At 73.6% G+C, this 57671-nt stretch carries 46 protein-coding genes and 1 riboswitch (1 of these 47 running past the window's edge); of the genes, 17 read left to right on the top strand and 29 right to left on the bottom strand.

Going from position 1 to position 57671, the window contains the following annotated elements; all coding sequences use genetic code 11:
* The 4 genes from whiA to uvrC all read right to left on the bottom strand — a co-directional run.
* Nucleotides 1–927 carry the 5' portion of a DNA-binding protein WhiA gene (gene whiA / locus ACI79D_RS05260; protein WP_456917265.1) on the bottom strand. Its footprint begins 54 nt before the window's first position, so only the first 927 of its 981 coding nucleotides appear in the window; it begins with the start codon at nt 925–927; the stop codon falls past the left edge of the window.
* A 128-nt stretch (nt 928–1055) separates the two neighbouring features.
* Nucleotides 1056–2033, bottom strand: coding sequence for a gluconeogenesis factor YvcK family protein (locus tag ACI79D_RS05255; protein WP_456917264.1), 978 nt, complete (start codon nt 2031–2033; stop codon nt 1056–1058).
* Between the two features lie 8 nt (nt 2034–2041).
* Entirely contained in the window at nt 2042–3037 is a 996-nt protein-coding gene (gene rapZ / locus ACI79D_RS05250) for an RNase adapter RapZ (RefSeq protein WP_456917263.1), read from the bottom strand.
* The gene (gene uvrC, locus ACI79D_RS05245) at nt 3034–5067 is read right to left on the bottom strand and encodes an excinuclease ABC subunit UvrC (RefSeq protein ID WP_456917262.1); all 2034 of its coding nucleotides are present in this window, start codon (nt 5065–5067) and stop codon (nt 3034–3036) included. The genes rapZ and uvrC overlap by 4 nt, the downstream gene beginning before the upstream one ends.
* A gap of 160 nt (nt 5068–5227) precedes the next feature.
* On the opposite strand from uvrC, the gene ACI79D_RS05240 reads away from it, so the two are divergent.
* Complete coding sequence (locus ACI79D_RS05240; protein WP_456917261.1) at nt 5228–6139, top strand: alpha/beta fold hydrolase; 912 nt, start codon at nt 5228–5230, stop codon at nt 6137–6139.
* A 3-nt stretch (nt 6140–6142) separates the two neighbouring features.
* Here ACI79D_RS05240 and ACI79D_RS05235 read toward each other — a convergent pair whose 3' ends face one another.
* From ACI79D_RS05235 to ACI79D_RS05200, 8 genes are all read right to left on the bottom strand, one after another.
* Nucleotides 6143–7063 carry an alpha/beta fold hydrolase gene (locus ACI79D_RS05235; protein WP_456917260.1) on the bottom strand — a complete coding sequence of 307 codons (921 nt, stop codon included), beginning with the start codon at nt 7061–7063 and terminating at the stop codon, nt 6143–6145.
* 13 nt (nt 7064–7076) lie between these two features.
* A complete protein-coding gene (locus ACI79D_RS05230) occupies nt 7077–7487 on the bottom strand; it encodes a universal stress protein (protein WP_456917259.1) in 411 nt (136 codons plus the stop codon).
* On the bottom strand, nt 7488–9053 hold the full coding sequence (locus ACI79D_RS05225; RefSeq protein WP_456917258.1) for a tripartite tricarboxylate transporter permease: 1566 nt from the start codon (nt 9051–9053) through the stop codon (nt 7488–7490).
* The gene (locus ACI79D_RS05220) at nt 9053–9598 is read right to left on the bottom strand and encodes a tripartite tricarboxylate transporter TctB family protein (protein WP_456917257.1); all 546 of its coding nucleotides are present in this window, start codon (nt 9596–9598) and stop codon (nt 9053–9055) included. Before ACI79D_RS05220 ends, ACI79D_RS05225 begins: the two co-directional genes overlap by 1 nt.
* Entirely contained in the window at nt 9595–10584 is a 990-nt protein-coding gene (locus ACI79D_RS05215; protein ID WP_456917256.1) for a Bug family tripartite tricarboxylate transporter substrate binding protein, read from the bottom strand. Before ACI79D_RS05215 ends, ACI79D_RS05220 begins: the two co-directional genes overlap by 4 nt.
* A gap of 175 nt (nt 10585–10759) precedes the next feature.
* The gene (locus tag ACI79D_RS05210) at nt 10760–11080 is read right to left on the bottom strand and encodes a hypothetical protein (RefSeq protein WP_456917255.1); all 321 of its coding nucleotides are present in this window, start codon (nt 11078–11080) and stop codon (nt 10760–10762) included.
* Nucleotides 11081–11231: 151 nt separating this feature from the next.
* Nucleotides 11232–14123, bottom strand: a complete 2892-nt coding sequence (gene uvrA / locus ACI79D_RS05205) for an excinuclease ABC subunit UvrA (RefSeq protein ID WP_456917254.1) — start codon at nt 14121–14123, stop codon at nt 11232–11234.
* Nucleotides 14124–14205: 82 nt separating this feature from the next.
* Entirely contained in the window at nt 14206–15699 is a 1494-nt protein-coding gene (locus tag ACI79D_RS05200; protein WP_456917253.1) for an amidase, read from the bottom strand.
* 48 nt (nt 15700–15747) lie between these two features.
* Between ACI79D_RS05200 and ACI79D_RS05195 the strand changes: the two genes are divergently transcribed.
* Nucleotides 15748–16416, top strand: coding sequence for an MBL fold metallo-hydrolase (locus ACI79D_RS05195; RefSeq protein ID WP_456917252.1), 669 nt, complete (start codon nt 15748–15750; stop codon nt 16414–16416).
* 123 nt (nt 16417–16539) lie between these two features.
* Here ACI79D_RS05195 and ACI79D_RS05190 read toward each other — a convergent pair whose 3' ends face one another.
* The 4 genes from ACI79D_RS05190 to ACI79D_RS05175 form a co-directional block, all read right to left on the bottom strand.
* The gene (locus tag ACI79D_RS05190) at nt 16540–17388 is read right to left on the bottom strand and encodes a DeoR/GlpR family DNA-binding transcription regulator (RefSeq protein WP_456917251.1); all 849 of its coding nucleotides are present in this window, start codon (nt 17386–17388) and stop codon (nt 16540–16542) included.
* 132 nt (nt 17389–17520) lie between these two features.
* Complete coding sequence (locus ACI79D_RS05185) at nt 17521–18561, bottom strand: substrate-binding domain-containing protein (RefSeq protein ID WP_456917250.1); 1041 nt, start codon at nt 18559–18561, stop codon at nt 17521–17523.
* A 91-nt stretch (nt 18562–18652) separates the two neighbouring features.
* Nucleotides 18653–19672 (bottom strand): ABC transporter permease, encoded by a 1020-nt coding sequence (locus tag ACI79D_RS05180; RefSeq protein WP_456917249.1) that lies wholly within the window; start codon nt 19670–19672, stop codon nt 18653–18655.
* A 44-nt stretch (nt 19673–19716) separates the two neighbouring features.
* A complete protein-coding gene (locus ACI79D_RS05175; protein ID WP_456917248.1) occupies nt 19717–21252 on the bottom strand; it encodes a sugar ABC transporter ATP-binding protein in 1536 nt (511 codons plus the stop codon).
* Between the two features lie 199 nt (nt 21253–21451).
* Here ACI79D_RS05175 and ACI79D_RS05170 point away from each other — a divergent pair, with 199 nt between their 5' ends.
* From ACI79D_RS05170 to ACI79D_RS05150, 5 genes are all read left to right on the top strand, one after another.
* Complete coding sequence (locus tag ACI79D_RS05170) at nt 21452–22222, top strand: GolD/DthD family dehydrogenase (RefSeq protein WP_456917247.1); 771 nt, start codon at nt 21452–21454, stop codon at nt 22220–22222.
* 81 nt (nt 22223–22303) lie between these two features.
* Nucleotides 22304–24031 carry a dihydroxyacetone kinase family protein gene (locus ACI79D_RS05165; RefSeq protein ID WP_456917246.1) on the top strand — a complete coding sequence of 576 codons (1728 nt, stop codon included), beginning with the start codon at nt 22304–22306 and terminating at the stop codon, nt 24029–24031.
* A 45-nt stretch (nt 24032–24076) separates the two neighbouring features.
* Nucleotides 24077–24604, top strand: coding sequence for a ribose-5-phosphate isomerase (locus ACI79D_RS05160; RefSeq protein WP_456917245.1), 528 nt, complete (start codon nt 24077–24079; stop codon nt 24602–24604).
* A 43-nt stretch (nt 24605–24647) separates the two neighbouring features.
* Nucleotides 24648–26774 carry a transketolase gene (gene tkt, locus ACI79D_RS05155; RefSeq protein WP_456917244.1) on the top strand — a complete coding sequence of 709 codons (2127 nt, stop codon included), beginning with the start codon at nt 24648–24650 and terminating at the stop codon, nt 26772–26774.
* Between the two features lie 318 nt (nt 26775–27092).
* Nucleotides 27093–27518 carry a hypothetical protein gene (locus ACI79D_RS05150; RefSeq protein WP_456917243.1) on the top strand — a complete coding sequence of 142 codons (426 nt, stop codon included), beginning with the start codon at nt 27093–27095 and terminating at the stop codon, nt 27516–27518.
* 18 nt (nt 27519–27536) lie between these two features.
* Here the strand turns inward: ACI79D_RS05150 and ACI79D_RS05145 are convergent, their stop codons facing one another.
* Genes ACI79D_RS05145 through ACI79D_RS05130 form a run of 4 tightly spaced genes read right to left on the bottom strand, consistent with a single transcriptional unit; the run spans nt 27537 to nt 30864 of the window.
* Nucleotides 27537–27815, bottom strand: coding sequence for a hypothetical protein (locus ACI79D_RS05145; protein WP_456917242.1), 279 nt, complete (start codon nt 27813–27815; stop codon nt 27537–27539).
* A 9-nt stretch (nt 27816–27824) separates the two neighbouring features.
* The gene (locus ACI79D_RS05140; RefSeq protein WP_456917241.1) at nt 27825–28586 is read right to left on the bottom strand and encodes an SDR family NAD(P)-dependent oxidoreductase; all 762 of its coding nucleotides are present in this window, start codon (nt 28584–28586) and stop codon (nt 27825–27827) included.
* 17 nt (nt 28587–28603) lie between these two features.
* Nucleotides 28604–29605, bottom strand: a complete 1002-nt coding sequence (locus ACI79D_RS05135; RefSeq protein WP_456917240.1) for an acetamidase/formamidase family protein — start codon at nt 29603–29605, stop codon at nt 28604–28606.
* 8 nt (nt 29606–29613) lie between these two features.
* A complete protein-coding gene (locus ACI79D_RS05130) occupies nt 29614–30864 on the bottom strand; it encodes an alpha-hydroxy acid oxidase (RefSeq protein WP_456917239.1) in 1251 nt (416 codons plus the stop codon).
* 175 nt (nt 30865–31039) lie between these two features.
* On the opposite strand from ACI79D_RS05130, the gene ACI79D_RS05125 reads away from it, so the two are divergent.
* Nucleotides 31040–32278 (top strand): polyhydroxyalkanoate depolymerase, encoded by a 1239-nt coding sequence (locus ACI79D_RS05125; RefSeq protein ID WP_456917238.1) that lies wholly within the window; start codon nt 31040–31042, stop codon nt 32276–32278.
* A 163-nt stretch (nt 32279–32441) separates the two neighbouring features.
* Here the strand turns inward: ACI79D_RS05125 and ACI79D_RS05120 are convergent, their stop codons facing one another.
* The 5 genes from ACI79D_RS05120 to uvrB form a co-directional block, all read right to left on the bottom strand.
* On the bottom strand, nt 32442–34454 hold the full coding sequence (locus ACI79D_RS05120; RefSeq protein ID WP_456917237.1) for a prolyl oligopeptidase family serine peptidase: 2013 nt from the start codon (nt 34452–34454) through the stop codon (nt 32442–32444).
* Between the two features lie 13 nt (nt 34455–34467).
* Nucleotides 34468–35571, bottom strand: a complete 1104-nt coding sequence (locus ACI79D_RS05115) for a TerC family protein (protein WP_456917236.1) — start codon at nt 35569–35571, stop codon at nt 34468–34470.
* 99 nt (nt 35572–35670) lie between these two features.
* Nucleotides 35671–36798, bottom strand: coding sequence for a TerC family protein (locus ACI79D_RS05110; protein WP_456917235.1), 1128 nt, complete (start codon nt 36796–36798; stop codon nt 35671–35673).
* A 304-nt stretch (nt 36799–37102) separates the two neighbouring features.
* On the bottom strand, nt 37103–37456 hold the full coding sequence (locus ACI79D_RS05105) for an MmcQ/YjbR family DNA-binding protein (RefSeq protein WP_456917234.1): 354 nt from the start codon (nt 37454–37456) through the stop codon (nt 37103–37105).
* Between the two features lie 139 nt (nt 37457–37595).
* Nucleotides 37596–39713, bottom strand: coding sequence for an excinuclease ABC subunit UvrB (gene uvrB / locus ACI79D_RS05100; protein ID WP_456917233.1), 2118 nt, complete (start codon nt 39711–39713; stop codon nt 37596–37598).
* Nucleotides 39714–40155: 442 nt separating this feature from the next.
* Here uvrB and glgX point away from each other — a divergent pair, with 442 nt between their 5' ends.
* The 3 genes from glgX to ACI79D_RS05085 all read left to right on the top strand — a co-directional run bounded on the left by glgX (nt 40156) and on the right by ACI79D_RS05085 (nt 45723).
* Nucleotides 40156–42270: a glycogen debranching protein GlgX gene (gene glgX / locus ACI79D_RS05095; RefSeq protein ID WP_456917232.1), complete on the top strand. Its 2115-nt coding sequence runs from the start codon at nt 40156–40158 to the stop codon at nt 42268–42270.
* Between the two features lie 2 nt (nt 42271–42272).
* Complete coding sequence (gene treY / locus ACI79D_RS05090) at nt 42273–44645, top strand: malto-oligosyltrehalose synthase (protein ID WP_456917231.1); 2373 nt, start codon at nt 42273–42275, stop codon at nt 44643–44645.
* A 318-nt stretch (nt 44646–44963) separates the two neighbouring features.
* Nucleotides 44964–45106: riboswitch (cyclic di-AMP (ydaO/yuaA leader) on the top strand.
* A 2-nt stretch (nt 45107–45108) separates the two neighbouring features.
* Entirely contained in the window at nt 45109–45723 is a 615-nt protein-coding gene (locus tag ACI79D_RS05085; protein WP_456917230.1) for a transglycosylase family protein, read from the top strand.
* A 20-nt stretch (nt 45724–45743) separates the two neighbouring features.
* On the opposite strand, the gene ACI79D_RS05080 is transcribed toward ACI79D_RS05085, so the two are convergent.
* Nucleotides 45744–48152: a hypothetical protein gene (locus ACI79D_RS05080; RefSeq protein ID WP_456917229.1), complete on the bottom strand. Its 2409-nt coding sequence runs from the start codon at nt 48150–48152 to the stop codon at nt 45744–45746.
* A 122-nt stretch (nt 48153–48274) separates the two neighbouring features.
* Here ACI79D_RS05080 and treZ point away from each other — a divergent pair, with 122 nt between their 5' ends.
* Together treZ and ACI79D_RS05070 are read left to right on the top strand one after the other, a co-directional pair.
* On the top strand, nt 48275–50026 hold the full coding sequence (gene treZ, locus ACI79D_RS05075; RefSeq protein ID WP_456917228.1) for a malto-oligosyltrehalose trehalohydrolase: 1752 nt from the start codon (nt 48275–48277) through the stop codon (nt 50024–50026).
* A gap of 1 nt (nt 50027) precedes the next feature.
* Nucleotides 50028–50780 (top strand): dihydrofolate reductase family protein, encoded by a 753-nt coding sequence (locus ACI79D_RS05070; protein ID WP_456917227.1) that lies wholly within the window; start codon nt 50028–50030, stop codon nt 50778–50780.
* On the opposite strand, the gene ACI79D_RS05065 is transcribed toward ACI79D_RS05070, so the two are convergent.
* Nucleotides 50750–51136, bottom strand: coding sequence for a type II toxin-antitoxin system VapC family toxin (locus ACI79D_RS05065; protein ID WP_456917226.1), 387 nt, complete (start codon nt 51134–51136; stop codon nt 50750–50752). The genes ACI79D_RS05070 and ACI79D_RS05065 overlap by 31 nt on opposite strands.
* A gap of 146 nt (nt 51137–51282) precedes the next feature.
* Here ACI79D_RS05065 and ACI79D_RS05060 point away from each other — a divergent pair, with 146 nt between their 5' ends.
* The 4 genes from ACI79D_RS05060 (at nt 51283) to ACI79D_RS05045 (ending at nt 55658) form a co-directional block, all read left to right on the top strand.
* A complete protein-coding gene (locus ACI79D_RS05060) occupies nt 51283–51645 on the top strand; it encodes a peroxiredoxin (protein ID WP_456917225.1) in 363 nt (120 codons plus the stop codon).
* An 86-nt stretch (nt 51646–51731) separates the two neighbouring features.
* Complete coding sequence (locus ACI79D_RS05055) at nt 51732–52805, top strand: ATP-dependent DNA ligase (protein ID WP_456917224.1); 1074 nt, start codon at nt 51732–51734, stop codon at nt 52803–52805.
* Between the two features lie 180 nt (nt 52806–52985).
* Nucleotides 52986–54542: an alpha/beta hydrolase gene (locus ACI79D_RS05050; protein ID WP_456917223.1), complete on the top strand. Its 1557-nt coding sequence runs from the start codon at nt 52986–52988 to the stop codon at nt 54540–54542.
* A gap of 48 nt (nt 54543–54590) precedes the next feature.
* Complete coding sequence (locus tag ACI79D_RS05045; protein ID WP_456917222.1) at nt 54591–55658, top strand: DNA polymerase domain-containing protein; 1068 nt, start codon at nt 54591–54593, stop codon at nt 55656–55658.
* Nucleotides 55659–55682: 24 nt separating this feature from the next.
* Here the strand turns inward: ACI79D_RS05045 and ACI79D_RS05040 are convergent, their stop codons facing one another.
* Nucleotides 55683–56387, bottom strand: coding sequence for a hypothetical protein (locus ACI79D_RS05040; protein ID WP_456917221.1), 705 nt, complete (start codon nt 56385–56387; stop codon nt 55683–55685).
* An 88-nt stretch (nt 56388–56475) separates the two neighbouring features.
* The gene (locus tag ACI79D_RS05035) at nt 56476–57462 is read right to left on the bottom strand and encodes a thioredoxin family protein (protein ID WP_456917220.1); all 987 of its coding nucleotides are present in this window, start codon (nt 57460–57462) and stop codon (nt 56476–56478) included.
* Nucleotides 57463–57671: the final 209 nt, after the last annotated feature.

The raw sequence follows: 57671 nt of genomic DNA, 5'->3' as shown, positions 1-57671 counted from the left end.
GTCCTTGGCCCGCTTGTCGGCCATCGCGAGCAGGCGACGGATCCGGCCGGCGACGGCGTCCTTGGTCATCGGCGGGTCGGCCCGCTGACCGAGCTCCTCCAGCGACGCCTGCCCGTACTCCAGCCGCAGCCGGCCGGCGATGAGCAGGTGCTCGGGGGCGTCGCCGTTGAGGATTTCCAGGGCGCGCTCCACGCGGGCGCTGGCGGCGACGGCGGCCCGCGCCGAGCGGCGCAGGTTGGCGTCGTCGAAGTTGGCCAGCCGGTTGGCCGTGGCCCGGACCTCGCGGCGCATCCGCCGCTCCTCCCAGGCCAGGACGGCGTCGTGGGCGCCCATGCGGGTCAACAGCGCGCTGATCGCGTCGCCGTCCCGGACCACGACGCGGTCGGCGCCGCGCACCTCCCGGGCCTTGGCGGCGATGCCGAGCCGCCGCGCCGCGCCCACCAGCGCCATCGCGGCCTCGGGTCCGGGGCAGGTGACCTCCAGCGACGACGAGCGGCCCGGCTCGGTCAGCGACCCGTGGGCGAGGAAGGCACCGCGCCAGGCGGCCTCGGCGTCGTTGATGCTGCCGGAGACCACCGCCGGCGGCAGGCCGCGCACGGGACGCCCGCGCTGGTCGACCAGCCCGGTCTGGCGGGCCAGGCCCTCGCCGTGCTTGGCGATGCGGACCAGGTAGCGCACCCCGCGGCGGATGTTGCCGCCGGCGAGCACGCTGACGCCGCTGGTGTAGCCGTAGACCTCGCTGATGTCGCGTCGGAGCCGGCGGGCGACGGATCCGGTGTCGAGCTCGGCCTCGATGACCACCCGGCCACCGACGATGTGCAGCCCACCGCTGAAGCGCAGCAGGGCGGTGACCTCCGCCTTGCGCTCGGAGGTCTTGGTGCACTCCACCCGAGACAGCTCGTCCTTGACCATGGCCGTCATCGCCATGCCGTCCACCCCCACGTTCCCCCGGGGTTACCAGGCCCCATGTGCGACGTCCCCTCTTCTCCCCCTCGTACCGGTGCCGGTACCGAAGGGTCCGGTACCCGGCGCCGGATTTCCATGCCCGTTGGGCCCTAGCGCACCGCCACCGCCGGCCTGAACGCCGCCGCGAGGCGGCCCGGGTCGTGGCGCGGTGACCCGTCGGGTGCGGCGACGGGAGCCAGGACGAGCTCCGCACCGCACTCGCGGACTGCAGAAAGGAGACCACAGCGGTCAACAACCGAGTCGACATCCGCGATCACCGTGTGCAGCGCCACCCCGCCCAGATGGCTGCGCAGCACCGTGAGGTGTTCCTCCGGCGAGAAGCCGTCGGTCTCCCCCGGTTGCGGTTCCAGGTTCAGCACGACCACCACCCGAGCCCTGCTCGCCTCGAGGGCGGCGCGCAGCCGCGGCACCAGCAGGTGCGGCAGCACGGAGGTGTACCAGGATCCGGGCCCCAGCGACACCACGTCGGCCGCCGCGATGGCGTCGAGGACGGCGCCGTTCACCGGCGGGTCCGGCGGCGAGACGATGATGTCGCGGACCCGGCCCGGCGTGGACGCGATCGCGACCTGGCCGCGGATCGTGCGGGTGCGCGACGGGTCGTCCGGGTCGGTGCTCTCCACCCGCGCGACGAGGTCCAGCGGGACGTCGGCCATCGGCAGCACCCGCCCGCGGGCGCCCAGCAGGCGGCACAGGTCGTCCAGGGCCGCCACGGCGTCGCCGCTGTGCAGCTCGGTGAGCCCGGTGAGCACCAGGTTGCCGACGGGGTGCCCGGCGAGCACGCCGGTGCCGCCGAACCGGTGCTGCAGCAGCGCGGCCATGCGGCGGGTGTCCGCGGCGTCGCCGGCCAGGGCCGCGAGGGCCATGCGCAGGTCGCCGGGCGGCAGGACCGGCATCTCCCGGCGGATCCGGCCCGAGGACCCGCCGTCGTCGGCCACCGTCACCACCGCGGTGAGCTCCGTGGTGAGCTGCCGCCACGCGCCGAGGGCCGCGGCCAGGCCGTGGCCGCCGCCGAAGGCGACCACCCGCAGCGGGCGGTCGAGCGCGGGGACCCGCGGCTCGGTCTCCACGGCCCCCACTACTCGCGGCCCAGGTCGCGGTGCTGGACGGTGGTGGCGATCCCCTCGGCGGTCAGCCGGCGGGCGAACTCCTCGGCGATCGCCACGCTGCGGTGCTTGCCGCCGGTACAGCCGACGGCGAGGGTCAGGTAGCGCTTGCCCTCCCGCCGGTAGCCGGGGATGAGCAGCCGCAGCACGTCGGAGTAGCGGTCGAGGAACGGGCGGGCGTCGTCCTGGCCGAGGACGTAGTCGCGGACGTCGGCGTCCTGCCCGGTGTGCGCACGCAGCTCGGGCAGCCAGTGCGGGTTGGGCAGGAACCGGGCGTCCACGACGAGGTCGGCGTCCAGCGGCAGGCCGTACTTGAAGCCGAAGCTGAGCACCGTGGCGGTCAGCGGCGGGAGCTGCCCCTCGTGCGCGAACGCCTTCTCCAGCGTGGCGCGCAACTGGTGGACGTTGAGGTCGCTGGTGTCGACCCACAGGTCGGCCTCGCCGGCGATGCCGGTGAGCAGCGCGCGCTCGGCGGAGATGCCGTCGATCAGCGTGCCGTCGCCCTGCAGCGGGTGCTCCCGGCGCACCGACTCGTACCGGCGCACCAGCACCTCCTCGCGGGCGTGCACGTAGACCACCCGCGGGCGGTGGCCGGCCTCGGCCAGCACCCGGATGGCCTCCTGCAGGTCGCTGGAAAAGGCCCGGCTGCGCACGTCGACCACGGCGGCGAAGCGGCGCAGGTCGCCGCGGGCGCCGAGCTCCACCATCGGCAGGAGCAGCGCCGGCGGCAGGTTGTCGACGACGAAGAAGCCGAGGTCCTCCAGCACCCGGCCGGCGCTGTTCTTGCCGGCGCCGGACAGGCCGGTGACGACGACGACGTCCAGCGGCTGGGTCTCGGTGGACGCCGGGTCGATGGGCGGCGGGACGTCGGTGTGCGGGTGACCCGGGGCCCCGGGGGGCGTCCCGAGGGGGCCGTGCGGGTGGGTCACCCCGTCGCGGGAGCTGGTCAGTTCGGTGCCCCCGCTCACGAGGCCACCAGCCCGACCTCGGCGGTGGCCCCGGCGCCGGGCTGCGGAGCGCCCCGCTCGGCGGGGCCGGCCGGGGCGGTCGTCGTCTCCACGACGTCGTCGGCCGGTGGCGAGTCCGGAGCCGGTTCCGCGACCGCCGCCTGCACCGCCTCCGCCGTGCGCCGGCCGATGCCGGGGACGGCCATCAGCTCCTCGACGGTCGCGGCCCGCAGCCGCTTGAGGGACCCGAACTGCTTCATCAGCGCCTTCCGCCGCGACTCCCCGAGACCGGGGACGTCGTCCAACAGGGAGACCAGCATGCTGGTGGACCGCTTCTGCCGGTGGTATGTGATCGCGAACCGGTGTGCCTCGTCCCGCACCCGCTGGAGCAGGTACAGCGCCTCGGAGGTGCGCGGCAGGATCACCGGGTCGCTCTCGCCGGGCAGCCACACCTCCTCCATGCGCTTGGCCAGCCCGCACACGGCGACGTCGACGACGCCCAGCTCGTCGAGGGACTTCGCGGCCGCGGCCACCTGCGGGGCACCGCCGTCCACGACCAGCAGGTTCGGCGGGTAGGCGAACCGGCGCGGCCGGCCCTCCTCCGCGGCGACCCCCTGCTCGTCCTTGCGGTCCTGCTCCTCCTTGAGGTGCCGGGCGAACCGCCGGCGCACCACCTCGGCCATGGCCGCGGTGTCGTCGGTTCCGTTGGTGACGCTGAACCGGCGGTAGTCGGACTTCTTCGCCAGGCCGTCCTCGAACACCACCATCGACGCCACCACGTTGGTGCCCTGGACGTGCGAGACGTCCATGCACTCGATCCGCAGCGGCGCGTCGGGCAGCTCCAGGGCCTCCTGCAGCTCCTGCAGCGCCAGCGAACGGGCGGTGAGGTCGCTGGACCGCTTCACCCGGTGCCGGGCGAACGCCTCCTTGGCGTTGCGCTCGACGGTCTCCAGCAGGGCTCGCTTGTCGCCGCGCTGCGGCACCCGCAGCGACACCCGGGACCCGCGCAGCTCGCTGAGCAGCTCCTCGTACACGTCGGCGTCCTGGGGCAGCTCGGGGACGAGCACCTCCTTGGGCACCGTCTCCCCCGACTCGACCGCGCCGGTCTGCTCGTCGACCCCGCCGTAGACCTGCAGCAGGAACTGCTCGACCAGCTCGCCGGTGGTGACCTCCTCGACCTTGTCGACGATCCAGCCGCGCTGGCCGCGGACCCGCCCGCCGCGGACGTGGAAGACCTGCACGGAGGCCTCCAGCTCGTCCTGCGCGAAGGCGACGACGTCGGCGTCGGTGCCGTCCCCGAGGACGACGGCCTGCTTCTCCAACGCCCGCTTGAGCGCGCCCAGGTCGTCGCGCAGCCGGGCGGCCTTCTCGTACTCCATCGCCTCGGCGGCCTCGGCCATCTCCCGCTCGAGGCGCTTGACCATCGAGTCGGTGCGGCCGGCCATGAAGTCGCAGAAGTCGTCGACGATGGCGCGGTGCTCCTCGGCCGACACCCGGCCCACACACGGCGCCGCGCACTTGCCGATGTAGCCCAGCAGGCAGGGCCGGCCGATCTGCCCGGCGCGCTTGAAGACGCCGTTGGAGCAGGTCCGGGCCGGGAAGACGCGGGTCAGGGTGTCGAGGGTCTCCCGGATCGCCCACGCGTGCGCGTAGGGCCCGAAGTAGCGGACGCCCTTCTTCTTCGGCCCGCGCATCACCTGCAGCCGCGGGTACTCCTCGTTGAGGGTGACCGCCAGCGACGGGTAGCTCTTGTCGTCGCGGTAGCGGACGTTGAACCGCGGGTCGAACTCCTTGATCCAGTTGTACTCGAGCTGGAGGGCCTCGACCTCGGTGCCGACGACGGTCCACTCGACGCTGGCCGCCGTCGTCACCATCTGCCGGGTGCGCGGGTGCAGGCCCGCGACGTCGGCGAAGTAGCTGTTCAGCCGCTGCCGGAGGTTCTTGGCCTTGCCGACGTAGACGACCCGCCCGTTGGGGTCGCGGAACTTGTAGACCCCGGGGTCCTCCGGGATGCTGCCGACCGCCGGTCGGTAGGTGGACGGGTCGGGCATGGCCTCCAGGTTAGGTGGGGTGGACGACGGTCCGCCGTCCGCGGGGCGTGGATGTGGCCACTGGGACGACATCGGTGTGATTCCCCGGGGACCTCCGCCTCTGGCCCGCGCGCCGGCTCCCGGCCCAGCCTGGCGGCGCCGAGGCGGGAGGAGGCGCGTCATGGGTGAGCACGTCCGCGCGGGCGACCTCGACGTCTGGGTGGAGCAGGTCGGCGAGGGCCCCGACGTCCTGCTCATCGGCGGTCTCGGGGACACCGTCGAGTCGTGGCAGTTCCAGCTCGACGGGCTGGCCGACCGCTACCGGCTCACCGCCTTCGACAACCGCGGCGCCGGACGGACGGCGATCCCCGACGGCCCGACGAGCGTCGGCGAGATGGCCGACGACGCCGCCGCCGTGCTGGACGCGCTCGGCATCCGCTCGGCGCACGTGGCGGGCTTCTGGGGCGGGGCGAAGATCGCCCAGGAACTGGCGCTGCGCCGTCCCGACGTGGTGCGCAGCCTGGTGCTGCAGAGCACCTGGGCGGCCATGGACCCCTACCTGCAGAAGTGGGTGCGTTTCATCCGCTGGCTGGTCGAGGCGGCCCCCGACGAGCGGGCGTTCCTGGATGCCTTCTTCCTGATGATCTACACCCCCCGCGCGCACGACGACGGCACGGTCGAGGCGTTCATCGACGAGGTCCTCGCCTTCCCGCACAAGCAGCCGCCCGAAGTGGTCCAGCGGCACCTGGACGCCTTCGCCGCCCACGACACCACCGCCCGGCTGCCGCAGGTGAGCGCCCCGACCCTCGTGCTCGCCGGCGGGATCGACATGACCGCGCGGCCGGAGCTGGGGCAAGTCGTCGCCGACCTCGTCCCCGGAGCCGTCTTCGAGGTCTGGGCCACCGAGTCCCACCAGCCGTTCCAGGAGGTGCCGGAGCGGTGGAACGCCCGCGTCGACGCGTTCTGGCGGGAGGTGTCGGCCGCCGAGGCGCCACCGCCCCGCGCGGCCGCCGACGACGAGCCCCCCGCGGCCGCCGACGACCAGCGGTTCTCCCCCGACCGCCCGCCGGCGGCCGTCCGCCCGGCCGGATGAGGGTCAGTCGCCGATCCGGGCGTCCAGCCAGGACAGCAGGTGGCCGGTCACCTCGTCCCGGTTGGTCTCGTTGAACACCTCGTGCCGCGCTTCCGGGTAGACGTGCAGCTCCACGGGCAGGCCGCGGTCGCGCAGCAGGTCGGCGAGGGCGGTCACCTGGGCTGCGTCGACCCCGCCGACCGGGTCCCGCTGCCCGGCCAGCAGCAGCACCGGCAGGCCCTCGGCCAGCCGCCCGACCGCCTCCGCGGTCGCCGAGCGGACGGCGAGGCCGAAGACGCCGGCCGCGTAGCCGGTGGTCAGCGGCATCCGGTCCCCGCAGAGCGGGTCGGCGAGGTAGGCGTCGACCTCGGCGGGGTCCCGCGACAGCCAGTCGAACGGGGTGCGCGCCGGCTCGAACGGCTGGTTGAAGGCGCCCAGGGCGTCCAGCGGCACGTCCCCGGCGCCGGCGGCCGTCGACGCCTCCAGGGCGGTGACCGCCTCGGCCAGGTGCGGCGCGACGCCGACCGGTCCCGAGAGCACCAGGCCGGCGAGGTCCCCGCGCTCCTCCTCCGCGGCGGCCAGCGCGACGATCGAGCCCATCGAGTGGCCGAGCAGCACGGTCGGGAGGCCGGGGTGCTCACCGGCGGCGACCGCGGCCAGCGCCCGCACGTCGGCCAGCAGGGCGTCGGGGCCGGCGGCACCGAACCTGCCCGGGCCGGTCGACTCCGCCGTCCGGCCGTGGCCGCGCAGGTCGAGGGCGTACACGGCCAGGCCGCGCGCGGTGAGGGCCCGGGCCAGCCGGCCGTACCGCCCGGAGTGCTCGGAGGCGCCGTGCACGACCAGGACGGTGCCCCGGAGGGCGCCCTCCGGCAGCCAGCGCCGGTACACCAGCCGGACGCCGTCCGTGGCCTCCAGCAGCCGCAGGTCCTCGTCGGTCGCCGTCATCGCCTCGTCCCCGTCACGTCGCCTCCCCGGGTGGGCCCTTCACCGCCAGGACCGGGCAGTCGACGTCCAGCAGGATCCGCTGGGCGGCGCTGCCCATGAGCAGCTTGCCCACCGCGGACCGTCGACGCAGCCCGATGACCAGCAGCTCGGCGCCGGTCTCGGTGACCACCGCGGACAGCTCCTCGGCGATGTCCCGGCCCACCGGCTGGCGCACCTCGAAGGGCACGCCGGACACCGTCAGGTCGGCCTGCAGCTGCCGCAGCCGGTCGCCGAACAGGAACTCCTCGTCGACGAGCGCGTCCCCGCGGGAGCTGTTGACGACCACCAGCCGGGCCGCCCGTCGCTCGGCCTCCACGACCGCGTGCTCCAGCGCGGCCCGTCCCCGCGGGTTCGGGACGACCCCCACGACCACGACCCCGCCCACCTAGTCCTCCCATCCCTCGCGGTTGGCCGCCGCGTGCTCGCGGTGCCGGAGCCCCTCCCCGTGCTGCAGCTCCTCCGGCGTGGACCTCCGGCCGCGGACGACGCGCAGCACGATCGGCACCACCAGCGCCAACAGCGCCAGGAACAGCACGACCCGGCTGAACCAGGTCTCGACCAGGACACTCAGGTCGCCGCCGCTGATCGCCAGCGCGCGGCGCAGGTTGGTCTCGGCGACCGGGCCGAGGATCAGCCCGATGACCGCCGGCGCCACCGGCCAGCCGTAGCGCCGCATGGCGAAGCCGAGGAAGCCGAGCACGAGGAGCAGCACGAGGTCCAGCGGGTCGGCGTTGACCGCGTAGGAGCCGAGGGAGGCGAACAACAGGATCCCCGCGTACAGGTAGGGCCGCGGGATGCGCAGCAGCTTCACCCACAGCCCGGCCAGCGGGAGGTTGAGCACGAGCAGCATCGTGTTGCCGATGAACAGCGCCGCGATGAGCGTCCACACCAGGGTGGACTCCGTGGTCAGCAGCGTCGGGCCGGGCTGGATGCCGTACCCCTGGAAGGCGGCCAGCAGGATCGCGGCGGTCGCCGAGGTGGGCAGCCCGAGGGTGAGCAGCGGGACGAGGACGCCGGCGGCCGCGGCGTTGTTGGCCGCCTCCGGCCCCGCCACGCCCTCGATGGCGCCGCGGCCGAACTCCTCGGGGTGTCGGGTCAGCTTCCGCTCGGTGGCGTAGGACAGGAACGTCGGGATCTCCGCCCCGCCGGCCGGCATCGCCCCGAGGGGGAAGCCGAGCGCCGTCCCGCGCAACCACGGCTTCCACGACCGGCGCAGGTCCTCGCCGGTGAGGTACCGCCCGGAGGCCGGCATGACCTCCACCGGCCCGCGGCGCAGCCGGGAGGCGACGTAGAGCGCCTCCCCGACGGCGAACAGCGCCACCGCGACCACGACGACGTCGATCCCGTCGGACAGCTGCGGGATGCCGAGGGTGAACCGCTCCTGCCCGGTGAGGACGTCGGTGCCGACCAGGCCCAGGTAGAGGCCCACGCCCAGCGACGCCAGCCCGCGCAGCGGCGAGGCGCCCAGGACGGTGGACACCGCGACGAAGGCCAGGACGGCGAGGGCGAAGTAGTCGGCCGCGGTGATCCCGATGGCCAGGTCGACGATGGTGGGCGCGAGCAGCGCGAGCAGCAGGGTGGCGATCGTGCCCGCGACGAAGGAGCCGATCGCCGCCGTGGCCAGCGCCGCCGCGCCCCGGCCGGCCTTGGCCATCCGGTTGCCCTCGAGCGCGGTCATGATCGAGCTGGCCTCGCCCGGGGTGTTGAGCAGGATCGACGTCGTCGACCCGCCGTACATGCCGCCGTAGTAGATGCCGGCGAACATGATGAACGCGCTGACCGGCTCCAGCACGTAGGTGATCGGCAGCAGCAGGGCGACGGTCATCGCGGGCCCGATGCCGGGCAGGACGCCGACCGCCGTCCCCAGCAGGACGCCGATGAAGGCGAACAGCAGGTTGACCGGCGTCAGCGCGTCGGCGAAGCCGGCGGCGAGGTCGCTGAGGGCGTCCATCAGAACCAGCTCGTCGCCAGCTCGAGCAGCGTCCCGCCGGGCAGCGCCACGTTGAGCGCCTTGACGAAGACGATCCAGACGACCACCGAGGTGACCCCGCCGGCGATCAGCGGCCGGACGATGCCCCGCGCGCCGAGCGCCCAGGCGACCGTGCCGAACATCAGGGTCACCGCCAGCGGCCAGCCGACGACGTTGATCAGGAGGGCGTGGGCGAGGAACGCGACCGCGATGATGCCGACCGCCCGCCACGACGTGCCGGCGGTCGGGTCGACGTCCTCGCTCTCGTCGGCGGGGCCACGGTCGCCGCGGAACACGCGGTACCCCAGCGCCAGCGCGGTGACGATGACCAGGCCACCGACCAGGTAGGGGAAGAACCGCGGCCCGACGGCGTTCGTCGAGCCGGGGACGGCGATCGTCCCGGCGTCGACGACGAGGTACACGCCGAGCAGGCCCAGCAGCACGGTCATGGCCAGCTCGCCGTTGCTGCGCCCGCGCGGCTCCTCCGCGGGCGCCGTCGCGGGCTGGCGGTCGGCCGCCGTGCTCACTGGATCAGGCCGATCTGCACCAGGATCTCGCGCACCCGGGCCTCCTCCTCGGCGAGGAACCCGCCGTAGTCGTCGCCGGTCAGCAGCAGGTCGTCCCAGCCGTTGTTCGCCAGGGCCTCGGCCCACTCGTCGCTGTCGTGCATGTCGACGACCAGGGCGGTGAGGTCGTCGCGGGCGGTCGCGGTCATGCCGGGGCGCGCCATGACCCCGCGCCAGTTGGACAGCTCGACGTCGAACCCCGACTCCACCAGCGTCGGGACGTCGGGCACCTGGTCGCTTCGCTCGGCGGTGGAGACCGCCAGCCCCTTGAGGTCCCCGGAGGCGACCTGCGGGCCGTAGTCGGCGGTGCCCGAGATTCCGGCGGTGACCTGACCGCCGAGCAGGGCGGACAGCGACTCGCCGCCGCCCGAGTAGGGGATGTAGTTGATCTGCCCCGGGTCGACGCCGGCGGCCTGGGCCAGCAGTCCGGCGAGGATCTGGTCGGTCCCGCCGGCCGACCCGCCGGCGATCGGGGTGTTCGCGGGGTCGGCCTTCCACACCTCGACGAACCCGGCGACGTCGTCGAAGGGGGCGTCCGGCGGGGCGACGATGAGCTCGGTCTCGCCGATCAGCCGGGCGATCGGCGTGACGTCGGTGAGCCGGGTGGTGGAGTCGTTGGTGTCGACGGCGCCCACCATGACCAGGCCCATCATCATCAGCAGCGCGTCGTCGTCCTCGCGGGCGAGCTGGCCGAGCCCGATGACGCCGCCGGCGCCCTCGACGTTGAAGACCTGCACGTTGCGCGCCAGGCCGCTGCCCTGGATGGCGCGTTGCATGACGCGGGCGGTGGTGTCCCACCCGCCTCCCGGGCTGGCCGGCGCCATGATCCGCAGCCGGGAGAGGTCACCGGGCTGGACGACGGTGCCCGCGCAGCCGGCCAGCGATCCCAGCGCACCGAGCGCCGGCGCGGCCACCAGACCGGCGAGGAACGACCTGCGCGTGAGCACGGCGACCCACCTCCGTGACCGTGTGACAACGGTCACGTGCACCATAGGCCCCCTGCCGCTGAGCAGCAGGACCGTGCCACGACGGGTCCGTCGAACGCCGTCCGGTCAGCGCGGCGAGCCGGTGCGCGACGAGCCGGTCAGTGCGATGTGCCGGCCGGTTGACGCGGCGTGCCGGTCACCCCGCCGGACGCGACCGCCGCCCCGCCGCGGCCCAGCGCGCGGAGGCGGCCACCGCGGGCGCGGCCCGGCGGGTGAGCCGGACGGCGCGGCGCCCCAGAGCCAGGGCGGAGAGCAGCGCGACCCCGCCGGCGAGGACGCTCAGCACGCCCGGCACCGTCTCCGCGGTGGCGACGAGTGCGCCGGCGACGAGCAGCGCGAGCAGGACCGCCGTGGACCGGCCGCGCGAGCCCCCACGGTCGCCGGGGAACGACCCCGTGCCCACGGGCGACCCGCAGTTCGACAGGTCCGGGTCGCAGTCGGGCGTGAGCCCGCTCATCGCAGGGTGCCGTTCTGGTGCAGGACAGCGCCCATGCGCGTCTCCTCCTCGGGGCCCCGTGGCCGACGGCGTGATGTCCGTCACACCGACAGTACGGTGGCGGCCACTCCCCGCTCAAGTGGGGAGTGGCCGCCGCCGTTCACCGGCCTGCTCAGCTGGCCTTCTTGCGCGCCCGCTTCTTCGGGGCGGCGGCCGCCGCGACCGCGTCGGGGTCGAGCATCGGCACCAGGTACCGGCCGGTGTGGCTCTCGGGGATCGTGGCGACGAACTCCGGGGGCCCCTCGGCGACGACCGTGCCGCCGCGGAAGCCGCCCTCCGGGCCCATGTCGATCAGCCAGTCGGCGCTCTTGATGACGTCGAGGTTGTGCTCGATGACGATCACCGAGTTGCCCTTGTCGACCAGGCCCTGCAGGACCAGCAGCAGCTTGCGGATGTCCTCGAAGTGCAGCCCGGTGGTGGGCTCGTCGAGGACGTAGATGCTGCGGCCGTTGCTGCGCTTCTGCAGCTCGCTGGCGAGCTTCACCCGCTGCGCCTCACCGCCGGAGAGCGTGGTGGCCGGCTGGCCGAGCCGCACGTACCCCAGGCCGACGTCGGTCAGGGTGCGCAGGTACCGGGCGATCGCCGGGATGGCGGCGAAGAAGTCCGCGGCCTCCTCGATCGGCATGTCGAGGACCTCGGCGACCGTCTTGCCCTTGTAGTGGACCTCGAGGGTCTCCCGGTTGAACCGGGCGCCCTTGCACACCTCACACGGGACGTAGACGTCCGGCAGGAAGTTCATCTCGATCTTCAGCGTGCCGTCGCCGGAGCACGCCTCACAGCGGCCGCCCTTGACGTTGAACGAGAACCGGCCGGGCTGGTAGCCGCGGATCTTGGCCTCGGACGTCTGGGCGAACAGCTTGCGGACGTGGTCCCAGACGCCGGTGTAGGTGGCCGGGTTGGACCGCGGGGTGCGGCCGATCGGCGACTGGTCGACGTGGACGACCTTGTCCAGCTGGTCGATCCCGGTGATGGTGCGGTGCCGGCCGGCCACCTGGCGCGCGCGGTTGAGCTGGTTGGCCAGCGTCGTGTACAGGATGTCGTTGACCAGCGTGGACTTGCCCGACCCGGACACGCCGGTGACCGCCACCAGGCAGCCCAGCGGGAAGGCGACGTCGATCCCGCGCAGGTTGTTCTCGCGGGCGCCCTTCACCACCAGCTCGCGACCGGGGGTGGGCTGACGGCGCACCTGCGGCACCGCGATCTCCTTGCGGCCGGACAGGTACGCGCCCGTGAGGGACCGCTCGCTGGCCAGCAGGTCGGCGACGGTGCCGCTGACGATCACCTCGCCGCCGTGCTCGCCGGCGCCGGGCCCGATGTCGACCACCCAGTCGGCGGTCTTGATCGTGTCCTCGTCGTGCTCGACGACGATGAGCGTGTTGCCCATGTCGCGCAGCCGCACGAGCGTCTCGATCAGCCGGGTGTTGTCCCGCTGGTGCAACCCGATCGACGGCTCGTCGAGGACGTAGAGGACGCCGACCAGCCCGGAGCCGATCTGCGTGGCCAGCCGGATCCGCTGCGCCTCACCGCCGGCGAGGGTGGCCGCCGGCCGGTCGAGGGACAGGTAGTCCAGGCCGACGTCGACGAGGAAGGACAGCCGCGCCTGGATCTCCCGCAGCACGCGGTCGGCGATCGCCTTCTCCCGCTCCCCCAGCTCCAGCGCGCCCAGCCACTGCGCGGCCTCGCCGATGGAGAGGCTGGTGACCTCGGCGATCGAGCGGCCGCCCAGCTTGACCGCGAGGATCTCCGGCTTGAGCCGGGTGCCGTGGCAGACGGGACAGGGCACGTCGCGCATGTAGCCCTCGTACTTGTCCCGCATGTAGTCGCTGTCGGTGTCCTCGTGCCGCCGCTCGAGGAAGGGCAGCACGCCCTCGAACGCGGCGTAATAGCTGCGCTCGCGGCCGTAGCGGTTCTTGTAGCGGACGTGCACCTGGTCCGGCGAGCCGTGCAGGATCGCCTTCTGCACCTTGGCGGGCAGCCGCTCCCAGGGGTCGTCCATGGAGAACCCCAGCTGCTGGGACAGGCCGGTGAGCAGCCGGGTGAAGTACTCGTTGCTCATCGAGGTCGACCACGGGGCGATCGCGCCCTGGGCCAGGCTCTTCTCCGGGTCGGGGACGACGAGCTCCGGGTCGACCTCCTTGCGGGTCCCGATGCCGGTGCACTCGGGGCAGGCGCCGAACGGCGAGTTGAACGAGAACGACCGCGGCTCCAGGGCCTCGAACGACAGGCCGTCGTCGACGCAGGCGAGGTGCTCGGAGAAGGTCCGCTCGCGGTGCGGGTCGCCGTCGGGCAGGTCGACGAAGTCGAGGACGACGAGCCCGCCGGCCAGGCCGAGCGCGGTCTCGACCGAGTCGGTGAGCCGGCGCTTGGCGCTCTCCTTGACGGTGAGCCGGTCGACGATCACCTCGATCGAGTGCTTCTCCTGCTTCTTCAGCTTGGGCGGCTCGGTGAGCTGGTGGACGACGCCGTCGACGCGCACCCGGGAGAAGCCCTGCGTCTGCAGGGAGCTGAACAGGTCGACGTACTCGCCCTTGCGGGCCCGGACGACGGGCGCGAGCACCTGGAACCGGGTGCCCTCCTCCATGGCGAGCACCTGGTCGACGATCTGCTGGGGCGTCTGCCGGGAGATCGGCTTGCCGCAGTTCGGGCAGTGCGGCTGCCCGGCGCGGGCGTACAGCAGCCGCAGGTAGTCGTAGACCTCGGTGATCGTGCCGACGGTCGACCGCGGGTTGCGGTTGGTCGACTTCTGGTCGATCGAGACGGCCGGCGAAAGGCCCTCGATGAAGTCGACGTCGGGCTTGTCCATCTGCCCGAGGAACTGCCGGGCGTAGGCCGACAGCGACTCGACGTACCGGCGCTGGCCCTCGGCGAAGATGGTGTCGAAGGCGAGGCTGGACTTCCCCGAGCCGGACAGCCCCGTGAAGACGATCAGCGCGTCGCGGGGCAGGTCGAGGTGGACGTCCTTGAGGTTGTGCTCGCGGGCGCCGCGGACGACGAGACGGTCCAATGTGATCCCTGTCGGTCAGCCGGGCCGGCCGGTCACGCAGGCCCGCGGTGGAGATGTCGAGATGTCGATGTGGACAACGCCGTCACCGCCCGCGCGCAATCCGTGACGACGGCGACGTTGCTGCTCGCCGGGGTGCTCGGACGGGAGCCGGGGAAGAGGCGCCGGCGGGGTCGAAGACCGGCGCGTGCCGGCGCCACGGCTGCCGCCGTTCCAGCTCTCCGGCCAGCCAGAGTAGTCGGCTCTCCGCTCCCGGGGGGCCGGCGATCTGGACCGACAGCGGGAGCCCGCCCGACCGCGTCCCGGCCGGCAGCACCAGTGCGGGCAGCCCGGCCAGGTTCCAGGCCGCCGTCCACGGGGCCCAGCGGGCGTTGGCTGTGACGTTGGCCATGAACGAGCGCTCGTGCCACGGCCGGGCCGGCAGCGGCGGGCCGGTGGTCACCGGGGTGAGCAGCACGTCGACGTCGGAGAAGAACGCCGCCATACGGTCCCGGAACCGCTCGGCCGTTCCCGGCCGGACCAGGCCGGCGGCGCGGACGAGCCGGCCGATGCGGGCGTGGGTGCGGCTGCGCCGCTGCAGGTCGGCCAGGGGGATGCCGAGGTGCGCGGCGTCGTCGGCGGCGCCGGCCAGCCAGCGCGCGATCGTGCCGGCGGCGGCCGAGGCCGGCACCGGGGGGTCGCGGCGGACCACCGTGTGCCCGGCCGCGACCAGCGCGGCGACGACCCGCTCCACCGCTGCGAGGGCCTCGGCGTCGGCCCGGACACCGGGCACCGGTGACCGGGTGGACACCGCGACCCGCAGCGGCCGGCCGGGCGGCTCGAGCGGCGCCGGCTCCTCCCCCGCCATGACCGCGTGCGCCACGGCGAGGTCGGCCACCGTCGTCGCCAGCGCGCCGTTCTCGGCCATACCCGACCAGTCGTCGGCGCCGATGCCGGCCGGCACGACTCCGCGGCCCGGTTTGAGGGCGACCAGCCCGCACGCGGCGGCGGGCAGGCGCAGCGAGCCCATCCCGTCGTTGCCGTGGGCGAGCGGCACCGCGCCCGACGCGACCGCCGCCGCGCTGCCTCCCGAGCTGCCCGCCGGGGAGCGGGCGGTGTCCCAGGGGTTGCGGGTGACCGCACCGGGGCCGTCGGTGGAGGCGTAGAGGCACAGCTCGGGGGCCCGGGTGATGCCGACGACGACCGCGCCGGCGGCCCGCAGGCGGGCGACCACCGGGTGGTCCGCGGCGGCCGTGCGCTGCGGGCAGGCCGGGGAGCCGTCGGTGCAGGCGTCCCCCGCCACCGCCACGTTGTCCTTGACCGCGATCGGCACCCCGGCCAGGGGCAGCGCCGCGCGGCCGGGCGCGGCGTCGACGGCGGCGGCCTCGGCCAACGCGGCCTCGCGGCGGACCACGCGGAAGGCGCCCACCCGGGGCTCGACCTCGTCCAGGTGGGCGAGGTGGGCCCGGACGACCTCGACCGCCGTCAGCTCCCCCGCCCGGACGCGCGTGGCGAGCTCGGTGGCCGGGAGGCCGACGACGCCGCTCCGACCAGGGACGCCGTGCCGGGCACCGACCTCGAGACCTCCGCTAGCGTCCATGGCAGGACCGTATCCACGGCCGCCGACACTTCTCGAACGGAGTCTGGGATGAGCTCGGGGACCTACACCGGCGACGTCGAGGTCGGCGGGCCCGCCGACGTCCGGGAGCTGCCGGGGCTGACCATCAGCAAGATCGCCGTGAGCGAGATGGCGAACAACGCCTACCTGCTGCGCGACCAGGAGACCTGCGAGGCCCTGCTCGTGGACGCCGCCGCCGAGCCGGAGACGCTGCGCGCGTTCATCGGCGACGCCGACGTGCGCACCGTCGTCACCACCCACGGGCACTGGGACCACCACCGCGCCCTGCCGCAGGTCGTCGAGGCCACCGGCGCGACCACGGTCGCCCACCCCGCCGACGCCGACGACCTACCGGTCCCCCTCGACCGGCCGGTGGAGCACGGCGACACGGTGACCGTGGGCAGCCAGACGCTGGAGGTCGTCCACCTGCGCGGGCACACGCCGGGCAGCATCGCGCTGGTCTGGCGCGGCCCGGGGGACGCCGGCACGCACGTGTTCACCGGCGACAGCCTCTTCCCGGGCGGGGTCGGCAACACCCAGCAGGACCCGCAGCGCTTCGCCAGCCTGATCGACGACGTCGAGCAGCGGCTGTTCGCCGTCCTGCCCGACGACGCCTGGGTCTACCCCGGCCACGGCAAGGACACCACGATCGGCGCCGAGCGCCCGCATCTGGGCGAGTGGCGGGCGCGCGGCTGGTAGCCGGTCGGGGCCGGCTCCGAGGCGCCGGCTGCCCTCGGTCGGGATCCGTCGCCGGCCGGCTCGTGCCGTTCGGGCGTGAGGTGGCCAAGCCCTGTCCCGCTCGGATGCCCGTTCGGCGACCGGTCAGAACGCGACGGCGGGGGGCATCTGCTCGGCGGCATCGGCCTCCGCGACCAGGACCGTGACGCCCTTGTCCCGCAGTCGTGAGACGTCATCGGGTGACGTGGCCGCGTCGACGACGACCACGTCGAAGTCGGGGACGGCGATGTGCGCGTGCAGAGCCCGCTTGGTGAACTTGGAGTGGTCCACCATGAGGACGCGCTTGGCAGCTGACTCGAACATGGCCCGTTTGACGAGTGCCGCGTCGTGGTGCTGGTGGAAGCAGATGTCGTCGGTGATCGCCGGCGTGGACATGAAGAGGATGTCGGCGCGCAGCGAGCGCAGGGCGTCGAGCGTGACGCTGCCCATGTACGCGTCGCACCACTGATAGTGCTGGCCGCCCAGTGCGATCAGGGCGATCCCCGGGTGCCCGACAAGCTCCGTGATGGCGCGCTGGAAGTTCGTGATGACCGTCAGCGGCTGGCGCTGCGGCAGCATGTGGGCCAGGTGCAACCCGGTCGTCGAGTCGTCCAGGATGACCGCCTGGCCGGGTTCCACGAGGCTGAAGGCCGCCCCCGCCAGCGCCTGCTTCTCCTGCCGGTTCTCCCGGTCCCTGTACTCCGGGCTCGACTCGAACAGGCTGGTGGCCACTGCGGTCACCACACCCCGCGACTTGCGCAGGATGCCGCGGGCTTCGAGGGTGTCGAGGTCGCGGTGGACGGTCATGGTGCTCACACCGAAGCGCTCGGCGAGCTCCTCGATGCGCATCGATCCCGCGCTGAGCACCAGCTCGGTGATCGCGTCGTGCCGTTCGCTGGGGCGCAGGTGATGTGGGGCGCGGCTCCGATCGCTGCTCTCCGAGCCTGCTGACACCGAGTTCCTCCGGACAGGGTTGGACATGCGGGCCTCCACTCCCTACCACGCGATGGACGTCGGCACGAGCGACCGCTCTGCGTCAGACGGGCGTGGTGGGGGCCGGGATGCCGGCCCCCACCACGCCCGGTGTCACTGTTCGTTCGCGATGTCCCCGGACTCGAGGTTCTGCTGGATCAGGTCGGGGAGGCGCTCGAGGAACGCGTCCTTCTCCGTCACCACGTTCGCCATGTACTGGTCGACGTTCTCCGAGGTGATGGGCGGCATGACATAGGTGTACTGCTTCTCGACCTGCTCGCCATCGACGACGCGCTTCGCCACGGCAAGGCCGGCACCGAGCTCCACCCGGCCGTGCTGGAGCGACGAACCGATGAAGTCGCCGTTCTGGACCGCCCTCAGGCCGTCCTCGATACCGTCGATGCCGACGACCGGCACGTCCATGCCGGCCTCGTTGAGGGCCTGCACGGCGCCGAGCCCCATGTCGTCGTTCTCGGCGACGACGCCGTCGATCTGGTCACCGAAGCTGGAGATCCAGTTCTTGACCTTGTTGACGGCCTCGTCCCGCTTCCAGTTCGCGGTGTCCATCGCGAGGACGTTGATGCCCGGGTTCTCCTCGAGGACGGACTGGATGCCCTCGGTGCGGTCCAGCTCCGGGGAGGAGCCGAGCGGACCCTGCAGGATGAGGATGTTGCCCTGGCCGCCGAGCGCATCGGCCATCATCTGCATCTCCTGCGCGCCGGCGGCGACGTCGTCGGGCAGGACGGAGCTGGTGATCGCGCTCTCGTCGGTGAGCGTCGTGTTGACGGCGATCACCGGGATGTCCGCCGCCTGGGCCGCCTGCAGCTGCGGGCCGAGGGAGTCGGCCTGCACCGGGACGATGATGATGGCGTCGACGCCGGCGTTGACCAGCTGATCGACCTGGGTGGCCTGGGTGGAGACGTCGTTGCCCGCCGAGTTCCACAGGAGCTCGATGTTGTTGGCCTCGGCGTAGGCCTCCATCCCCTCCTGGCCTTGGGTGATGAACGACGACATGTCGTAGACGGTCACGCCGACCCGGATGGGGCCCTCGCCGTCGGCGTTCGCCGACTCGTCGCCGGCGCCACAGGCGGCGGTGCCCAGCAGGAGGACACCCCCCAGGGCGACCGCCCCGCGGCGCATCGTTCCTCGAACCATCGGTTGCTCCTTTGCTGTCGTGCTCGGGACACGGGGCACGGTTGAGCCCCGGGGCTTGCTGGAATGCGGCCCGGAGACCGGGTCGAGGTGGCTACGTGGTGCGGCGCCGGGAGGCCCACATGTCGACGGCCACGGCACTCACGATGAGGACGCCGCTGATGACCGCCTGCCAGTACGCCGGGACGACGAGGATGTCCAGCCCGTTGTTGAGCGTCTGGATCAGCAGGAGGCCGAGCAGGGTGCCCCAGATGGTGCCGCGGCCACCCATGAGGCTCGCTCCGCCGATGACGACGGCGGCGATGGCGTCCAGTTCGTATCCGGCGCCGAGGTTGGGCGGGCCGGAGATGACGCGGGACGAGAGGATGATCCCGGAGAGCCCGGCGAGGGCGCCGCTGAGGACGTAGACGCTGGTGAGCGTGCGGCGGGTGTTGACGCCGGCGACCTCGGCCGCGGTGCGGTTGCCGCCGACGGCGTAGATGCGCAGGCCGAAGGCGGTTCGCTTCATCACGGCGCCGAGGACGACGAACCCGAGGATCATGATGATGACGGGGGCCTGCAGGCCCAGGATCTGGGTGTTCGCGATCCGGCCGTACTCGCTGGGCAGGCCGTTGATCGGTGCACCACCACCGATGACGTACGCCAGACCGGATGCAGCGGTCAGCATGCCGAGCGTGGTCACGAAGGGTGCGACGTTGAGCCGGCTGATGACCAGCCCGTTGACCAGACCGGCGAGAAGGCCCACCCCGACCCCGGCGGCCACCGCCAGCCACAGCCGCTCCGGATGGCCGAGGACCACCGAGGCGCCGGTCATGGCGCTGAGGGCGATGACGCTGCCCACCGAGAGGTCGATGCCGCCCGTCAGGATCACCAGGGTCTGGCCGAGGGCGACGAGCGCGAACGGGGCCGCGGCGATGAGGATCGTGCGGAAGTTGGAGAGGGTGGCGAAGCGCGCGCTCTCGTAGCTGAAGTACGCCATGACCAGCAGCAGGACGATGACCATGGAGTTGCGGATCAGCAGCTCCTCGATCCGCGCCCGGTTCCAGCGGGACGTGGAGGGCGCCTGGTCAGGCGCGGGCAGGCCCGGTGTGGTGACCGACGTGGATGTGCTCACGGGGGACTCCTGGATGGTGGGGCGGCGTGGCGGGACGAAGGGGGTCAGGCAGCGGACGAGCCGTCGGTGATCGGGGTGGCCTGACCGCTGGCCAGGCGGAAGATCTGCTCCTGGGCGTCGTCCCGGTCGAGGGCGGCCCGATCGAGCTCGCCGGCGATGCCCCCGGCGCGGACGACGAGCACCCGGTGGCTCAACCCGATCAGCTCCGGCATGTCGGAGCTGACGAGGACGACCGCCAGCCCGGAGGCGGCCAGGTCCCGGATGATCGAGTAGATCTCCCCGCGGGCGCCGACGTCCACGCCACGGGTGGGCTCGTCCAGGAGCAGCACGTTGGTGTTGTGGGTCAGCCAGCGGGCCAGGACGACCTTCTGCTGGTTGCCACCCGACAGCGTCCCGACGGTCTGGTCGAGGCCGCGGGAGCGCAGCGAGACGGACTCGGTGGCCTTGCCCACCGCGGCCCGCCGGCGCCGTCCCTGGATCCAGCCCGCCACGGAGAACGACGACAGGTGCGGGAGGCTGCCGTTGTCCAGCACGGAGCGGGTGAGGACGAGACCGGCTCCCTTGCGGTCCTCCGGCACCAGGGCGACGCCGGCGCGGATGGCCTCCGCGGGAGCGTTGCGCGTGACGGGGCGGCCTGCGACCTCGACGGCGCCCTCCACCGAGTGCCGGATGCCGAAGAGCGCCTCGACGATCTCGGTCCGCCCCGCGCCCACGAGGCCACCGAGCCCGAGGATCTCGCCCTTGTTGACGGTGAGGTCCACGGCGGGGCCACCGCGCTCCAGCTGGAGCCCGGACACCCGTAGCCCGACCTCCGAGGACACCGGACCGGTCTCGGGGAAGAGGTCGCCGAGATCGCGGCCGATCATCGCCCGGACGATGCCGTCCTCCGACGTCTCCTCGAGCGGCGCGTCGAGCACCAGCTGCCCGTCGCGGAGGACGACCACGGTGTCGGCGAGCTCCTGGATCTCCGCCATCCGGTGGGTCGTGTAGAGCATGGCCACGCCCTGTTCCTTGAGGCGCCGCACGACCGCGTAGAGCCGGTCGACCTCGCGCTCGGGGATGGACGACGTCGGCTCGTCCAGGAAGAGCACCTTGGCGCCCCAGGTGGTGGCCTTGGCGATCTCGACGATCTGGGTGAGGGCCACCGACAGCCGGTTCATCCGTGTGCGGGGGTCGATGTCGACGTCGAAGACCTCGAGCATCTCGCGGGCCTCGGCGATCATCGCCCGCCGGTTGAGCGTCCCGGCCGGCGTCCGTGACTCACGGCCGACGAAGAGGTTCTCGTAGACCGTCAGGTCGGGGTACGGCGCCAGCTCCTGCGGGACGATGGCCACCCCCAGCTTGCGCACGTGCAGAGGGTCGTGGTGGGTGAGCAGCTGACCGTTGATCAGGACCTGCCCGGCGTCCGGGCGCACCTGGCCGGTGGCGATCTTCATCAGGGTGGACTTCCCGGCCCCGTTCTCCCCGGCGAGGGCGATGAGGCGGCCCGGGTGCATGGAGAAGCTGACCCCGCGGAGCACCGGTACCCCGCCGAAGGCCTTGTGCAGGTCTCGCACCTCGAGCGCGGGACTGGTTGCCATGGAGATCTCTCCCGGAGGGTCGTCCGCCCGCGGCCCTTACCACGTGGCGATGGCGGGAACGTAACGAGCAGAGTGTGAGAAGTAAAGAGTGTTGACGGAGGTTGTCACATCTGAGATGTTGCGTTCCGCAGCGCTCTTGTTGCTTATCGCCGAAGCCGTGTGATCACCGTCCGTCCACTCCTCTGAGGAGAGACCACCCATGCCCGACGACACTCCGACCGTCGACCTGTCGTTCGACCTGGACGGGAAGGTCGCCCTCGTCACGGGAGGCGCGTCCGGGATCGGGGGGGCGATCGCCCAGGCGTACGCGGCCAAGGGCGCGCAGGTGGCGATCGTCGACCTGAACGGGGAGGTGGCACAGCGGCACGCCGATGCGGTCGGCAACGGCGCCCGTGCGTTCAGCTGCGACGTCTCCGACCCCGACTCGGTGGAGAACGCCGTCGCGATGGTGATCGACGCCTTCGGGCGCATCGACGTGCTCGTCAACAGCGCCGGAGTCGTCATGCTCGCACCCGCCGAGGAGATCGGCGTGTCCGCCTGGCGGACGACTCTGGACGTGAACCTGACCGGCACCTTCTTCGTGGCTCAGGCGGTCGGGCGGCACATGCTCGCCGCTGGGCGGGGCGCGATCATCAACCTCGCCTCGCAGGCGGCCTCGGTCGCTCTCGACCAGCACGTCGCCTACTGCGCGTCCAAGTTCGGCGTGGTCGGCGTGACCAAGGTCCTGGCTGCAGAATGGGCTGGCCGTGGGGTCACGGTCAACTCGATCTCCCCGACCGTGGTCCTCACCGACCTCGGCCGCAAGGCGTGGGAGGGCCCCAAGGGCGACGCCCTCAAGGCACTGATCCCGACCGGCCGGTTCGCCCTGCCGGAGGAGATCGCCGCGGCTGCCGTCTTCCTGGCCTCCGACGCCGCGCGCATGGTCAACGGCGCGGACCTCCTGGTCGACGGCGGCTACACCATCCGCTGACCGCCGGCACCGGCCGCCGCCCGCGGGCCGGCGGCCGGTGCCGGCGCACCCCCTCACCCCCTCGTCCATGGGAGGACGTCCGTGACCCGCCTGTACGACGACCCGGCCACCTTCACCGAGGACATGGTCACCGGTTTCCTCGACGCCCACGCCGGCCGCGTGGTGGGCGTCCCCGGTGGCGTCGTCCGCGCGAGTCGACCGCGGCCGGGCAAGGTCGGCGTCGTCGTCGGCGGCGGGTCCGGGCACTACCCCGCCTTCTGCGGGGTGGTCGGCCCCGGCTTCGCCGACGGGGCGGTGATCGGGAACGTGTTCACCTCGCCGTCGGCCGCGGAGGCGGCCTCGGTCGGCCGGGCCGTGGACGCCGGTGCCGGCGTGCTGCTGACCACGGGGAACTACGCCGGCGACGTGATGAACTTCGGGCTCGGCGTCGACCGCCTGCGGTCCGAGGGCATCGACGCCCGGTACTTCGCGGTGACCGACGACGTGGCCAGCGCGCCGGTCTCGGAGATCACCAAGCGGCGCGGCATCGCCGGCGACTTCACCGTCTTCAAGTGCGCCTCGGCGGCGGCGGAGGAGGGCTACGACCTCGACGGCGTGGAGCGGGTGGCCCGGCTGGCCAACGACCGCACCCGCACGCTCGGCGTGGCCTTCGACGGTTGCACCATGCCCGGCGCCCAGGAGCCGCTGTTCACCGTGCCGCAGGGGATGATGGGCCTCGGCCTGGGCATCCACGGCGAGCCCGGTGTCTCCGAGCAGCCGATGCCCACCGCCTCGGAGCTCGCCGGGATCCTGGTCGACGGGCTGCTCGCCGAGACGCCGGCGGGGGCCGGCACGCGCGTCGCGGCGATCCTCAACGGACTCGGGCGCACCAAGTACGAGGAACTGTTCATCGTCTGGGCGTCCGTGGCCCGCCGGCTCCGCGACGCCGGACTGGAGGTCGTCGAGCCAGAGGTGGGCGAACTCGTCACCAGCCTCGACATGGCCGGCTGTTCCCTGACCCTGATGTGGCTGGACGAGGAGCTCGACCGCTTCTGGCGCGCTCCGGCCGACACCCCCGCGTACCGCAAGGGCGCGCTCGGCGCCGAGGGCGGTGAGGAGCTCCGCTCGGCCGGCGAGGCCACCGTGAGCGCCGCCGGTACCGCCGGGGCCGCCGTCGTCGACGAGGCGACCCGCGACTGCGCCGTCCGCGTCGTGGCCGCGGTGTCGGCGATGGCCCAGGACATGGCCGCGATGGAGGAGGAGCTGGGGCGCATCGACGCCGTCGCCGGTGACGGCGACCACGGGCGCGGCATGGTGCGCGGCACCGCGGCCGCGCGCGACGCCGCCCGCGCCGCCCTCGACACCGGGGCCGGTCCCGGCACGGTGCTCGTGCAGGCCGGCGACGCCTGGGCGGCCAAGGCCGGCGGCACCTCCGGCGTCCTCTGGGGCGCGGCGCTCGCCGCGGTCGGGCAGCGGATCGGTGACTCCGGCGTCCCGACACCGGAGGTGGTCGCCGCCGCGGTCCGCGACGGCTACGACGCCCTCGTCCGGCTCGGCAAGGCCGAACCGGGGGACAAGACCATGCTCGACGCCCTGCTGCCGTTCACCGAGGCGTTGTCCGCCGCCGTGGACGGCGGGCAGCACCTGTGGCCGGCCTGGGACGACGCCGCGCGCCGCGCGGAGCAGGCCGCGCAGGACACCGCCGCGCTGCGGCCGAAGGTGGGGCGGGCCCGTCCACTGGCAGAGCGCAGCGTCGGCACGCCCGACGCCGGAGCGATGTCCCTGGCCGCCTGCCTGCGCACGGTCGGCCGCGTCCTCGGCGAGGCCTGACGGCCGTCTCCCTTCCCAACGACGAACGAACAGAGGAGCTTGCGCATGTCCGACCGGCTGAGGGTCGTCGTCGGATCCGACGACGCGGGACTGCAGTACAAGGAGACGCTGAAGGCGGACCTGCAGGGCGACGAGCGGGTTGCCGAGGTGACCGACGTGGGCGTGAACGCCGACGACACCACCGCCTACCCGCACGTGGCGGTGGCCGCCGCGCAGCTCATCGCGGAGGGCAAGGCCGACCGGGCGGTGCTGGTCTGCGGGACCGGCCTCGGCGTGGCGATCAGTGCCAACAAGGTCCCGGGAATCCGGGCGGTGACCGCGCACGACAGCTTCTCCGTGGAGCGGGCCGTGCTCAGCAACGACGCCCAGGTGCTCTGCCTGGGTCAGCGGGTCATCGGCATCGAGCTGGCCCGGCGGCTCGTCCGGGAGTACCTGGGCTACCGCTTCGACCCCGCCTCCGCGTCGGCGGCGAAGGTCGATGCCATCCGCGGTTACGAGGCCGCGAGCGGACAGGCCGACTCCGCGACCGAGATCGCGCTCGAGGAGGACATGGCGCGGGCTCGCTGCGACTGACCTCGACCCGACCGGGCCTCCACGCACACGCGAGAGCGAGAGCATGAGCCAGAGCACCAACGCCTCCAGCACCGAGGGCGCCGCCGGTGACGCCGACCGCGCCTGGCGGTCGATCAACACCATCCGGACCCTGGCCATGGACGCCGTCCAGGCCGCTCGTTCCGGGCACCCGGGCACGGCGATGGCGCTTGCGCCGGTGGCGTACACGCTGTGGCAGAACCACCTGCGCTACGACCCCGAGCTGCCGATCTGGGCGAACCGGGACCGGTTCGTGCTCTCGGTGGGACACGCCTCCACCTTGCTCTACAACCTCATCCACCTCTCCGGCGTCACGTCGGTGGACTCGCAGTACGAGACCCGCGGGAAACCCGCCGTCTCACTGGAGGACCTGCGTCGCTTCCGGCAACTGGACTCGAAGACACCGGGGCATCCCGAGTACCGGTGGACCTCCGGTGTGGAGTGCACCACCGGCCCGCTGGGCACCGGCATCGCCACCAGCGTCGGCATGGCGATCGCCGGGCAGTGGCAGGCGGCGGCGTTCAACCGGCCGGGCTTCGAGCTGTTCGACCACGACGTCTACGCCCTGTGCGGTGACGGCGACCTGATGGAGGGCATCGGCGCTGAGGCGGCGTCGCTGGCCGGGCACCTGCGGCTGTCGAACCTGTGCTGGATCTACGACAGCAACCGCATCACCATCGAGGGCAGTATCGACCTCGCCTTCAGCGAGGACGTCGCCCGTCGCTTCACCGCGCTCGGCTGGGCCGTGGAGCACGTGACCGACGCGAACGACCTTGCCGCGCTCGATCGGGCGTTCACCTCGTTCAAGGCCACCGCCGACCGGCCGACGCTGATCATCGTCGACACCGTCATCGGGTACGGCGCACCGACCAAGCAGGGCACCGCGGCGGCGCACGGGGAGCCGCTGGGCGAGGAGGAGGTACGGGCGGCGAAGCGGTTCTTCGGCTGGCCGGAGGATGCCCGGTTCCTCGTCCCCGAGGACGTCTATGCGGACTTCCAGGACGGTGTGCGCAGCCGCGGCCGGAAGCTGCGCACCGCGTGGGAACAGCTCTACGCCCGCTACGCCACCGAGTACCCCGACCTCGCCGAAGGCCTGGACAGGATGCAGCGCCGCCTGCTGCCCGACGGCTGGGACGCCGATCTGCCGCGCTTCCCGACGGACCCGAAGGGCATGGCGGGGCGAGATGCCAGCGGGACGGTGCTCAACGCGATCGCACAGCGGGTGCCCTGGCTGCTGGGCGGGTCGGCGGACCTGGCGCCGTCCAACAAGAGCCGGCTCACCTTCGCCGGTGCCGGGGACTTCGGCGCCGACGACCGGGGCGGGCGCAACCTGCACTTCGGCGTGCGGGAGCACGCCGCCGCGGCCGTGGCCAACGGGCTGGCGTTGTCGAAGGTGCGTGCCTACCAGGCGGGGTTCCTCATCTTCTCCGACTTCCAGCGCGGTGCGGTGCGGCTGTCGGCCCTGATGGAACTGCCGGTGATCCACCTCTTCACCCACGACTCCATCGGCGTCGGCGAGGACGGTCCCACCCACCAACCGGTCGAGCACCTGGCCTCGTTGCGCGCGATGCCCGGGATGATCGACCTGCGGCCCGCCGACGCCAACGAGGTGGTCGAGGCGTGGCGGACCATCTTGCCGCTGCGGCACGAGCCGGTCGCTCTCGTGCTCTCCCGCCAGGCGCTGCCCACGCTGGACCGCAGCCGCTACGCCTCCGCGGCCGGCGTGGCGCGGGGCGCCTACGTGCTCGCCGGTGACCCTGAGCGCGTCCCCGACGTCATCCTGATCGCCACCGGCAGCGAGGTCGCACTCGCCGTGGCCGCCCACGAGCAGCTCGTCTCCGAGGGCATCGCCTCCCGGGTGGTGAGCATGCCGTCGATGGAGCTGTTCGACCGGCAGCCGCAGGGCTACCGCGACGAGGTCCTCCCGCCGTCCGTCACCGCCCGCGTCGCCGTCGAGCAGGCCTCGTCCTTCGGCTGGGACCGCTGGGTGGGGTCCGGTGGCCGGATCATCGCCATGAGCACCTTCGGCTCCTCGGCTCCGCTCAAGGACCTGCAGACGAAGTTCGGCTTCACCCCGGAGGCGGTGGCCGCTGCCGCCCGCGAGCTGGTGGCAGCCCCGGGCCGGGGAGCTGAGGGAGGCCGTCCCGGCTGACCGCTGACCACGTCGGGGAGGCGTCGCCCCGGAGTGGCGAGAGGGCGGTGGGTGACGGGCCGGCCCCGAGGCGCCGAAGCGAAACGGGATCTGCCCCTACCGCGCCGACCCCGCGTGACGAAGACTGGGGCCGCCCGGTCGCCTTGCGCCGTGCCGGGCAGCCGGCCCCGGCCGAGCAGCCGACCGGGGACGCCGACCTCCGGCACGCTCTCCCCGCCGTCCGGAGGACCGCCCCGTGTGCGCCGCGACCCGGGTCCCGCCGCACGACACCGCTTGCCCGGCACTCGCGGGAGACGAGGAACGTCGGAGGGGTCCGGCATGTCCGAGTACGTCGCGATCGTCCGGCGACGCGCAGTCGACTGGTACCTCAGCGTCCCCGCGATCGACCGCAGCGCGCCGCTGTGGCGTCCCACCGAGGCGGCCCGCCTGGCCGTGTGGCTGGTCCGGCAGGCCACCGGCCGGGAGCCCCCGCACAGCGAGATCGACGTCCGCACCGCCGGACCCGACGACCTGTACCTCCCGGCCGGCCACGGCGGCGCCGAGGCCCGGCACACCGACGGCCGCTGGTACCGGGGCGAGCTCGCGGGCTGGGTGCGGCAGTCCGACGACTCCTGGCGGGCGGTGGTCTGCTACGCCGTGGCCGGCGTCATGTGGGAGCGGGTCCTGGCCGCCGGCCAGTGGCGGGGCGCGGCCGCCCCCGTGGAGGGCGCCGGCACCGTCGAGGGAGCCGGGACGTCGACGTGACCGGGCGCCCGGCGCCGGTCACTCGTCGAAGAGGGCGACCAGCTCGTCGGCGGTGCCCGCGACGTGCAGCGGGACGATGGAGACCGTCCAGCCCGGACGGCGCTCGTCGATGCCGAGGGCGAGGTCCCAGGCCGCCCGCGCGGTGAGCGGGCCGAAGCAGGCGTCGTCCCCGTCGTCGCTGACGGCGACCTCGACCAGCCAGCTGTCGGACAGGTCGGCGGCGAGCTCGCCGAAGTCGGGGTCGGTGCCGTCCTCGGGCTCGGGTGCGTCGGCCTGGACCGGGTAGATGATCGCCACGCCCGCCTCCTACAGCTGGACGCCGCGCGTCAGGGCGCCGTCCACGACCAGGTTCGTGCCGGTCGTGAAGCTGGACACCGGGCTGGACAGGAAGACCACGGCCTTGGCCATCTCCTCCGGCGTCCCCATGCGGCCGGTCGGGTTGAGCGCCAGCGAGTCCGCGAACAGCTCGGGCTGGCCCTGCTCGATGCTGTTCCAGATGCCGCCGGTGAAGTAGGTGTTGCCCGGGGAGACGACGTTGGCCCGCACCCCCCGGCCGGCCAGCTGGAACGCCAGCCCGCTGATGTAGCCGACGATCGCGGTCTTCATCGTCCCGTAGGGGCCCGAGGCGAAGTCGGACTCGCGGCCGGAGACGCTGGAGATGGCCACGATCGAGCCGTTGCTGCTGGCCTCCAGGTGCGGCAGTGCGGCCGTGGCGAGCCGCACCGTGTGCATGAGGTCGACCTCGAAGGAGGCGTACCAGTTCTCCTCGGTGTCCGGGACGGCCAGCGCGCTGACGCTCGCCACGACGGCGTCCAGCCCGCCCAGCCGGCCGGCCGCCGCCGCCACCCAGTCGGTCAGCGCCGCGCCGTCCCGCACGTCGAGCCGGACGCCGGTGGCCCGCCCGCCGCGGCCGGCGATCTCCTTCTCGGCCACCTCGATCTCGCCGGCGTCGCGGGCGCAGAACTCCACGACGGCGCCCTCGTCGACGAATGCCTCGACGATCGCCCGGCCGATGCCGCGGGTGCCGCCGGTGACGAGCACGCGGGAGCCGGTCAACTGCAGGTCCACGGGGTTCCTCCCAGGGGTCAGAGCAGGGTCGCCGCGCGGCGGCGGAGGTCGTCGTGCAGCCCGCCGTAGGCCGTGGCCCGCGGCAGGAGGGACTTGCGGGCCTTCACCACGGCGCTGTAGTTGGCGTCGACGACGTTGGCGATCGGCACCTCGGTGATCTGCGACAGCAGCTGGTAGCCGTCCATCGGGTGCAGGCCGAAGAGCTCGCCGAACCAGCGCACGAGCTCCACCTGGCCGATCCGCCAGGCGTCCTCCAGGGGCCGGCTGGACCCGACGGTCATCCAGTGCGTGTCGTCCTCGAGCCGCGGCCACAGCGGGGCCCCGCCCTTGACCAGCTCGACGATCAGCGTCGTGGTCATCGCGCCCTCGACGGCGGTGCCGCACGCCTCGCCCTCGCCCTGGCGGTAGTGCCCGTCGCCGACGGAGAACAGCGCCCCCTCGACGTTGACCCCGAGGAAGCAGGTGGTGCCGGGCCGCATCTGCGGGGTGTCCATGTTGCCGCCGAAGCGCTCGGGCACCAGCGAGCTGCGCACCTCGCCGCCGGGCGGGGCGACCCCGACCGTGCCGAGCATCGGCTCCACCGGCAGCGCGACCTGCAGGTCGGTGTGCTGCGCGGCGAAGGTGACGGTGTTGGCGGCCCGGTCGAGCTCGTAGATCCAGGTGGTGTCCGGCAGCGCGTCCTGCAGGGTCGCCGTCCGGTCGGTGCTGGTCAGCCCGCCGAAGAACGGGATCGCGGCCGAGGCGCCCCAGTCGCGGGCCGGCTCCATCGCGACGAAGTGCAGGGCGAGGGTGTCACCGGGCTCGGCGCCCTCGACGTAGAAGGGGCCGGTCTGCGGGTTGACGAAGCGCAGGTCGACCTTCTCCGTCGAGAGGTCCTTGGTCGAGCGGAGCGCGCCGTTGAACGCGTCCTCGGACCACACCCGCAGCGCCGTCCCCGGTGTCACCCGCCGCAGCGGGGCCACCCCGCCGAACGTGTACGCGTACTGCTCGAACGACGGCACGACCTCGACGACGTCCATGACGCACCCTAGGAAGCCGCAGGTGACGTCGGCAACGGCTGCGGCGCGCCGGGCAGCCGCACCCGGTCCGGCGTGAGCTCCGCGACGGACGGGACGCCGAGCAGCTGCAGCGTCCGCGCCACCTCGCGGGACAGGATGTCGGCCACCCGCTGCACGCCTCGCTCGCCGCCGGCCATCAGCCCGTACAGGTACGCCCGCCCGACGAGGCAGGCCCGCGCGCCCAGGGCCACCGCGGCGACGACGTCGGCACCGTCGAGGATGCCGCCGTCGAGGTAGACCTCCGCCCGGTCCCCCACCGCCGCGACGACCGCGGGCAGCTCCAGCAGCGGCGTGGGCGCGCGGTCCAGCTGGCGGCCGCCGTGGTTGGAGACGACGACGGCGTCGGCGCCGGCGTCCACCACGGCGCGGGCGTCCTCCGCCGTCTGCACGCCCTTGACGACCAGCGCGCCGGACCACCGCTGCCGCAGGTCCCGGACGTCGGCGAGGGTCGCGGCCGGCTCGAAGACGCGGTCGGCGAGCTCGGCGACGGTGCCGCCCCACGAGCGCAGGGAGGCGAACTCGAGCGGCTCGGTGGTGAGCAGGTCGACCCACCAGCGCGGGTGGACGGCGGCGTTGGCCACCGTCCGCAGGGTGAGCGCCGGGGGGATGGTGAACCCGTTGCGGACGTCGCGCAGCCGCGGCCCGGCCACCGGGGTGTCGACGGTGAGCACCAGCGCCTCGTAGCCGGCCGCGGCAGCCCGCGCGACCAGGGCCTCGCTGGCCTCGCGGTCGCGCCACAGGTAGAGCTGGAACCACCGGCGCCCGCCCGGCGCGGCCGCGGCGAGGGCCTCGATCGTCGTCGTCCCCATGGTCGACAACGCGTGCGGGATGCCCACCCGCGCGGCCACCCGGCCGACGGCGGACTCCCCCTCGGTGTGCATGAGCCGGGTGAAGCCGGTCGGCGCGAAGACCAGCGGGAGGGCCGCCGGGCGGCCGAGGACCGTCGTCGACGGGTCGACGACGGAGACGTCGCGCAGCACGCTCGGCCGGAACTCCAGGCGGGTGAACGCCTCGCGGGAGCGCCGCAGGCTCTCCTCCGCACCGGCTGCGCCGTCGGTGTAGTCGAAGACCGCGCGCGGCACCCGGCGGCGGGCGATCGTGCGCAGGTCCCCGACGGTCGCCGCCGCGGCCAGCCGCCGGTCGGTCGCGTCGCCGGACAGCGGTCGCGGACGGACGAGCTCACGCAGCTCGGACCAGCGGGGAACGCGGCGCTCGACCACCCAGGGCCTCCTCGTGTCGGCGGTCCGCCCACCCTGCCAGCACCGGTGGTGCAGCCGGTACCCGTGGGACGACACGACCGCCCCGCCGCGCGCCGCACGCGAACCGCCGTTAACGTCGCTGGCACAGTGACGTGCGTCACCGTCGCCGCCCGCACCGAGGAACAGGCAGGTCCCCATGCTCTACACCGCGTACGAGTGGAACCGCCGGGCGAGCACGCCCGTCGTGACGGCCTCCGGGCTCACCGCCCGGGCCCTCTCCACCCTGCCGACCGCGCTCTCCGGCCGGACCGCGGTGCGCCACCTCCGGGCGGCCTGCGACATCGTGGCGCGCGCCCGCCCCACCCACCACCGGCCGGAGTACGGCATCGACGTGGTGCCGGTCGGCGACCGGCTGGCCGACGTGCGCGAGGAGCCCCTGACGGCCACCCCGTTCGCCACCCTCCTGCACTTCGCGAAGCCCTCCGTCACCGACCAGCCGAAGGTGCTCGTCGTCGGGCCGATGTCCGGCCACTTCACCACGCTGATCCGGCCGACGATCCGCACGCTGCTGTCCGACCACGACGTGTACGTGCTCGACTGGCACAACGCCCGGGACATCCCGGTGGAGCACGGCCCGTTCGGGCTCGACGAGTACATCGAGCACGTCATGACGGCGCTGCGGCACCTGGGACCGGACGCGCACGTGGTGGCGGTCTGCCAGCCCGCCGTCCCGGTGCTGGCGGCGGTGTCCCTGCTCGCGGCGGCGGACGACGACGCCCAGCCGCGGAGCGTGACGCTGATGGCCGGGCCGGTCGACACGCGGGTCAACCCGAACCGGGTGAACGAGGCCGCGGCGAAGCGGCCGCTGTCGGCCTACGAGCGCCGGCTCATCGACACGGTGCCCGCCCGCTACCCCGGCGCAGGGCGGCGGGTCTACCCGGGGGTGGTGCAGCTGACCGCCTTCATGTCGATGAACCCGCGCCGGCACTGGGGCGCCCATCTGCAGATGTACCGCGACCTGGTGGCGGGCAACGCCGAGCGGGCGGCCGCGACGCGGGCGTTCTACGACGAGTACGGCGCCGTGATGGACGTCCCGGCCGAGTTCTACCTGGAGACCGTCGGCCGCATCTTCATGGACCACGACTTCGCGCTGGGCCGGTTCACCTGGCGCGGGCAGCCGGTCGACCCCGGCGCGATCCGGCGGACCGCGCTGCTCACCGTCGAGGGCGCCCGCGACGACATCTGCTCCCCGGGTCAGACCGAGGCGGCGCACGCGCTGTGCACCGGGATCCCCGACGAGCACAAGCGGCACCACCTGCAGCCGGGCGTCGGTCACTACGGCGTGTTCAGCGGCTCCCGCTGGGAGGCCGAGGTGTACCCGGTGCTGCGTTCGTTCGTCGCGGAGCACGCCGCCGAGCGGGCCGCCGCCGTCTGACAGCCACGGGAGCATCGCAGCGAGGAACGAGCGGTGGTGGCCGCGCTGCAGGGTCCCGCCGCGAGCTTGCGAGCGGTGGGGGGCAGCGGGGTCCTTACACGGGGCGCGGAAGCCGGCCGGTGTCACCGCGTCTGACAGCCACGGGGCGCCGGCGACCCGCAGCTCACGCCAGCCGCTGGGCGCGCACGGTCAGCGGCCGGCCGTCGGTGACCGGGAGCGGGTCGTCGTCCGCCACCTCGTGGTCCACCACCTCGCCGGGCAGCTCCGCGAGCTGCTCGGCGGGGTCCTCCGCGGTCGGCAGCCACCGGCCCCACCAGCGCAGCAGGTGCCCCACCCGGGCCAGCCGGTGTCGCGGGCGGCCGGACCGGGCCAGCTCGTGCCCCTCCCCCGGGAACAGCAGGAGCTCCGCGGGCACCCCTCGTCTTCTCAGCTCGGCGTAGAGCCGGTGCGCCTGCTCGACCGGGCAGCGCCAGTCCTGTTCGCCGTGGACCACCAGCGTCGGGGTGGTGATCGACCCGGCCTGCGCGAGAACGCTCTGCTCCGCGGTGCCGACGGCGCTCCCCGGGTCCAGGCAGGCGCCCTCCACGACCGCCGCGGCGAAGCGCGGGGTGCGCCCGATCAGCAGCGCGGCGAGGGAGCCGCCGTAGCCGACGCCCATGACCCCGACCCGGTCGGCGTCCAGGGCGGGGTCCTCCAGGGCGGCGTCGAGGAGGGCGACGACGTCGGCGGCGTCGACGGTGCCCTGCGCGCCGCGGAGCACCCGCCCGTGCGCCTGCCCGTAGCCGGACGACCCGCGCGGGTTGCACCGGACGACGGCGTAGCCGGCCGTGACCAGCACCTGCGCGTCGTCGAGCAGCGACCAGCCGTCCTGCCGGTAGGGGCCGTCGTGCAGCAGCAGGACCACCGGGTGCGGACCCGGCCCGTCGGGCACGGTGACCCACCCGTGCACCGGGGACCCGTCGGGGGCGGCCGCGGTGACCTCGCCCGCCCGGTGCAGCCGGCCGGTGGCACCCAGCGCGCGGCCGAAGCCGGTGAGCAGCCGGCGCCGGCCGGGCGTGATGGCGATGAGCTCCCCCGCGGAGCGGTCGTGTGCCACGGTGGCTACGACGGCGCCCCCGCCGGCCGCGATCCCGCGGACGGTGAACGGCCCGTCGACCAGCGCCTCGGGCGCCCCGCCGGCCAGCGGCACCCGCAGCAGCTCGACCGCGCCGCGCCGCTGCACGCCGAGGAGCGCGGCGCCGTCGGCCAGCACGGTCGCGGGCGTCTCGTCCCCGCGGTCGGTCTCCTCCGGGTCCAGCAGCGGCTCGAGGGGCCCGCCGCCGGCCGGGACGCGGCACAGCGTCGCGCTGCGGGCGACGTCGTCGGTGCCGTCGGGGCCCAGGTCGGGCCGGGCGGTCAGGTACAGCCAGGTGCCGGTCGGGTCGTAGACGGGCCGGGAGCAGTCGGCCCGCCCGTCGGTGACCCGCCGCAGGGCCCCGCCCGCCGCCGGGACGGCGTGGACGTCGCGCACCAGGTCGCGGTCGGCGCGCGGGTGGCGCGCGGACACGAAGGCCAGCTCCGCGCCGTCCGGGCTCCAGGCGACGTCCCCGTCGTCGGCGGGGCCGTCGGTGAGCTGCCGCGGCGGGGGCGGTGACGTGGCGTCGTCCGCGCCGTCCGGGGGCAGGTCGAGGACGAACACGTGGCTGTGCTGGTCCACGACGAAGCCGACGCCGTCGAGCCGGTACCGCAGGGTGGTGATCAGCCGCGGCGGCTCGGCCTCGGGCGCGACGTCCGGGTCGGTGCCGTAGCGCCCCTGCTCGGGCACCCGCGCGGTGTACGCCAGCCGGCGGGAGTCCGGCGACCACACCGGTGCGCCGGCGCCGAGCGGGTGCCCGGTCAGCCGTCGCGGCGCCCCACCGGCGGTGGGCAGCACGTGCACCTGCGGCCGGCCGCCCGGCTCGGCGCCCAGGTAGGCCAGCCACCGGCCGTCCGGGGAGAACGCCGGCGTGGTGTCCCGGGCGCCCGAGGTCAGCGCCCGGGCGGGCGCCGACCCGTCGGTGGGCACGGCCCACAGCTGGCTGCGGTACTCGTCGGCGTCCAGGTCGAGCCGGGTGACGGCCACGACGGCCATCCGGCCGTCCGGGGAGACCGCCGGGACGCCGGGGGTGCGCAGCAGCGCCAGGTCGGCAGGACGCATGGGGGGCGGCGCCTCAGCGGCGGCGCGTGTCCTCCCCCACCTCGTCGCCCTCGGCCACGGTCTCCGTGCGGCGCTCGGCGTCGGCCAGCGCCTCCGGGCCCTGCGTCTGCACCGTGCCCGCGACCTCCTCGTCGGCCGGCGACTCCTCCGGCATCTCGCCGCGGGTCTTGATCAGGCTGGCGATCGTCGCGATCGCGAGGACGCCGAGGATGATCGACAGCGACAGCCAGATCGGGATGGTCGGCACGGCCTCGATGTGCTCCCCGCCGTTGATGAACGGCACGGTGTTCTCGTGCAGGGCCTCCATGACCAGCTTGACGCCGATGAAGGCAAGGATCACGGCGAGGCCCAGGGAGAGGTAGACCAGCCGCTTGAGCAGCCCGCCGAGCAGGAAGTACAGCTGGCGCAGGCCCATGAGCGCGAAGACGTTGGCCGTGAAGACGATGAACGGCTCCCGGGTGAGGCCGAAGATCGCCGGGATGCTGTCGAGGGCGAAGATCAGGTCCGTCGTCCCCAGGGCCAGGAAGACGATGACCATCGGCGTCCAGAGCTTCCGGCCCTTCTCCGTCACCCGGATCTTCGCGCCCTGGAAGTCCGCGGTCATCGGGAGCACCCGGCGCATCCGCCGGATGAACGCGTTCTCCTCGTAGTCCTCGTCCTCGTTGCGGTGCCGGACGAGGTTGATCGCGGTGTAGACCAGGAAGGCGCCGAAGAAGTAGAAGACCCAGGTGAACTGGGAGATGAGTGCGGCGCCGGCCAGGATGAAGATCCCGCGCAGGATCAGCGCGATGATGATCCCGACCATCAGGGCCTCCTGCTGCAGGTGCCGCGGCACCCGGAAGCGGGCCATGATGATCACGAAGACGAACAGGTTGTCGACCGACAGGCTGTACTCGGTCAGCCAGCCCGCGTAGAACTCCGTCGCGAACTGCCCGTTCGTGAACACCAGCAGCAGCACGCCGAAGAGCAGGGCCAGCGCGACGTAGAAGCTGACCCACAGGCTCGCCTCCTTGAAGGAGGGCTCATGCGGGCGGCGGGCGACGATCGCGAGGTCGGCGAGCAGCAGGACGGTCAGCCCCACGAACGTCGCGACCTCGAACCAGACGGGCAGATCCACGGAGGCTCACTCTACGGTGCGGCCGATCGGCCCGGCCGACGGCGATGGATGTGGGCAGAGCCCCGGCGGACGTCCTGGGACGTCCGCCGGGGACGGTGTTCAGTCGGTGGACGACCGGTCCGCGCCGCTGCTGGCGGCGGTCCCGGCGACCACGGAGGAGCCGGTGCTGCGGCCGTCGTCCCCGGCGGCCTGGTCGGGAGAGTTCCCCTCGAGGACGCCCCCGGAACGTGCGCGACCAGGTGCGGCAGCCCGCGCCCGGTCGCGCCGGTTGCTCGCCAGGCTCGCCACGGTCGTCACCACCAGCGTGCCGAGGATGACCGCCAGGGACAACCAGGTCGGGATCTCCGGGACGACGGTCACGTGCTCCCCGCCGTTGACGAACGGCAGCTCGTTGGTGTGCAGCGCGTGGATGACCAGCTTGACGCCGATGAAGCCGAGGATGACCGCGAGCCCGTACGAGAGGTAGACGAGCCGGTCGAGCAGGCCGTCGAGCAGGAAGAACAGCTGCCGCAGGCCGAGCAGCGCGAAGGCGTTGGCGGTGAAGACCAGGTAGGTCTCCTGGGTCAGCCCGAAGATCGCCGGGATCGAGTCGACGGCGAACAGGATGTCGGCGCTGCCGATGGCCACCAGCGCGATCGCCAGCGGGGTGATGTAGCGCTTGCCCTTGATCGTCGTGGTCAAGCGGTCGCCGTGGTACTCCTCGGTGGTCGGCAGCAGCCGCCGGGTGAGGCGGAGGACGCCGTTCTCCTCGAACCTCTCGTCGTGCGAGTGACCGCCGCCCTTCGCCTGGGCGTACGCCGTCCAGATGAGGAAGGCGCCGAACAGGTAGAAGACCCAGCTGAAGTTCTCGATCGCGGCGGCGCCGACGAGGATGAAGACCGTCCGCAGCGCGAGGGCGAACGCGATGCCGAAGAGCAGCACCTTCTGCTGCAGCTCCCGGGGCACCGCGAAGCTGCTCATGATCAGGACGAAGACGAACAGGTTGTCCACCGAGAGGCTCTTCTCGGTGATGAAGCCGGCGAAGTACTCACCGCCGTACTGGGGCCCGGCGAACCACAGCACGAGCAGCCCGAACACGACGGCGATGCCGACGTAGACCGCTGACCAGGTGGCGGACTCGCGCAGGGTGGGTGCGTGCGGCGTGCGCACGTGGCCGACGAAGTCGAACACGAGCATTCCGACGATGGCGGCGACGGTGATCGCCCAGATCCAGAAGGGGACGTCCACGGGTTGTTTCCTCCGGTACTGGCAGACGTGTCAGTGCCGGAGGTCTCTCCCGCCGCGGGCGCGACCGGCAGGACCGGAGATCCCCGAGAGACCCCGTGATGACGACCCCGCCGCGTAGGGATACTCCCCTCCACGTGCGGACCCGGGTCCGGGCAAGCGGCATCGCCGGCTCGCACCGCGGGTCCACACAGGGGACGAACGAGCGGCCGACGGAGTTCCCGTCGCCCGGGGGTGAGCCCGGTCACCGCTCGAGCGCCCATGGCGGCGGGTCCGGGCCTCGCGGCGGGTCGGGGCACCGGGGGTGTCAGGGTGCGATGGGCCGTCGGCTCCGGGGCAGCGCGGCGACGACCGCGTCGTACGACGTGTCGACGAGCTCCCGGACCTCGTCGTCGGGGACCGTGCCGGTCCAGTCGACGGCGTTCCAGCCGTAGCGCCCGATGTAGGAGCTGGCCACGATCGCGCCCGGATGGCGCTCCCGCCACTCCGCTGCCTCGGCGGCGTCGCGGCCGCACTTCACCCCGACGGTGCCGGTGTCCAGGCCGATGAAGGCGAACGCCTTGCCGCCCACCTTGGCGACCAGCTCCGCCTCGCCCCAGGGGTAGGTCTCCTCCGCCCCCGGCTTGGCCAGGCAGTACTCGACCAGCTGATCGCGCTCCACCCGCGCGACCCTAGGCAATCCGGACCCGCTCCCGGCCCCACCAGGCCCCGCTTCAGGGCCCCGCCGCGAGCCTGCGAGAGAGAGGACCACGCCCTCCTCACCCCTCGCAGGCTCGGGTCGAGCCTCCGGGCGCGGCCGCTCAGGCGTGCGCGGCGTCGAGCTGCCGCAGCTCCTTCTTCAGCTCCGCCAGCTCGTCGCGCAGCCGGGCGGCGACCTCGAACTGCAGTTCGCGGGCCGCGGCCAGCATCTGGTCGTTCACCTGGGCGATGAGGTCGGCCAGCTCGTTGCGCGGCAGGCCCTGGACGTCGATCGACCCCGCCTTGGCCTTGCCCTTCTTCGAGGACAGGCCCGGCACCGGCGACTTGCCGCGGGACTGCTGCCGGCCCGAGCCGCCGATGAGCTCGGCGGCCTCCGCGTCCTCGGCCTCGCGGTAGATGCCGTCGAGGATGTCGACGATCTTCTTCCGCAGCGGCTGGGGGTCGATGCCCCGCTCGGTGTTGTAGGCGATCTGCTTCTCCCGCCGGCGGTTGGTCTCGTCGATCGCGTGCGCCATGGACGGGGTGATCGAGTCCGCGTACATGTGCACCTGCCCGGAGACGTTGCGGGCGGCGCGGCCGATGGTCTGGATGAGCGAGGTGCCCGACCGGAGGAAGCCCTCCTTGTCGGCGTCCAGGATCGCCACCAGCGACACCTCGGGCAGGTCGAGGCCCTCGCGCAGCAGGTTGATGCCGACCAGGACGTCGTACTCGCCCTGCCGCAGCTCGCGCAGCAGCTCCACCCGACGCAGGGTGTCGACCTCGGAGTGCAGGTAGCGGACCTTGATGCCGAGCTCGAGCAGGTAGTCGGTGAGGTCCTCGGCCATCTTCTTGGTCAGCGTGGTGACGAGCACCCGCTCGTCACGCTCGGTGCGCAGGCGGATCTCGTGCACCAGGTCGTCGATCTGGCCCTTGGTCGGCTTGATGACCACCTCGGGGTCGACCAGGCCGGTCGGCCGGATGACCTGCTCGACGAACTCGCCCTGGGTGCGGCCGAGCTCGTAGGGCCCCGGCGTGGCCGACAGGTAGACGGTCTGGCCGATCCGGTCGGTGAACTCCTCCCACTTCAGCGGGCGGTTGTCCATCGCCGAGGGGAGCCGGAAGCCGTGCTCGACCAGGGTGCGCTTGCGGCTCATGTCGCCCTCGTACATGCCGCCGATCTGCGGCACGGTCACGTGCGACTCGTCGATGACCAGGAGGAAGTCGTCGGGGAAGTAGTCGATGAGACAGGCGCCGGCGCTGCCGGGGGCGCGGCCGTCGATGTGCCGCGAGTAGTTCTCGATGCCGGAACAGAAGCCGACCTGGCGCATCATCTCGATGTCGTAGGTGGTGCGCATGCGCAGCCGCTGGGCCTCCAGCAGCTTGCCCTGCCGCTCCAGCTCCGCCAGCCGCTGCTCGAGCTCGGCCTCGATCGAGGCGATCGCCCGCTCCATGCGGTCGGGACCGGCCACGTAGTGGGTGGCCGGGAAGACGAACAGCTCCTGGACCTCGCGCACCACCTCGCCGGTCAGCGGGTGCAGGTAGTACAGCCGCTCCACCTCGTCGCCGAACATCTCGATGCGGACGGCGAGCTCCTCGTACACCGGGAAGACCTCGATGGTGTCGCCGCGCACCCGGAACGTGCCGCGGGTGAAGCTGAGGTCGTTGCGGGTGTACTGCTCGGTGACCAGCGTGCGCAGCAGCTCGTCGCGGTCGCGCTCCTCCCCCACCGAGATCTTCAGCGCGCGGTCGACGTACTCCTCGGGCGTGCCCAGGCCGTAGATGCACGAGACGGTGGCGACCACGACGACGTCGCGCCGGGTGAGCAGCGCCTGCGTGGCCGAGTGCCGCAGCCGCTCGACCTCCTCGTTGATCGAGGAGTCCTTCTCGATGTAGGTGTCGGTCTGCGGGACGTACGCCTCGGGCTGGTAGTAGTCGTAGTACGAGACGAAGTACTCGACGGCGTTGTCGGGCAGCAGCTCCCGGAACTCGTTGGCCAGCTGCGCGGCCAGCGTCTTGTTCGGCGCCATCACCAGCGTGGGCCGCTGCACCTGCTCGATCAGCCACGCCGTGGTGGCCGACTTGCCCGTGCCGGTGGCGCCGAGGAGGACGACGTCCTGCTCTCCGGCGTTCACCTTCTGGGCGAGCGCCTTGATGGCGGCCGGCTGGTCGCCCGAGGGCTGGAACTCGCTGACGACGCGGAAGCGCCCCTGGGTGGGACGGAGGTCGGTGGCTGCGCGCACGCCGACGACGGTACGACGGGGGTGTGACAGGACGGGGCCGCTGCGACGGCGGAGGACTCCTGGGGCTGCCGGGTCCGACCGGGTGGCCGACGGTGCTTGCCATGGGGTACGGCCGCCCCTAGCGTCCCCGTTCGCAGGAGCGGTCAGCGTCGAGGACCAGCGCCACCCGAGGCCACTGCCCGGGCGAGGTCGGACCCCGGCGTCGCTGCCCCGGCCGGACCTGCGCACGACGGCCCCCGTGGGATCCCCCGCGGGGGCCGTCGTCGTCCCGGGGTGGCGGTGAGCGACATCTCCACCTCCGCCGGCCACCGGAGGGTTGGGCGGCCTCGGGGCAGGGCAACGGGAACGGCGGAGCAGCACGCACCGACCTCCCCGCCGACGCCCCGCGGCCGGGAGGCCACCGGCCCCCGTCCCCGGGGACCCACGCAGGAGGACCTCGTTGATGAACCAGGTGTGGCCCGGCGCCGCCTACCCCCTCGGCGCCACGTTCGACGGCACCGGCACCAACTTCGCGATCTTCAGCGAGGTGGCCGAGAAGGTCGAGCTGTGCCTGTTCGACGACGCCGGCACCGAGACCCGCATCCGGTTGCCGGAGATGGACGGATACGTCTGGCACGCGTTCTTGCCCGGCATCCAGCCGGGGCAGCGCTACGGCTACCGGATCCACGGGCCGTACGACCCGTCGCAGGGGCTGCGCTGCAACCCCAACAAGCTGCTGCTGGACCCGTACGCCAAGGCCATCGACGGCCAGGTGGACTGGGACCCGTCGGTGTTCGGCTACGACTTCGACAGCGGCGAGCGCAACGACGAGGACTCGGCGGTGCACATGCCGAAGTCCGTCGTCGTCAACCCGTACTTCGACTGGGGCGTTGACCGGCCGCCGAAGACGCCGTACCACAAGTCCGTCATCTACGAGGCCCACGTCAAGGGCCTGACGATGACCCACCCGGACGTGCCCGAGGAGCTGCGCGGCACCTACGCCGGCATCGCCCACCCGGCCGTCATCGGGCACCTGCAGGGCCTCGGCGTCACGGCGATCGAGCTCATGCCGGTGCACCAGTTCGTGCAGGACGACACCCTCCAGCAGAAGGGCCTGCGCAACTACTGGGGCTACAACACGATCGGCTTCTTCGCCCCGCACAGCGAGTACGCCAGCAACACCGACAACGGCATGCAGGTGCAGGAGTTCAAGGGGATGGTGCGGACCCTGCACGAGGCGGGGATCGAGGTCATCCTCGACGTGGTCTACAACCACACGGCCGAGGGCAACCACCTGGGCCCCACGCTGTCGTTCAAGGGGATCGACAACCGGGCCTACTACCGCCTGGTCGAGGACGACCCGCAGTACTACATGGACTACACGGGCACCGGGAACTCGCTCAACGCCCGCACCCCCCAGGCGCTGCAGCTGATCATGGACTCGCTCCGCTACTGGGTCACCGAGATGCACGTCGACGGGTTCCGGTTCGACCTCGCCTCGACGCTGGCCCGCGAGCTGCACGCCGTCGACCGGCTGTCGGCCTTCTTCGACCTGGTGCACCAGGACCCGGTGGTCAGCCAGGTGAAGCTGATCGCCGAGCCGTGGGACGTCGGCGAGGGCGGCTACCAGGTCGGCAACTTCCCCGCCCTGTGGACCGAGTGGAACGGCAAGTACCGCGACACCGTCCGCGACTTCTGGCGCGGGGAGCCGGCGACCATCGGGGAGTTCGCCAGCCGGATCACCGGGTCCTCGGACCTCTACCAGCACTCCGGCCGCCGGCCGGTGGCCAGCATCAACTTCGTCACCGCCCACGACGGGTTCACCCTCAACGACCTGGTCTCGTACAACGAGAAGCACAACGAGGCCAACGGCGAGGGCAACAACGACGGCGAGAGCCACAACCGCAGCTGGAACTGCGGGGTCGAGGGCCCGACCGTCGACAAGAAGGTGCTCGCCCTCCGGGCGCGGCAGCGGCGCAACTTCATCGCCACGCTGATGCTCAGCCAGGGCGTGCCGATGCTGCTGCACGGCGACGAGCTCGGCCGCACGCAGGAGGGCAACAACAACGGCTACTGCCAGGACTCGCCGCTGACCTGGATCCACTGGGACGACGTGGACGAGGGCCTGCTGGACTTCACCAAGCTGGCGACCCGCATCCGGACCGAGCACCCGACGTTCCGCCGCCGCCGGTTCTTCCACGGCCGGCCGGTGCGCCGGGAGGCGGGGGCCCCGGTGCAGGACGTCGCCTGGCTGACCCCCGCCGGCGACCTCATGACCGAGGACGACTGGGACGCCGGCTTCAGCAAGTCGATCGCCATGTACCTCAACGGGCACGGCATCCGCGAGACCGACGAGCGCGGCGAGGACGTCGTCGACGACCACTTCTACCTGGCCTTCAACGCCTCGCACGAGCCGATGGACTTCTGCCTGCCGTCGGAGGAGTACGCGCAGTCCTGGACCGTCCGCCTCGACACCGCCGAGCTGGGCGACGTCGAGCCGCGCGAGCTCAAGCCGGGCGAGACGATCACCGTGCAGGACCGGTCCATGGTCGTGCTGAGCGCGGCGCGGCGGGCGTGATCGTGGGCGAGCCGACCCCGGGGGGCGAGCCGCTGAGCGAGGAGCGCCGCCGCGACGTGCCGACGGCGACCTACCGGCTGCAGGTCACCGCCGACTTCCCGCTCGACGACGCCGCGGCGGTGACGGACTACCTGGCCGACCTCGGGGTGAGCCACGCCTACACGTCGCCGCTGCTGCGGGCCGCCGCGGGCAGCACCCACGGCTACGACACGGTCGACCACGCGCACGTCGACGAGTCGCGCGGCGGTCGGGCGGGGTTCGACCGGCTGGTCGCCGCCCTGCACGAGCGCGGCCTGGGCCTGGTGCTGGACCTGGTGCCCAACCACATGGGCGTGGCCGACCCGGCGGAGGCCCCCTGGTGGTGGGACGTGCTGCGGCACGGCCGGGACAGCGCGCACGCCGCGGCGTTCGACATCGACTGGGACTTCGGCGGCGGGAAGGTGCGGATCCCGGTCCTGGGGTCGGCGGACGACGTCGAGAAGCTCGAGGTCGTCGACACCCCCGACGGTCCGGAGCTGCGGTACTACGACAACCGCTTCCCGGTGGCCCCCGGGACCGGCGAGGGCACCCCGCAGGAGGTGCACGCCCGCCAGCACTACGAGCTGGTCGACTGGCGGCGGGCCGACACCGACCTCAACTACCGGCGGTTCTTCGCGATCAACACCCTCGCCGGCCTGCGCGCCGAGGACCCGGCGGTCTTCGAGGCCACCCACCGGCTGGTCCTGGAGCTGGTGGCGGCCGGTGCGGTCGACGGCCTGCGGATCGACCACCCGGACGGGCTGGCCGACCCCAAGGGGTACCTGGACCGGCTGGCCGAGGCGTCCGGCAACCGGTGGACGGTGGTCGAGAAGATCCTCGAGCCCGGCGAGGACCTGCCGGAGAGCTGGGCGACCGCGGGGACGACGGGCTACGACGCGCTCGCCGAGGTCGACGACGTGCTGGTGGACCCGGCCGGCGAGGCGGCGCTCACCGCGCTGGACACCGAGCTGTCCGGCCGGGCGGTCGACTACGGCGAGCTGGTGCACGGCTGCAAGCGCGAGGTCACCGACGGGATGCTCGGCTCGGAGGTGGCCCGCCTGGTGCGGGTGATCGGCGAGCTGCCCGGCATCTCGCGGGAGCAGCAGACCGAGGCCCTCGCCGAGCTGCTGGCGAGCTTCCCGGTCTACCGCACCTACCTGCCCGACGGCCGGGAGCACCTGGCCGCGACGGTGACCGCGGTCCGGGAGCGCCGTCCCGACCTGGCCGGTGCGGTCGACGCGCTGTACCCGGTGCTGGCGCAGGCCGGCACCGAGGCGGCCACCCGCTTCGAGCAGACCAGCGGCCCGGTCATGGCCAAGGGCGTGGAGGACAGCGCCTACTACCGCTGGGCCCGATTCGTCGCGCTCAACGAGGTGGGCGGCGACCCGGCCCGCTTCGGCAGCACGGTCGCGGAGTTCCACGAGGCGCAGCGGCGGCGGCTGGAGCGCAAGCCGGCGTCGATGACGACCCTGTCGACGCACGACACCAAGCGCAGCGAGGACGTGCGGGCGCGGCTGGCGGTGCTCGCCGAGCTGCCCACCGAGTGGGCGCGGCTGGTGCGCCGGCTGCTCGACCTGCACCCGCTCGCCGACCGGCCGATGGCGCACCTGGTGTGGCAGAACCTGGTCGGCGCGTGGCCGCTGTCCAGGGAGCGGGCGCACGCCTACGCGGAGAAGGCGGCGCGCGAGGCCGGGACGTCGACGACCTGGACCGATCCGGACGAGGAGTTCGAGGCGCAGCTGCACGCGCTGGTCGACGCCGCGTACGACGACCGGGCGACGCAGGCCGAGATCGAGGAGGTGGTCGCCCGCATCGCGCCGCTCGGCCGGTCGAACTCGCTGTCGCAGAAGCTCCTGCAGCTGACCATGCCCGGCGTCCCGGACGTCTACCAGGGCACCGAGCTGTGGGACCTCTCCCTGGTCGACCCGGACAACCGCCGTCCGGTCGACTACGACCTGCGCCGCCGGCTGCTGGCCCGGCTCGACGAGGGCTGGGTGCCGCCGGTGGACGACGAGGGCGCGGCGAAGCTGCTCGTGGTCTCCCGGACGCTGCGCGCCCGCCGCGAGCACCCGGAGTGGTTCGCCGGGTACGAGCCGGTCGAGGCCACCGGGTCCGCCGCCGGGCACGTCGTCGCCTTCGACCGGGGGTCCGGGGAGCAGGACGGCGTGGTGACCGTCGCGACCCGGCTCCCCGCCGGCCTGGCCGCGGCCGGCGGCTGGGGCGACACCGCGCTGCAGCTGCCGAACGGCGCCTGGCGGGACCTGCTCACCGGCGGCCGGCACGTCTCGGACGCGGCCGGGCTGCCCGTCGGCGCGGCGCTGGAGCGGCTGCCGGTCGCGCTCCTCGTCCGAGACTGACGAAGGACCCCTCTGCCCCCCGCCACTCGCAAGCTCGGGGCGGGACCCTGCAGAGGGGCCATGGAGGGTGGCCGCTCCGGCGCGTCACCAGGCTCGTGGCGGGACCCTGCAGAGGGGCCTTCAACGACGTCACCGGACTCACGACGGAGAGTCGTCGGCCGGGGGCGGTGCGCCGCCCCCGGCCCGGCCTGTCGCGCCACGCCGGGGCGGCACGCCGGTGCCCGCGCGCGGACCGGGACGTCCGCTCCTAGCGTCCCGCGGGTGCTCCGGCTGTCCGGCCGGGCACGGCGCCGTCCCGCCCAACCCCGTCCGACGGCGTCCGACTCTGCACCAACCGTGGACGGGGGTGGGGGACCCACCTACGGCGCTGCACGCGCCTGGGGGTGAAGCCGCGTTCCGCGGCCGGGCACCGATCGCCCGAACCCGACAGCTAACCCCGCCGGCGGTCGATCGGAGGACCTCCATGCCTCAGCACGACCGATCCCGCACGCCCTCTCGCGCCCTGCGCCGCGGCGCCGTCGTCCTCGCCGGCGCGGCCGCCGTCTCCGCCCTCGCCCTCCCCGGATCCGCCTCGGCCGCGGAGCACAACTGGGACGGCGTCGCGCAGTGCGAGTCCAGCGGGAACTGGCACATCAACACCGGCAACGGCTACTACGGCGGGCTGCAGTTCAGCGCGAGCACCTGGGCCGCCTACGGGGGCCGGGAGTTCGCGTCCAACGCCCACCTGGCCAGCAAGGCGCAGCAGATCGTGGTCGCCGAGCGCACCCTCGACGGGCAGGGCATCGGCGCCTGGCCGAACTGCGGCCGGTACCTGACCGGCGGCTCGTCGGCGCAGGCGGCCGCGCCGGCGCAGGCGGCCGCGCCGGCGCAGGCGGCCGCGCCGGCGCAGGCGGCGGCACCGGAGCGGGCGTCGCGTGCCGACCGGGCGGCGTCCGGGAGCTACGTCGTCCGGGCCGGGGACACGCTCGGCACCATCGCCGCCCAGCACGGCATGGGCTGGCGCGAGCTGTACGCGCAGAACCGCGATCGGGTGGCCGACCCCGACCTGATCCGCGTGGGCCAGTCGCTGGTCGTCTGAGCCCGCCGTCCGCGCGCAGGTCACGGGGGGCCGGGCCGGCCCCCCGTGACCTGGCCGGCGCCGCGCACCGGCAGCGGAGGTCGAGCCGCGGCCACGCCCCGGGCGACGCCGACCGCCAGCGGCCAGTCCGGGTCGGCCCAGTAGCGGCTGTGTGCGTACAGCGGCGGCTCCGGCGCGGACTGGTTGGTCGGGTCCGAGGCCACCGGGTCGAGCAGGCGCCACTCGCCGCCGCAGACCCGGCGCAGGGTGCGGGGATCGCGCCAGTCGTCCTCCGGCCCCTCGTCCCAGAGCCGACGTGACCGCAGCGGTCCGGGCTCCGGCGTCCGCTCCCAGCTCCGGACCGGCCCGGCGACCGGGTCGGTCTCGCGGAACAGGCTCACCCACCGCTCCCCCCAGGTGTCGCTCAGCCAGCGGAGCACGTCCGGGCCGACGTGCGCGGGGAACGCGCGGCAGAACTGCATGCGCAACTGGGAGCCGAAGGTCACCAAGCCGACCCTCGGGTAGAGCTCCGGAGCGATCGAGCGCAGCGCGGCCAGGCCGATCAGGCTCCCCTGGCTGTGCGCGGCCACGACCACCTGCTCGGCGTCCCCCTCCTCGGAGAGCAGCCACTCGATGCGGTCGACCAGCGCCGGGACCGCCACCTGGGAGTACGCCGCGGGCACGAACGGGTGCGCTGCCCGGGGCCAGAACGCGATCACGTCCCAGACGACGTTGACCCTGCGCCGCCACTGCGCGCCCTCCGGCGCGGACCCGAACGCGCGGGACCCCAGGACGGCGACCGCGACGGCGAACAGGAACAGGACGCCGGAGCCGAGGCCGACCAGCCCCCGCGCCCAGGGCCCGTCAGCGGTGACCGCGCTGGCCCAGCCCCACGGTGGAGGCAGGTCCCCGGGAGCGCACGCGGCACGGTCGCACCCGCCCCGCACCTGCTCGGCGACGGCGGCGAGCGACAGGGCCCACGCGACGACGGCCGCGACGACGAACGCCGGCGCGAGGGCGTTCTTCACCCGGGCGGCGGACACCGCGCGTGCCACCCGCTCGAGCCCGGCGTCCGACAGGCGCGGGCGGTCGGCGCCGTCGGGGGTGTACATGGCCACCACGACGCCGCGGCGTCGCCGGGCGGCGGAGGCGCGGCGGGACCACGCGAGCACGCCGACGACGACCAGGAGCGCCACCGCCACGCCCCAGCCGTAGGCGATCCGCTGCAGGTACGTCGGGACCTCCACCCCCGCCTGCAGCACCGCGTTCAACGCGACCTGCGCCAGGTACGCCGTCCCGGCCGCCAGGCCGATGGCGAGGAAGGAGCCCACGGTCGCGGCCAGCCCGCCGGCCCAGCCGCGTGCCAGTCGCCGCAGCCGGGCCGGGGTCGCCGGGTCCTCGGGCGTCAGGGCGGCCAGGACCAGCACGGTGCCGGCGAGGCAGGCCAGGGCGAGCAGGACGGCGGCGGAGAGGCCGGCGGTCGCGCCGTCCGCCCAGGGCAGGGACCCGCCGGACGCGGCCGACGTCGGGCCGGACCGCGAGACGGTGACCCCGCCGGCCACGAGGAGCACGCCCGAGGCGGCCAGCACCAGCAGGCTCAGCCAGCGGGCGACGCGTCCCCACGCACTGCCGGCGACGTCCAGCTCCGTGCGGCTGGCGCCCGGCGCGTCACCGAGCAGCGCGACCAGTGCCACGGCGACGGCGAGCACGCCGGTCGACCACCGCGCCCACGCCACCGCCCCTGCCGCCGCGAACCCGAAACAGGCCAGGAGCGCGAGCGCGGCGGCCACGTGCAGCCGCCGCAGGACCGGGGCGTCGGGGTCGCCGCGGAAGAAGTCCGGTGAGGAGAACCCCGGTCGCGGCCCGCGGGTGCGCTGGTGCCGGCCCGGGTCGGCGAACGGACTGTCCGGCGCCGCAGGTGCGGCACGGTCGGTGCCCAGACGGGAGAGCACGAGGACCACGACGGCGGTTCCGGCGAGGCCGAGGACGACCGGCTCGGGGCGCCCGCCCCCGAGCGGGAGGTCGGCCCGCTGCCCCAGCGCCTGCCAGGCCAGGAGGTCGACGACGCCGATGACCACCGACAGGACGAACACGAGGGTCAGCAGGAGGCCCAGGACCCGCAGGACACCGCCCACCAGCGCCCGGGCGATCCGCCCGGCCCGCCCCTGCGCCGCCGGGAGCATGAACTGCGCCGCGTTGACGATGCCGAACGGGACGAGCACCAGCCAGAGCGCCCGCCAGCGGGAACCAGAGGTCAGGCGCCCCCAGTGGAAGGCCTCGAGCACCCGCCCGTCGTCCTCCGGTGGCAGCGGGGTGTGGTCGGGCCCGGTCCGGCGCACGTGCGCCACGGAGCCGTCGCCTCCGGTGGCCGCGAAGTGGTCGGTCTCGAGCATCTCGCTCTCCGGCGTTCCACTGACGCCGTGCACGCGCAGCTCCACCCACGTCGCCATGGCGGTCCCCCAGCCCGGCGCACCGGTGGACGTTCCGCGGTTGACCGCCGGGTTGGCGGGAATGCTGGACCTGCCTCCCCACGAGGGGAAGGCAGATCCGTGCGCTCCCCGGAGGTCCCCGTATGTCTGCACCCGTCGAGTTCTCCGTCTGGGCACCGGTGCCGAAGCGGGTCCGGCTCCAGGTCGACGGCACGGTGCACGAGATGCGCCGGGACGACGGCGGCTGGTGGCGCGCCGAGGTCGAGGCCGGGCCGGAGGCCGACTACGGGTTCCTGCTCGACGACGACGAGAAGGTCTACCCGGACCCGCGCTCGCGGCGCCAGCCGCAGGGCGTGCACGGGCCCTCTCGCCGGTTCGACCCGTCGGCCTACCGATGGGTCGACTCGGCCTGGACCGGGCGGCCCCTGGCCGGCGGCGTCGTCTACGAGATGCACGTCGGCACGTTCACGCCGGAGGGCACGCTCGACGCCGCGATCGCCCGGCTGGACCACCTGGTGGAGCTCGGCGTCGACTTCGTCGAGCTGCTGCCGGTCAACGGCTTCAACGGCACCCACAACTGGGGCTACGACGGCGTCCTCTGGTACACGGTGCAGGAGGAGTACGGCGGCCCGGCCGCCTACCAGCGCTTCGTCGACGCCTGCCACCAGCGGGGCCTCGCGGTGATCCAGGACGTCGTCTACAACCACCTCGGGCCGTCGGGGAACTACCTGCCGCTGTTCATGCCGATCTTCAGCGAGGGTGCGAACACGTGGGGCAACTCGATCAACCTGTCGGGGCCGGACTCCGACGAGGTGCGGCGCTACGTCATCGACAACGCGCTGATGTGGCTGCGCGACATGCACGTCGACGGGCTGCGGCTGGACGCCGTCCACGCGCTGGTCGACGAGCGGGCCACCCACGTGCTCGAGGAGATGGCGCAGGAGGTGGACCGGCTCTCGGTCGCCGAGGGCCGGCCGCTGACGCTGATCGCCGAGAGCGACCTCAACGACCCCCGCCTGGTCACCCCGCGGGTCGCCGGCGGCATGGGGCTGACCGCGCAGTGGAGCGACGACTTCCACCACGCGCTGCACGCGACGCTGACCGGCGAGGGGCAGGGCTACTACGCCGACTTCGCCGCCGCGGGGCTGGCCGGCCTGGCCAAGACGCTGACCGGCGCCTACTTCCACGACGGCGCGTGGTCCAGCTTCCGCCGCCGGCACCACGGCCGGCCGGTCGACACCGCGCTGCTGCCCGGCTGGAAGTTCCTCGGCTACCTGCAGGACCACGACCAGATCGGCAACCGGGCCGTCGGTGACCGCATCTCGGCGTCCCTCTCCCCCGGGCTGCTCGCCGTCGGGGCCACCATCGTCCTCACCAGTCCGTTCACCCCGATGCTGTTCATGGGCGAGGAGTGGGGCGCCGGCACCCCGTGGCAGTTCTTCACCAGCCACCCCGAGCCGGAGCTGGGCAAGGCCACGGCGGAGGGCCGGATCGGGGAGTTCGCCGAGCACGGGTGGGACGCCGAGGTCGTGCCCGACCCGCAGGACCCGGAGACGTTCACCCGATCCACACTCGACTGGTCCGAGCCGGAGCGGGAGCCGCACGCCCGCCTGCTCGCCGTCCACCGGGCCCTGCTGGCGCTGCGCCGCGCCCACCCGGACCTCGTCGACCCCGACCTGTCGCGGGTCGAGGTCAGCTGGGACGACGCCGACCGCTGGCTGGTCCTGCACCGCGGCTCCCTGCGCATCGCCGCCAACCTCGCCGGCGAGCCCCGGGAGATCACCCTCGACCGCCCCGCGGTCGACGTCCTCTTCGCCACCGGTGAGGTCCCCCACCTGGACGGCGCGACGGTGACGCTGCCGCCGGAGAGCGCGGCCGTGCTCACCACCGCCTGACGTGCGCCGGCTGGTCCCCGGGCCGGCGGAGGACCTCGACGACGCCGCCCTGGCCGAGGCCTACCGGCTGCCGGCCGGGCGGTCGCTGCGGGTCGACTTCGTGGCCTCGCTGGACGGCGCGATCACCGTCGGCGGGCGCAGCGCGGGCCTGGGCTCGCCCGGCGACAAGCGGGTGTTCCGGACGCTGCGGGCCCTGGCCGACGTGGTGCTGGTCGGTGCCGGGACGGCCGCGACCGAGGGCTACCGGCCGGTCGCCGCGGACCCCGCGGTCACGGCGTTGCGGACCGCGCTCGGGCGGCCCGCGTCCGCGCCGATCGCCGTCGTCTCGCGGCGGGCGTCGCTGGCCCCGGGCGACCGGCTGGCGGTGCCGTCCACGCTGCTGGTCACCTGCGCGGCCGCCGATCCCGCCCGCCGCGCCGCGCTGGCCGACGCGGGGGTGACCGTGCTGGTCTGCGGGGAGGACGACGTGGACCTGCCGCGGGCGCTCGACGAGCTGGCCGGGCGCGGACTGGAGCAGGTGCTCTGCGAGGGCGGCCCGGCGCTGCTGTCCTCCGCGCTGGCCGCCGGGGTGGTCGACGAGCTGGACCTCACCGTGGCCCCGGCCCTCGTGGGCGCCGGCGAGCCGCACCTGCTGCCCGGCCCGCTCCCCGACGCCGTGCGGCTGGAGCTGCGGCAGGTCCTCGAGGAGGACGGCGTCCTGTTCACCCGGTACGGGGTGACCCCTCAGCCCACGAGCCGCACCACGTCCCCGTAGCCGAGGAGCCGCTCGTCGGCGGTCAGGAGGACGGCACCCTCGGCGACGGCCTGGGCGACGAGCAGCCGGTCGAACGGGTCCCGGTGCACGTCGGGCAGCGTCTCGACCGCCGCGGCGTGGTCCGCCGTGACCGGCAGGTGGTCGAGCGCCAACTCGGTTTTGGCGCGGCGGGACCACGTCCGGACGTCGGACCCGAGCGAGAGCCTGCGCAGGTGCTGCTTGATCGCCAGCTCCCAGATGCTCACGGCCGACACCAGCCGACGGTCGGCGTCCGCGAGGAGGCGCTCCGCCGCCCCGAGTCTCTCGGGGGTCGTCGCGGCCCACACGAGCACGTGGGTGTCGAGGAGGGCCCTCACCCGGCCTCGCCCCGACCCGCGCGACGCCACCCGGGCGGTCGACACCCCGAGCTCGGGACTTCCGACCTCGGCCGGGCCTCCTCCGCTCTCCTAGCGTCGCCGCAACCGGACCACGCCGGTCCGGTTCCGCGACCGGGAGGAACGACATGGGCAAGGCAGTGGTGAGCCTCAGCACCGGCCTCGAGGACCCCGAGAAGGTCACCGTGGCTCTGCTGATGGCGGTGGGTGCGGCGGAGTCGGGTCGCCCGACGGTGGTGTTCCTCGCGAAGGAGGCCGTGCGGCTCGCGATCGACGGCGTCGCCACGGGCACCGCCTGCGAGGGGTGTCCCCCGCTGCCGAGCCTGGTCGAGCGCTACGCCGCCGCGGGCGGGCGGTGGTTCGTCTGCCCCATCTGCTTCAACGCCAAGGGGCTGGACCAGGGCGCGCTCATCAAGGGCGCCGAGCTCGCCGGGACCGTGCCGCTGTGGGAGTGGATCGGCGACGAGGGGGCCACCACCTTCAGCTACTGACGCGAGCGGCCGGCGTCCGGCACCCGTCCGGGTCGTCCTCGGCCCGGGCGGCTGCCGGCGTGGGCTCCGGCTGCTTGACTGCGCGCATGGAGCTGCCCGTTCTCCCGCCCGTCAAGCCGATGCTGGCCAAGGCCGTGACCAAGGTGCCCACCGCCGAGGGCATGTACTACGAGCCCAAGTGGGACGGCTTCCGCTGCATCGTCTTCCGTGACGGCGACGAGGTGGAGCTGGGCAGCCGCAACGAGCGCCCCCTGACCCGGTACTTCCCGGAGGTCGTGGCCGCGGTGAAGGCCGCGCTGCCGGACAAGTGCGTGGTGGACGGCGAGATCATCGTGCCGCAGGGCGACCGGCTGCACTTCGAGGCGCTGCTGCAGCGGATCCACCCCGCGAAGTCGCGGGTGGACCTGCTCGCCGAGCAGACCCCGGCGTCCTTCGTCGCCTTCGACCTGCTCGCGGTCGGCGACGAGTCGCTGATGGAGACGCCGTTCGCCGAGCGCCAGGCGCGGCTGCGCGAGGTGATCGGCGCCGGCAGCGAGTCGGTGCGCGTCACCGCGATCACCCAGGACGCCGCCACCGCCCAGCGCTGGTTCCAGGAGTTCGAGGGCGCCGGGCTGGACGGTGTCGTCGCCAAGCCGGGCGACCTGCCCTACGGCCCCGACCAGCGGCTGATGACCAAGGTCAAGCACGTGCGGACCGCCGACTGCGTGGTGGCCGGCTTCCGGTGGCACAAGAGCGGGCCGATCGTCGGCTCGCTGCTGCTGGGTCTCTACGACGACGCCGGCACCCTGCAGTCCATCGGCGTGGCGGCGTCCTTCCCCATGGCCCGGCGGGCGGAGCTGGTCGAGGAGCTGGCGCCCTACCGCGCCGACGCCCTCGAGGGGCACCCCTGGCAGGACTGGGCCAACGCCGACACGGGCAACGGGAACGGGGACCGCATGCCCGGGGCGCAGAGCCGGTGGAACGCCGGCAAGGACCTCTCCTGGGTGCCGCTGCGCCCGGAGCTCGTCGTCGAGATCAAGTACGACCAGCTGGAGGGCCGCCGGCTGCGGCACACCGGGCAGTTCCTGCGCTGGCGGCACGACCGGGAGCCGCGCAGCTGCACCTACGAGCAGCTGGAGGTGCCGGTGCGCTACGACCTCGCCGAGGTCCTCGCCGGCTGACGGCGCGGGGCGGCCGGTCCCGGCGCCGACGGTGTGCGCGGATCGGCCGGTTCCGTAGGCGGACCTGCCGATCCGTGCACCGGGTGCCCCGGGGGCAGGTGGGTCGGGTGTCGTCCAAGGCACATCGCCGTCCGACGGCCGTCTCTGCGGGCTCGCCGGAAGGCCCATAGGCTCGTGATCATGCGCCTGTCCCCCGGCCTGGTCGCCGCCGTCTCCGGAGTGCTCCTGGCCGTCTCCGGCTGCACCTCGTTCTCCGACTCGACGTCCGCGGACCCCTCGCCGTCCCCCACGACCCCGGCCGAACCGGAGGCGCAGGACATCGCCTGGTCCGACTGCGACGAGCAGATCTCGGGCCTGATCGCCGGCAGCCCCGGCAGCGAGCGGGACATCCTGTTCGAGTGCGGCCGCACCGAGGTGCCGATCAGCTACGACGAGCCGCAGGGCGCGACGATGCCGATCTTCCTGGTGCGGGCACGGCTGGCCGGCCAGACCGACCGGATCGGCTCGCTGGTGATGAACCCGGGCGGCCCGGGCGCGTCCGGCTCCGACGCGGCGATCGGGCGGGCGCTGACCATGCCGGAGGACGTGCTGCGCCGCTTCGACCTGGTCGGCTTCGACCCGCGCGGGGTGGGGCTGTCCACGCCGGTGGAGTGCATCCCCGGCGAGCTGAAGGACCGGATCGTGGCCGCCGAGCCGCGCCCGGTCAGCGCCGAGCAGCTCGACGCGGTGTTCGCGCTGGCCGACGAGGCCGCCGACGGCTGCGAGCAGGAGTACGGCGACGCGCTGGGCACCTTCACCACCGTGGACACCGCGCGGGACATGGACCTGCTCCGCCAGTCCCTGGGTGACGAGCAGCTGACCTTCCTCGGCTACTCCTACGGCACCACGCTCGGCTCCACCTACGCCGAGCTCTTCCCCGACCGGGTCCGCGCGATGGTCCTGGACGCCGCCGTCGACCCCGACACCGATCCGCGGGCGGACGCCGAGGCCAGCGCTGCCGGCTTCGAGGCCGGGTTCGACGCCTTCGCCGCCAACTGCACCGGGCTGGTCGCCGGGTGCCCCCTCGGCGGGGACCCGCGGAGGTTCGTCACCGACCTGCTGGCCCAGGCCGGGCAGACCCCGATCCCCAGCGCGCGCCAGGGCGAGACCCGGCAGGCCACCCCGGGCGTGGTGATGACCGCGATCCAGGCCGCGCTGTACACGACCAGCGCGTGGCCGCAGCTGGCCCAGGGGCTGGCCGCGGCGCAGAAGGGCGACTCCCAGCAGCTGTTCTCGCTGGCCGACTCCTACTACGGCCGGCTGCAGGACGGCACCTACTCCAACCTCATCGACGCCAACCTGGCGATCAACTGCGCCGACACCGACACCGACCAGCAGGTGCCCGAGGACGAGGTCCGCACGCTCGCCGCCGACTGGGGCCAGCGCTACCCGCTGTTCGGCGCGGGTGCGGCGGCCGGCCTCTACACCTGCTCGGTCTGGGACGCCGAGCGCACCCCGGTGCCCGACCGCGACGCCGAGGGCAGTGCGCCGATCCTCGTGGTGGGCAACTCCGGCGACCCGGTGACGCCGCTGCCCGGCGCCCAGGACATGGCCGAGGACCTCACCTCCGGCGTCCTGCTGACCTGGCAGGGCCAGGGGCACACCTCGTACCCGAAGACCGACTGTGTCACCCAGGCGGTGGATGCGTACCTCATCGACCTGACGGTTCCGCAGGACGGCCTGACGTGCCCGGCCTGAGCCCCCTAGGGTGCGCCGGGTGAAGACGAGCCCCCGGGTGGTGCGGTGATGGCCGCGGCGAAGGACGCCGTCGTCCTGCAGGTGGACGGGCACGAGGTGCGGGTCTCCAACCCGGAGAAGCCGTACTTCGCCGAGCGCGGCATCCGCAAGATCGACGTCGTCGAGTACTTCATCTCCGTCGGCGGCGGCATCCTCCACGCGCTGAGGGACCGCCCGACGACGCTCGAGCGCTGGCCCGGCGGGGTGTTCGAGGGCGCCCGGATCTCCACGCGCGTGGACAACACCGGCGACGCCTTCTACCAGAAGCGGGTCCCCAAGAACGCCCCCGACTGGGTGCCGACGGCGCACATCACCTTCCCCAGCGGGCGCACCGCCGACGAGATCGCCCCCGACTCGGTCGCCGTCGTCGCCTGGTGCGCCAACCTCGGCACGCTCACCTTCCACCCGTGGCCGGTGTCGAAGACCGACGTCGAGTCGCCGGACCAGATCCGCATCGACCTGGACCCGCAGCCGGGTACCGACTTCTCCGACGCGGCGTGGGTGGCGCCGCACGTGCGGGAGCTGCTGGCGGAGTTCGGCATGCAGGGGTGGCCGAAGACCTCCGGCGGCCGCGGGGTGCACGTGTACGTGCCGATCCAGCCGCGCTGGACCTTCCCCGAGGTGCGCCGCGCGGTCATCGCGTTCGGCCGCGAGCTGGAGCGCCGCCTGCCCGACCGCGTGACCATGTCGTGGTGGAAGGAGGAGCGCGGCGAGAAGATCTTCATCGACTACAACCAGATGGCCCGGGACCGCACGATCGCCTCGGCCTACTCCATCCGGCCCAAGCCGCACGCCCCGGTGTCGGCCCCCGTGGACTGGGACGAGCTGCCCGACGTCCACCCCACCGACTTCGACGTCCTGACGATGCCGGCCCGGTTCAAGGAGGTCGGCGACAAGCACGCCGGCCTGTCCGACCACGCCTTCGGCATCGAGCCCCTGCTGGAGCTGGCCGAGCGGCAGGCCAAGGACGAGGGGCTGGGCGACCTGCCCTACCCCCCGGACTACCCGAAGATGCCAGGCGAGCCGATGCGGGTGCAGCCGAGCCGCGCCAAGCGGCCGGCCGGCACGGACGGCTGATCCGGCGGGGTCGCGCTGGGCTGCCTACTCGAGGACGCCGAAGTCGGTTCCCCAGAGCTGCCGGTCGGGCACGGCGCCCTCGTCCGGGCCGACATCGTCGCAGAATCGCAGGTGGCGGACGTGGATCTGCGGAGTCGGCTCGTCGGTCGGGAAGGCATCGGTCGGGTACGTCATCGCGAACGGGTGGGTGAAGTCCCTCGTCGAGCCGTTCACCAAGGGGAAGTACCCCTCGGCCGCGGTCGCGGGCGAGTCCGCGGTGTCGACGATCCACACGGTCGTCTCGGGGACGCTGCAGGGCTGCAGACTGAGCGGCTCGTTCTCGTACGCGGCCCTGGCCAGGCCCACGCAGAGGCCGCTGGCGACGCCGGAGGGCGCGTACTCCAGCTGCGCCGCCCGCAGGCTCCCGTAGTGATCGTCCACCGCGGCGGAGACCATGCCGACTGCGTGGAAGTCAGAGACCAGACCACGGCGGGGAAGGAAGTCCTCGGACGGGTCCGAGCTGCTGGCGCGGTGCAGGATCAGCGGTTGGCCGACCGTCCCCACCCCGCCGAGCACCGCCTCCACGAACTGCGGGGCGCCGTGCGTGCCGAACTCAGGGCTGAAGACGGCGATGCAGTCCGGGCCGCACTCCGGGGTGGCCGCGCTCGCCGGGAGAGTCGTCACCGCGCCCACGCCGACGGCCGTCATGGGCGCCGCCGCTGCAGCCAACACCTTGCTCTTCAGGGACATCTGTCGTTCCTCTCGTGGGTACGACCGCAGCCCGCGCACGGTCGGCGCCGGGGTGACGACCTGTCTCAGCCGCTCCCTCCGACGTGGATCAGCCGAAGGTGAAGACGTAGGCCTCCGCCCCCGGCTCGAGGAACTCGATCTCGAACTGCCGCTCGACGATGGGCATCGGCTGCCGGATCAGCTGGTACAGCCGTTGGTCACGGACCAGGCCGTCGCCCTGCTCGGTCACGTCGTCGCCGTGCGCACGCCCCGGGGGCCGTCCGTCGAGCAGCACCCGGAAGGGCACCGGGACGTCACGGGTCGCGGGACCCATGACGAGGTGGACGTCACGAGCGGAGAAGCGGTAGGCGATCCGCCCACCGGCCTCGTGCACCACGCTCGCCTCACTCCCCACGGTCCAGGTCCCGGACAGTGCCCAGTGGTTGAGCCGTAACCGCGCAGGAAGGGTGTACGCGCGCAGGGCATCCGGCGCCGGCCCAGAAGGCGAGGAGAAGTCGGTGGTGCGGGCGTAGCCGAGATAGGTCTCCCCCGACTCCAGGTGGTCCCAGTCCGCCTCGGCCTCGACGCCGTTGCCGGCGACCGAGACGAACGACCGGTCGACGAGGTCGGCTCCGGACTCGGCGAGCAACCGCTGGATGACCAACTCCGACTGCATGAAGTCGCCCTCGCCGAACCGGTGGTGGCGGATGTGCCCCGTCGCGTCGACGAAGTACAACGCCGGCCAGTAGTGGTTGGCGAACGCCTCCCAGACGGCGTAGTCGCTGTCGAGCGCGACCGGATGGGTGATCCCCGTGCGCTCCACCGCCCGGCGGACGTTGTCCACGTCCCGCTCGAAGGTGAACTCCGGTGTGTGCACTCCCAGGACGACCAGGCCCAGGTCCCGGTACTTCTCCGCCCACGCCCGGACGTAGGGCAGCGTGCGGATCCAGTTGATGCAGGTGTAGGTCCAGAAGTCCACGACGACGACCCGCCCGCGCAGCCCGTCCGCCGTCAGCGGCGCCGTGTTGAGCCAGCCGGTCGCACCGTCCAGCGACGGCATCCGGCTCTCCGTGCGCAGTAGGCCTGCGAGCGCCATGTCGGTCACCTCACGTGCAGTGGGTCGGGCGGCAACGCCCCGGTTCTCCAGGGGACGGCGATCAGCAGCCGTGGGCTCGGCGGGGCTGCTGATCGCCGGTGCTGGGGCGGGGGGGGGGGGGGGGGGGGGGGGGGGGGGGGGGGGGGGGGGGGGGGGGGGGGGGGGGGGGGGGGGGGGGGGGGGGGGGGGGGGGGGGCGGCGCGGGGGCG

The sequence above is a fragment of the Geodermatophilus sp. SYSU D00708 genome, from assembly GCF_054050115.1.
Note: the sequence above shows the minus strand (reverse complement) of the source record. Positions and strands in the feature narration are given on the sequence as shown.

Excerpts from the sequence above, each read along its gene's own strand:
- uvrC (WP_456917262.1), bottom strand. The coding sequence starts at position 5,067 with ATGCCCGACCCGTCCACCTACCGACCGGCGGTCGGCAGCATCCCGGAG.
- ACI79D_RS05060 (WP_456917225.1), top strand. The coding sequence starts at position 51,283 with ATGGGCAAGGCAGTGGTGAGCCTCAGCACCGGCCTCGAGGACCCCGAG.
- ACI79D_RS05040 (WP_456917221.1), bottom strand. The coding sequence starts at position 56,387 with ATGTCCCTGAAGAGCAAGGTGTTGGCTGCAGCGGCGGCGCCCATGACG.
- ACI79D_RS05235 (WP_456917260.1), bottom strand. The coding sequence starts at position 7,063 with ATGACGGCGACCGACGAGGACCTGCGGCTGCTGGAGGCCACGGACGGC.
- ACI79D_RS05185 (WP_456917250.1), bottom strand. The coding sequence starts at position 18,561 with ATGGTTCGAGGAACGATGCGCCGCGGGGCGGTCGCCCTGGGGGGTGTC.
- ACI79D_RS05195 (WP_456917252.1), top strand. The coding sequence starts at position 15,748 with ATGAGCTCGGGGACCTACACCGGCGACGTCGAGGTCGGCGGGCCCGCC.
- ACI79D_RS05210 (WP_456917255.1), bottom strand. The coding sequence starts at position 11,080 with ATGAGCGGGCTCACGCCCGACTGCGACCCGGACCTGTCGAACTGCGGG.
- ACI79D_RS05125 (WP_456917238.1), top strand. The coding sequence starts at position 31,040 with ATGCTCTACACCGCGTACGAGTGGAACCGCCGGGCGAGCACGCCCGTC.
- ACI79D_RS05175 (WP_456917248.1), bottom strand. The coding sequence starts at position 21,252 with ATGGCAACCAGTCCCGCGCTCGAGGTGCGAGACCTGCACAAGGCCTTC.
- ACI79D_RS05120 (WP_456917237.1), bottom strand. The coding sequence starts at position 34,454 with ATGCGTCCTGCCGACCTGGCGCTGCTGCGCACCCCCGGCGTCCCGGCG.
- ACI79D_RS05170 (WP_456917247.1), top strand. The coding sequence starts at position 21,452 with ATGCCCGACGACACTCCGACCGTCGACCTGTCGTTCGACCTGGACGGG.
- ACI79D_RS05150 (WP_456917243.1), top strand. The coding sequence starts at position 27,093 with ATGTCCGAGTACGTCGCGATCGTCCGGCGACGCGCAGTCGACTGGTAC.
- ACI79D_RS05080 (WP_456917229.1), bottom strand. The coding sequence starts at position 48,152 with ATGGCGACGTGGGTGGAGCTGCGCGTGCACGGCGTCAGTGGAACGCCG.
- ACI79D_RS05225 (WP_456917258.1), bottom strand. The coding sequence starts at position 9,053 with ATGGACGCCCTCAGCGACCTCGCCGCCGGCTTCGCCGACGCGCTGACG.
- ACI79D_RS05045 (WP_456917222.1), top strand. The coding sequence starts at position 54,591 with ATGGCCGCGGCGAAGGACGCCGTCGTCCTGCAGGTGGACGGGCACGAG.
- ACI79D_RS05160 (WP_456917245.1), top strand. The coding sequence starts at position 24,077 with ATGTCCGACCGGCTGAGGGTCGTCGTCGGATCCGACGACGCGGGACTG.
- ACI79D_RS05085 (WP_456917230.1), top strand. The coding sequence starts at position 45,109 with ATGCCTCAGCACGACCGATCCCGCACGCCCTCTCGCGCCCTGCGCCGC.
- treZ (WP_456917228.1), top strand. The coding sequence starts at position 48,275 with ATGTCTGCACCCGTCGAGTTCTCCGTCTGGGCACCGGTGCCGAAGCGG.
- ACI79D_RS05050 (WP_456917223.1), top strand. The coding sequence starts at position 52,986 with ATGCGCCTGTCCCCCGGCCTGGTCGCCGCCGTCTCCGGAGTGCTCCTG.
- ACI79D_RS05035 (WP_456917220.1), bottom strand. The coding sequence starts at position 57,462 with ATGGCGCTCGCAGGCCTACTGCGCACGGAGAGCCGGATGCCGTCGCTG.
- ACI79D_RS05240 (WP_456917261.1), top strand. The coding sequence starts at position 5,228 with ATGGGTGAGCACGTCCGCGCGGGCGACCTCGACGTCTGGGTGGAGCAG.
- ACI79D_RS05200 (WP_456917253.1), bottom strand. The coding sequence starts at position 15,699 with ATGGACGCTAGCGGAGGTCTCGAGGTCGGTGCCCGGCACGGCGTCCCT.
- tkt (WP_456917244.1), top strand. The coding sequence starts at position 24,648 with ATGAGCCAGAGCACCAACGCCTCCAGCACCGAGGGCGCCGCCGGTGAC.
- glgX (WP_456917232.1), top strand. The coding sequence starts at position 40,156 with ATGAACCAGGTGTGGCCCGGCGCCGCCTACCCCCTCGGCGCCACGTTC.
- ACI79D_RS05055 (WP_456917224.1), top strand. The coding sequence starts at position 51,732 with ATGGAGCTGCCCGTTCTCCCGCCCGTCAAGCCGATGCTGGCCAAGGCC.
- ACI79D_RS05135 (WP_456917240.1), bottom strand. The coding sequence starts at position 29,605 with ATGGACGTCGTCGAGGTCGTGCCGTCGTTCGAGCAGTACGCGTACACG.